The sequence below is a fragment of the Flavobacterium sp. genome (genome assembly GCF_043722275.1).
In the GTDB taxonomy this organism is placed as follows: Bacteria; Bacteroidota; Bacteroidia; order Flavobacteriales; family Flavobacteriaceae; genus Flavobacterium.
This window is the reverse complement of record NZ_JAYSPC010000150.1, coordinates 1-57671: the sequence shown is the minus strand read 5'-3', so window position 1 is coordinate 57671 and position 57671 is coordinate 1. Positions and strand designations below refer to the sequence as shown.

The following is a 57671-nucleotide window of genomic DNA, read 5'->3' as shown; positions in this document are numbered from 1 at the left end:
ACTAAATATAAAAACGTTGCTACGGCCATTGTATTTGCGGCATGTCCTGAGAAAAAACTATATGATTTTCTAACCTGAACAACACGTATAATCGTATTGATATCCGGATTATTACAAGGGCGTAAACGCTGAAATGTATATTTAAACAAATTGGTTATCTGATCTGTAAAAGCTAGTAAAACCGCTATAAACAGTAAGACATATAAGGTTTGTTTTGCGCCTATTTTTTTATAAATAAGATAAAACATCAATAAAAAAAACGGTGTCCAATTTAGCTGACTGGTAAGTATAAGCCAAAATTGATCGTATTTTTCAGAACCTAAACCGTTAAGATATATTAAAAGACTGGTGTCTAATTCCTTTATGTTTTCAAGCATTATAGTTGGCGTTTTACAGGTCCTGAGATAGTATCAATATCTTCTTTTACTTTATCGATTTCTGTGGCTGTATCACCTAACAAATTTGAAGTTAAATTTGCATTATCTCCTAATAAGTTTGTTTTGGCTTCATTAATCTGAGCATTAATATTTCCGGTAATACTTGTCAAAGAACTATGGTCAAGACCATTAGCCTCTGCTCCTTTGTGTATTTCACTTTTAATATCGTTGGTCGCATTTTTCAATTGTGCCATAGCTTTACCCATTGTACGAGCAATTTCAGGCACTTTATCTGAACCAAAAAGCATAAGTACGATAAATAATATAAAAACTAGTTCTCCTCCTCCTATACCAAACATATCTTTTATTTTTGTGTGCCACAAAGATATTAAATTTTGTAGCTGAGAGTTTTAAAATTTACTTAAAAAAAAAGACTCTTTTCAGAGTCTTTAAGGTGTGTATTAATCAAATTTTGACTTTACTTCTACTTTTGGCCATGAATTGTTGGTCACATCAATATCGGCAGTCATTAATTTTGGATCTATTTGTATGCTTTTTATGGCTTTTGAAGTTGCATAAACTTTTTTAGCGGTATCATTATTTTTTCTCCAGATTTGAGCCGGATATTGGTAATTATCTTTTGTACCGTCTTCATAAGTTATTTCAACAAGAATTGGCATAATCATTCCGCCTGGCTTGTTGAACTCGACTTCATAGAAATATTTAGGCGATTTTAATTCTGATTTTTCCTCAGCAGTAAAAGTCTGATCTACATAATCTGCTAATGGTTTAATATCTTCTACTTTTAACGGTTTTTTGCTTGAAGCGCTAACTTCAGCATTATCTCCGGAAACTAAATAAACGAACGGTCCTTTCTCTAAACCAAAACGTCCTTTTTTCACTTTTACATCTTTAAGATCTGCCGTTGGCGTTTCAGAAACATAATATTGTTTTACATCCTTGATTCCTATATCTACGAAATCAGTTGAATAAAACCATCCTCTAAAAAACCAGTCTAAATCAACTGCCGAAGCATCTTCCATAGTTCTAAAGAAATCTTCAGGAGTCGGGTGCTTGAATTTCCATCTGTTTGCGTATGTTTTAAAGGCATAATCAAACAATTCTCTTCCCATTACTACTTCTCTTAAAATATTAAGTCCTGTTGCAGGTTTTCCGTAAGCATTATTTCCAAATTGCTGAATCGTTTCAGAGTTTGACATAATTGGCTCTAAAAACTTTTGATCTCCGCTCATGTAAGGAACGATATTTTTTGCCGGTCCGCGTCTTGAAGGGAAAGTTGGATCTAATTCCTGTTCTGCCAGATATTCTAAAAATGAGTTTAAACCTTCATCCATCCAAGTCCATTGACGCTCGTCTGAGTTTACAATCATTGGAAAAAACGTGTGTCCAACTTCGTGAATCACAACACCAATCATTCCGTTTTTAACTTCTTTACTTGTTTTTCCGTTTTCATCAGGACGACCAAAATTCCAGCAAATCATAGGATATTCCATCCCTTGGTCTTCTGCCGAAACTGAAACTGCTTTTGGATAAGGATAATCGAATGTATGCGATGAATAGCTTTTTAAAGTATGTGCAACAACCATTGTTGATGTTTCTCCCCAAAGCGGATTTGCTTCTTTTGGATAAACAGATTCTGCCATCACTACTCTATTGCCCATTTTTACTGCCATTGCATCATAAATGAATTTTCTTGAAGATGCGATTCCAAAATCACGTACATTTTTAGCGCTGAATTTCCAAGTTTTTTTCTTTTCCGAAAATCCTTTTTCTGTTACTTCTGCCTCAGCTTGTGTAACAATTACAACGGGTTTATCAAATGATTTTTGGGCTTGTTCGTAACGTTTTACCTGTTCTGGTGTAAAAACTTCGCTTCTATTTGTCAATTCTCCTGTAGCGTCAATAACGTGATCTGCGGGAACTGTAATATTTACGTCGAAATTTCCAAAAGGCAAAGCAAATTCTCCGCCTCCCCAAAATTGCATATTCTGCCAGCCTTCAACATCGTTGTAAACCGCCATTCTTGGATAGAACTGGGCAATTACATATAATTTATTGCCGTCTTTTTCGAATAATTCATAACCTGAACGTCCGCCTTCTTTTCTGTAATTATTAATATTGTACCACCATTTTATTGCTAATGAAATTTTTTCACCTGGCTTTAATGGCGTAACTAAATTGATACGCATCATGGTTTCATTGATGGTATATGACATTGGATTTCCTTTTGAATCCTTTACAGTTTCAATATTAAAACCGCGCTCTAAATTCTTTTTCAGGTATTTAGTCGAAAATCCTTCAAGTGGTAATACCTGATTTATTTTTTCTCCTTCGGCTAATGATGTTTGGGTATTGGCTTTTGCCTGATTTTGATCTAACTGAATCCATAAATATTCTAAACTATCCGGTGAATTGTTTGAATATGTTATTACTTCAGCACCGCTTAATTTTGAATTTTTATCGTCTAATTCAATATCAATTTTATAATCTGCCTGTTGTTGGTAATATGCAGGTCCGGGAGCTCCGGATGCGGTACGAAACATATTAGGTGTTGCTAACAAATCATACATTTGACTGAATTTGTTAGTATCGTACTTTCCTTGTTGTCTTGGAGCAACTGTTTTTTCCTGAGCGAGCAATATTGCAGGAAAAATCAATAATAATGAAAGCTTTTTCATAAATTTTTAATGGTAATTTGAGTCAGGGTGTGAAAATAACAATTAAAACCATAATTGTATGTTTTAATTAATACTTTAACACTTCTTTCCTTGAAGATTCTGTAAAGAGAACGCTCTTTTTTGTGCCAAATGCTGAAATATGTGTAATGTTTTGCTGTTCGGAATTCCAATCTACTAAAATAGTATTTGAGATTTCGATTGTTTTGAATTTATCGATTTCTTTTATTCGGGAATAACATACTAAAACATCATTAGATTCTACTTCTTTAGATAAAAAAGTGATGGGTTTTGACTGACCGTTTATTTTTATTGTAAAATTTTCAGCAAGATATTTTTTCAGCAAATCAACATCTGTCTGAGTTTCCTTATCGGTTCCTACGAATGTTTTTTGATGGTATTTCTTTTCCATTCCATTATTCAAATCATCGATAAAGATTCTCGAAGTAATTTGAATCATTTTTTTCTCGGCCGCATAATTGACCTGAAAAACTCCCATGTAAAATTTATGGAATGCAAACGATGAAAGCGATAAAAATAATATCCCAATTAAGGGATATATTACTTTTGTTTTCATTTTTTATTCGTTTCGATTTTTTTAAACTCTTTGTTTTTATTTATCATGAAATCTATCAATTCAAACTTTTCTTCAGGTTTAAGATATTTCTTAGATTCAGCATCGTTAGAACAATACAGTAAAAACAAATCAATCTCATCTGGTTTCAATCCTAATGTTTTACTAAAAAAGTCAGGTGTAAAATTATCTTTAGAATATTCTACAAAAGCAATATCACTGATAACATCTTCTTTTACATCGTCATTTTTCTTCAGCAGTTTTTTGACATCTTTAAATATTCTCACAAAATCAGTTCCGTATTTAATAGTCTGATCAGAGTACATTACATTATTTTTTGCCGTAGATTGTTTATCATCTTCAAATTGCATATCAACAATACTTTGCGACCCGCCTTGTAATGATTTTACTTTAAGATCTTTATGAACTAAAACCTCTTTTAACTCGATATTCACCAAATCTAATGGCACTGAAAAAAGTATTTCGGCACAATCTTTTTCTGTTAAAACCACTTTTTTAGATTGAAATGCCAAACCTGTAAATAACAAAGTATCTTTAGGTCTTGCCATAATATCAAACAATCCGTTTACACCAATAAAAGTTCTGGCGTTGGCATTAATATTCATCACATAACCACTTTCTATAGCCAGTGATTTATTTACTACTTGTCCATGTAATGGCTTCCTTGAATTATTTTGTCCCAGCGCAATCTGGCAAAATAAGCACACAACGAGTATTCCTAGTTTATTTTTCATTTTCGAGAATTGTTAGATATTTCCTTGCTAAATCTGTTATTAAAAACATACTCATTGTCTTGTTCTTAGTATTCAAAGATAAGGCAAAATCAGCATCATCTACACAAAATAATTGAAATCCTTTGATGTCTGGAACAGGAATTTTCAATCTTTCAGTATAATAATTCTCCTCAAAAAGATATTCTAATTTATGAAAAAGCATCTCCTTTTTCTCCACATTTACCTCTTTTTTAAGCATTGCAGTTCGTCCGGAAATTTTATTAAGTAACTTATCTACAGAGGTTGAAGTTGCTGTATAGACTTTCCGTTCTGCCGGAGTATATTTTTTTTGACCGGCCGGAATTATCCCTAAATTTTCAGCTGTTATATTCGCATTTTCATTTACAATCACTTCTTTCAATTCAACCGCTTTTGCCGTCATTTTAACAACAATTGAAACAGAATTTAAATCTTCGACCGTAATTCGGCGTTTCACCGGATCTAAATTAACTGCCGAAAAAACCAGAACATCGCCTTCTTTTACCACAATAGAAAACATCCCGTTTACATCTGAAACAGTTGTAACCTGAGTGGTATTATTAATGATATTTACTCCTTCAACATTTGAGGATTGTTCAAATATTTGACCCGTAATTTCTTTTGAATCACTTTTTTGACCAAAACTTATCTGAACGATCAATAAAAGGATGATTTGTAAAGCGCTATTTATTTTCAAGTTCAATTATTTCTTTATATTTTACAGCTAATTCTCCCAACAGAAACTCTGTTGAAGTTTTGTTTTTAGAATTTAAAATTATTGTGAATTTATCATTATCAACTGCATAATATTCAAATCCTTTTACATATTCTAACGGAATTTTTAATCGATTCACAAAATGATCCATTGTAAACATACGTTCTAACATTTTCATAAAAAGCTCTTTTTTCTCTACCGCAACCTCTTTTTTAAGCATTGCCGTACGTCCTGAAAAAAAGTTCAGTAAAGGATCTGCAGAAATTGATCCTCCTGCCATTGTTCCTGCATTTGCCGTTGGGTTTAATGCTGTTGCTGTGTGCAATTTTCTTTCGGCCTCAGTATATTTTTTTTGATCACCAGGAATTATCCCCAATGAAACCGCGTTAATACCACTATAATTCCTGACAATTACTTCTTGCAATTGATGCATTACCATAATTAATTTTATAGTAAAATTCAAATCCGAAAAGTTTTCGTGCGTTAGCAAAACTCTGTTTTCCTTGAATTGTATAGATGAAAAAATAAGCATTTCACCGGGTTTTGCTGCAATAGTAAATGCTCCGGAAGCATCTGTCGTAGCCATCGCCTCTGTTTGCGCATTAACAACATAAACACCATCCAAATCTGAAGTATTTGACGTTATTCGTCCGTTTAAAACAGCACGATCCTCAATTTGGGACCACGCGGTTTGAGTCATAGCAACAAGCAGAATAAATACAACTTTATTAATCAAAATAGGAAAAAATTAGTTTTGTTCTTAAAAATGTAAAAATATCTTAATGTACTCCAAATTTAGTATTAAGGACTTGGTAAAAATATGTTAATTAAACCCAATTTATCGGTCGGAAAATAAGGTGTTTTTTATATCTTTAACCTCAACAATCTGAGTTAAATTTTTATGAAAAGTATTATCATTGCTAGCACTTCTACTTTGCACGAAGGCAGCTATTTAGAGTATTTATTACCTACTTTAAAAACCCATTTCCAAAATTGTAAAAGCATCTTATTTATTCCATTTGCGCGTTCAGGTGGTATTTCGCATGACGATTATACTGCAAAAGTTGCGCAGGCTTTTGCGTCAATAAATATTGAGGTAAAAGGAATCCATGAATTTGAAAGTGCCGAAAATGCCATAAAAAATGCAGAAGGAATTTTTACCGGCGGAGGAAATACTTTTTTATTAGTTACTCAATTGTACAAACATAATATTATGCAATTGTTAGCTGAAACAGTGAAAAACGGAACTCCTTATTTAGGAACCAGTGCCGGAAGTAATATTTGCGGTTTATCAATGCAAACTACTAATGATATGCCTATAGTTTATCCTCCAAGTTTTCAGACTTTAGGATTAATCCCATTCAACTTAAACCCTCATTATTTAGATCCGGATACGCAATCTAAACATATGGGCGAAACGAGAGAAACAAGAATTAAGGAATTTCACGCCTTTAATGCTATTCCGGTTTTAGGCTTAAGAGAAGGAAGCTGGCTTGAAGTAAAAGGAAATAAAATTACTTTAAAAGGAAGTTTACCTGCTCGTTTATTCAAACAAAACGAACGCCCTGTTGAATTAGAAACAGAAAGCGACTTAAGCCAACTAAAATAAAAAAAAATACCATTAAGAAATTAAGTTATTAAGCCTCGAACTTAACTTTTCTTAATTTCTTAATGGTTCAAATAAAAAACTTTCATTTAATTTATTACAAAAACAAAAAATCCTCAAACAAATTGTTTGAGGATCTTGAAGAGCGAAAGACGAGGCTCGAACTCGCGACAACCAGCTTGGAAGGCTGGAGCTCTACCAACTGAGCTACTTTCGCATTAACAGGGTGCAAATATAAATAATTAAATGGTTTAAAAAAATAAATTTCAATAATTATTTAACTTTGATAAAAAAACCGAAACAATTAAGTTCCGGTTTTTAGAGCGAAAGACGAGGCTCGAACTCGCGACAACCAGCTTGGAAGGCTGGAGCTCTACCAACTGAGCTACTTTCGCATTACTGGTGCAAATATAAAAATAAAGTTAAGTTCAAAACAAGCTTTTTCGCAAAAAAAATCAATTAAAATCAACATTAATTTATAACTTATTTAAAACTAAAAAGTTATAGAGCCAATTATTTTTCAAAAATCAGGAATATTATTAAGAAATCCACTTAAATCAAAAACTTATAGCGTTCATCAAGCTGTTCTAACAAAAAGAAAACCTCCTGAAAGCTCTATCTTCGATGATGAACTGCCTAAAAACAACGCATAACAACGGTTTATTTGATAATGAAAGTTTAATAGGAATTATTTCGTAATTCAATAAAATCAATACTATATTTGCGGAGCAGAATCAAGCTCAAATTCGTGAGATGGCAGTTTTAGAAACGCATCAAAAAAACGGATTTGTAAAAGCTGAGTCAAGCATTGTGAAACCTACTGCAATGCTAACAAAGTTGATTTGATTTGGTTTAACGCCAGAACCGCAGCTGTAGGTCTTTATAAAAAATGGATTACCACCCCCCAGGTGAATCATTGACATTAAAGACATTGGTGAACATTATATAATGTTTAAAAAAAATTATAGAGAATGAATAAACTTTACTTTTTATTGGTAATATGCATTTTTGTTGGTTGTAAAAAAGATACGCCAAAAATTCCCGTGGTAAAAAAAACCACTCCTGCAATTATACTTACTGACGAGAGAAAAGTACAAATTGATACTACTCTTATAGGTACTTTTAAAAGTGAAACTCTGAAACAATTTTATAATTCATCTGAAAATAAAACTGTTTGGGGAAATCTAAAAAAGAGAACCTACGTTTTAGCGCAATTATCAAAAGCCGAAGAATTAGGTCTTAATCCTGAAGATTATAAGGCTTCAAAGCTTAAAAAGTTCGAAGAAAAAATTAGTAATCTTAGTGATGCTGATCTTTCAACTTATGATATATTGCTTACTTATAATTTCGAAAAATATCTAAACCATCTTTATAAAGGTAAATTAGATCCTAAAAAATTATATGGAGACTGGGATTTAGAAGAGAAAACTTTTGATGTTAATAATGTACTTATTAAGGCCTTTAATAAAAACAAATTAGACAGCGTTGTTGACAATATTCAGTCAAAAGCTTCTACTTACAAGCAATTATTAAAAGCACTTGAAATCATCAATACTTTTCCTGATGACGATATCAAAAATATAGAATCTGTAAATAAAATAACTTTACATGATACAAATTCGGTTTTGATCAACATTAAAAAAAGGCTTTTATTCTGGAAAGATATGTCCGGAAAAGATAGCCTGACGAAGATTTACGATCAAAAAACTTTTGAATCTGTAAAGAAATTTCAGGAAAGACATGGTTTAGCTTCTGATGGCGTTATTGGAATTGGAACTATAAATGCTTTGAATTATTCGAAAGAAAGAAGAAAGCAACAAATTATTGCCAATTTAGAACGATGGAGATGGTATAATAATGATTTGGCCGAAAACTATTTCATTATAAACATTCCTGATTATAGTTTGAATGTTGTAGAAAGCCAGGATACTACTTTAGTAAGGAATATTGTTGTGGGAACGAGCAAAAGAAAAACACCTATTATTACATCAATACTTAAAACGGTTGTTTTTAACCCAACATGGACAGTTCCGCCAACAATCCTGAAAGAAGATGTTGTTCCTGCAATGAAACGCAACAGGAATTATCTAGCGCATAAAAACATTACTATTTATGATACTTCCGGCAATGTGGTTGAACCAAATGCATGGAACGAAAATAAGCCGGGGAATTATCGTTATGTACAAAGCCCTGGTTATAATAATTCATTGGGATTAATGAAAATTTTATTCCCAAATCATCATAGCGTTTATTTGCATGATACCAATCATCGCAATTATTTTGTGAGAAACAATCGTTCTCTGAGTTCGGGATGTGTGCGTATTGAGAATCCTTTAGAATTAGCGGAACATATTTTAGATGATTCTGAAAAATGGTCAAAAGTCAGAATCGATACTATAATTGCTTCTAAGAAAACAACCAGCGTTAAAATCAAAAAAAAATATGCTTTATATCAATGGTACTGGACGGCTTGGAGCAAAAAAAATCAGCTCTTGTTCAGAGCTGATATTTATAATCTGGATTCGGATTTGTATTCTAAATTAAGAAATTAACTTAGATTCCATCATAAAACTTCTTGAAGGATGGTAGATGTACAAACACGATTTGTTTTTTATTAATTCAATTATTTCATTTGTAAGCTCAACCGGCACTGCAGGACAACCCTGACTTCTGCCTAACCTTTTATGATCTCTGATAAAAGATTCAGAAACATAATCTGCACCATGAAGCACAACGGCTCTTTCGCGGGCATGATCGTTAACACCTCTTTCTAATCCGTCTAAACGTAAAGAAGCTCCGTGTTTTCCCTGATAAACTTCACCAGTTGCATAAAAACCTAAACTGCTTTTAAAAGATGAATTTGAATTTGAAAAATCAGATGCAAATTCTTCTCCGGTATTTCTGCCGTGAGCAACTAAGGAATTTAATAAAATAGTGTTTGTTGATAAATCAATTACCCAAAGACGTTTGATGTTTGATGACAAACTAAAGTCAATAACAGTTAAAATGTCTTTTTGAATAACTCCTTTTTCTCTCAACAAATAAAACCCTTTTAAGGCTTCAGAAAAAGTTCTAAGTTCTGGTAAATTAAAATTGTTAGGATTTAATGCGTTATAAATAGTTTCAATTTTAGCTTCGACAGTTAAATTTTCAACCTTAGCAATGGTCTTTGTCGATACTTTTTTAAGCTCAGGAGTGTTATTTGAATCTTTACCAAAAGATAATAGCAAAAACACTAGAAGTGGATAAATTTTGTAAATCATTGAATTTCTTTAGGTTAATAATAAATTTGGGTTCGACAAAAGTATAAAAATTTGTAGGTTGTCAAAATATATAGCTGAAAATCAGGCTTTTTTTGCTAAAAATTTAACATAATTAACATAAAACGATTATTTCTGTAAGATTTTTTCTTCTGTCAAAAAACTTAACGTTTATACCTATTTTCTTAATAAAAATTAAAATAAATGGTAATTTTGAAACTTAAACTGTAACAAATAGAACAAAAAACTGTCTATTTTATTGTACCTTTTAAGAAATTCATGAAAAAAATAGTCTTTTACCTCCCTCTTTTGATCACACTCTGGAGTTATGGCCAGAAAAAAGTTTTACAGTCTCAATTTATTACTGAGAATATTTCTATTGACGGAAAACTAGACGAACCTGTCTGGAACAGCGCTGCAATAGCCACAAATTTTGTAATGTATCAACCTGATAACGGAAAACCAATTCCAGAAACTCAAAAAACTGAAATCAAGGTTTTATACAACAATGACGCTATTTATATTGGTGCGTTAATGCATGACAATGACCCTAATAAAATTTTAAAAGAAATTTCCCAGCGTGATAATTTTGGAACCGCAGATCTTTTTGGCGTTTTTATAAATGGTTTTAATGACGGTCAGCAAAACTTTGAATTCTTTGTGTCAGCGGCTGATGTGCAAGGCGATTGTATTATGACAGATGCAAATGGCGAAGATTACTCCTGGGACGCTGTCTGGATAAGCAAAGCTACTTTGACTGATAAAGGCTGGACAGTAGAAATAAAAATCCCATATGCTGCATTGCGCTTTTCAGCAGAAGACAAACAAACGTGGGGAATTAATTTTTTCAGGGAAATAAAACGAGATCGTCAAAAATATACGTGGAATTTAATTGACACGAAAATTGGAACATTCACACAACAAAATGGTCTTTTAGAAGGTATAGAAAATATCAAACCTCCTACCCGATTATTTTTAATGCCGTACGCTTCTTTTTATTTAAATGCTGCCGATGGTCAAAAAACATATGGCACAATTAAGGGCGGAATGGATATTAAATACGGTATCAACGATGCATTTACTCTTGATGCTATTTTGATTCCTGATTTTGGACAAACAAAATATGACGATCAAATTTTAAATCTTGGTCCGTTTGAGCAGCAATTCAATGAAAACAGAAGCTTTTTTACTGAAGGAACTGATTTATTCAATAAAGGAAATATGTTTTATTCGAGAAGAATTGGTGGCCGACCTTCGACTGAACCAACTTTAAACGATAACGAAGAAATAATCGAGGAAGTTCAAAATGTAAACCTCATCAACGCTTTAAAAGTTTCAGGAAGAACGAAAAAAGGTTTAGGCGTTGGGATTTTAAATGCGGTTACCGAAAAAACTTTTGCAACGATAAAAGATACTATTTCGGGCGAAACCAGACGTGAAGTTGTTGAACCTTTAACTAATTATAATGTATTGGTTTTAGATCAGCGCTTTCGAAAAAACTCTTCCGTAACGCTTATTAATACAAATGTAACCCGAAACGGAAATTTCAGAGATGCAAATATTACAGGATTAGTCTGGGATTTAAACACAAAAGCAAATACTTACAACTTATCCGGAAATGTAAAATACAGTTTAATTAACGATACAACGGATAAAAGTGGTGTTTTTAGCACTTTGAGTTTTGCCGAAACTACCGGTAATTATCGTTATAGCGTGGGATCTGATTTTGTAACTAAAGATTTTGATCCAAATGATCTTGGAATTAATTTTTATACTAATTATTACAACTTCTACGGAAATGGAAATTACAGAATCCTAAACCCAACGAAACTTTTTAATACTTTTAAAATTGACTATAATATGTATGCTGAGTTCAACAAAGAATCAGGAAAAATACAGGAAAACAACATTAGTACAGAGATTAACCTTTCAACAGTAAAAAACAATTATTACGGATTAGGTTTCACATTTTTCCCTTTACAATCCAATGATTATTATGAACCAAGAGCCGAAAATCGCTATGTTATAATTCCGAGGAAAATAGAAGTATGGGGAAATATTTCGACTAATTACAATAAGAAATTTGCTTTGGATTTAAATCCTTCTATTATTTTTACTGATGAAGCGGGACGAATGGCTTATGGTTTCGACATTGGTCCGAGATATCGCTTTAACGATAAACTTTTATTAACATATACTTTTACTTATAACAGAAAAAACAATAATAAAGGTTATATCGACAGTATTGATGCTGACGATAATAAAAACACTCCGGAAACTATTGTTTTTGCCAATAGAAACGTAATTACATATTCAAACACCTTATCCGGAAAATATGCTTTAAACAGCGCGATGACCATTAATTTAGCTGTTAGGCAATATTGGTCTTTTGCAGAAAACAAAGAAAATCTTGAACTTCAGCAAAACGGAACTTTAACTGCTTACGCAGCATATACTGAAAATAAAAATTCGAGTTTTTATTCCTGGAACACAGATTTATCTTATTCGTGGTGGTTTGCTCCGGGAAGTCAGCTTTCGGTTTTATATCGAAATAATGCTTCTAATTTTGAACGTATAATTGACAAAGAATTCAAACATAATGTAACCGGACTATTAAACAATGATGCATTAAAACACATTTTTTCAATAAGCATGAAATATTTTATTGATTATAATGCTGTCAAAAATAAGGTTAGAAAGCGAGCATAGCGTGAATTAATTCTAAAAAATAAACACTTATATAATTAAATCAATATTTTTTAATACGCTTCATTTTATTAACCATAATTTGTAACAATGCTTTCGTACAAATTTTAGAAATGGCTTATCTTTGTAGAAAACAAAAATGATGAACAAAAAAGTAATCCTTATGATTTTAGACGGTTGGGGAAAATCTCCTGACCCTAAAGTATCGGCAATAGACAATGCAAATGTTCCTTTTATAAACAGTCTTTACCAAAATTACCCAAGCGCACAACTTAGAACCGATGGATTAAATGTGGGTTTACCAGAAGGGCAAATGGGAAACAGTGAAGTTGGTCACATGAATCTTGGCGCCGGAAGAATTGTATATCAGGATTTAGCCAAAATAAATTTAGCAGTAGCACACAAAACCCTTGCAAAAGAGCAGGTTCTGGTTGATGCATTTATATATGCTAAGGAAAACAATAAAAAAGTCCACTTTGTAGGATTAGTTTCTGATGGTGGGGTTCACTCTCATACTTCACACTTACGCGGATTAATTGATGCCTCGCAGGAATATGGTTTAGAAAATGTTTTTATCCATGCTTTTACTGATGGTCGCGATGTTGATCCAAAATCAGGAGCAAAATACATTCACGATTTAGAAGATTATATTAAAGAAACTCCTGTAAAAATTGCTTCGATCATTGGTCGTTATTATGCAATGGATCGTGACAAACGTTGGGAACGTGTAAAATTAGCGTATGATTTAGTAGTTAATGCAATAGGAACGCCATCTAAAAATGCAGTTGCAAGTGTTCTTGAAAGTTACGAACATCATGTAACTGATGAGTTTATTGAACCAATTGTAATGGTTGACAAAGACGAAAAACCATTAGCGACAATTGTTGAAGATGATGTTGTTATCTTTTTCAACTTTAGAACTGACAGAGGCCGTGAACTTACAGAAGCGCTTTCACAACATGATTTTCATGAGCAAAACATGCACAAGTTAAACTTGTATTACGTGACGCTTACCAACTATGATGATACGTATCAAAACGTAAAAGTAGTTTACAATAAAGATAATATTACTGAAACTCTTGGTGAGGTTTTAGAAAAAGCAGGCAAAAAACAAATTCGTATTGCCGAAACGGAGAAATATCCGCACGTAACGTTTTTCTTTTCCGGTGGTAGAGAAACTCCGTTTGAAGGTGAATCCCGTATTTTAAGAAATTCTCCTAAAGTTGCTACTTATGATTTACAACCGGAAATGAGCGCTTTTGAACTTACAGCAGCTCTTGTTCCCGAATTAAATAAAGGCGAAGTAGATTTTGTTTGTCTGAATTTTGCAAATGGAGATATGGTTGGTCATACCGGGATTATGAGCGCAGCAATTCTTGCTTGTGAAGCTGTTGATGCTTGTGTAAAACAAGTTATCGAAGCGGCTCTTGCCAATGATTACACAACAATTGTAATTGCCGATCACGGAAATTGCGAAACAATGATTAATCCAGACGGAAGCCCAAATACTGCACACACAACAAACCCGGTGCCGATTATTTTAGTTGATAAACAATTAAAAAGTATCCATGATGGCGTTCTTGGTGACATTGCTCCTACTATTTTAGAATTAATGGGAGTTCAGCAGCCAAACGCAATGACTTGTCATTCGTTATTGTAAAATTTTAAAATTTTTAAACATAAAAAAAGAGACAAGTTTTATAATTTGTCTCTTTTTTGTTTTTACAACTGTCACCCTGAGCGAAGTCGAAAGGCGTTACAATTTGAAATTCAGCAGAGGAAATTGCCAATCTTTATCGAGTTTCGGGATGTGATTTCTCGTTCCTCCTTTAGATTTGTTTTTTGAAATCTAATTAAATTTATGATTGAGAAAGGAAGCAAAAGTACACTATTCGTTCCTCCGAGTTCGTGACTCATATTTCGATTAAGACTTTAGCTTCCTCTTCATCAAAGACTCAGATAGAAATTAGGGCTCGGGACCCATTATTAAGGAGTTGAGCTTATGATGAATTTCTCAAATCATTTGTTGAATCGTAAAAGCAAAGTTATGAAAAACATTATTATTGGCATTGACATCAGCAGTAAGACTTTAGACATTTGTATAAAAGAAGAGGCTGTAAGTTATTTTTCTATTGAAAACAAAGTGCAAGTTATTAAGCGCTTTTTAAAAAAGTACAAGACAGATAATGTAATTATTGCCATGGAAAATACTGGCAGATACAATTGGAATCTGTAAGAAGTTCTTGAAGGCTTAAGCTTTAAGGTTTATGTAATATCACCTTTACATCTTAAAAAGAGTATAGGTCTTGCAAGAGGAAAAAATGATAAAATTGATTCACTTCGTATTTGCAATTTTATAGAAAAGAATTATCAGGAAGTAACACAATGGAAGTCATGTCCTGAATCAATTAAAAAGATAAAAGTATTACTGACAGAAAGAGCATCAAGAATAAAAATGAAAAAACAATTAACTGTTCAGCAACATGATTATAAATTAATGAAAAGCATTAGCCTTGATAAGCAATTATTAAGCTTAAACATGAAATTGATTAAAAATATAGAAGCTCAAATTAAGATTATAGAAGACGATATTGAAGATGTTATATCTAATGATGAAAAACTTAACAAACAGCAAAAATTGATAAAATCAGTTCCTGGAGTTGGTAAGGTTTTATCATGGACATTATTATCAAAAACAGAAGGATTTACAACTATACAAGATCCAAGAAAAATGGCTTGTTATAGTGGAGTTCTACCTTTTGAATTTCAATCAGGAACCTCTTTAAAAAAGAGACCTGAAGTATCAATGCTTGCAGATAAAGCATTAAAAACTATTTTACATTTAGCTGCAATGAGCGCTATTCGATCAAATAATGATCTAAGCGCATATTATCTTAGAAAAGTAACAGAAGGTAAAAATAAAATGAGTGTTTTAAACGCAGTAAGAAATAAAATAATCCATCGAGTTTTTGCGGTAATAAAAAATCAAATCCCTTATCAAAAAGATTTGGTTTTATCATAGAAATCGAAATGACAAAATTGAGTATTTCTCTCTAAATCTTAAACTACAAAATAATGATAAGTCCATTCTACGCAATAAATTATAATTCCGATAAGTCCGCCAACTAAAGTTCCGTTGATTCGAATGTATTGAAGATCTTTTCCTATTTCCAGTTCTAATTTTTCTGAAACTTCTTTACCATCCCAGCTTTTTACGGTTGACGAAATTAAATCTCCAATCACTTTTTTATTGTTTAGAAGAATTGAAAGCAAATCGTTTTTAATGAAATTATTGATCTTATTAATCATTACATCATCTTCCTGAATTCCTTTTCCGAAAGTTTGAATTAATCCCGAAATACTATTTCTGATAGACGATTCGTCACCTTTATCCAAATCTCGGGTAATTGACAATTTTATTTCATCCCAGATTCCGTTAATATAATCCTGAACTTCTTTTTTTCCGGTAAAGCTTAGAATCATATTATTGATCTTGATTCTCATCTCTTCAGAATTTTTTACTTTAATAAGAAAGTCATTAATATACTCGTCTATTTTAAGTCTAATTTCACTTTCGGGGTTTTTAGCTTCGTTTAAAAAGTCATATAATCCGTTAAAAATCCCTTCGGAAATGCTTTTATCGGCTAAGCCAAAACTTAAAAATGGCGTTGATTGTTTTACTTTTTTCCGAATCAGATCTTTATTATTACGCAGTTCTGTCGCCATGACTTCCAGAACATTTGTTAGCAATTGATCTTTTACTTGTCCTTTTTGTAAAGGTTCCAAAGCCAATGCAACCCAATCTCCAAAATTTATCGCTTCGAGTTTTTCTTTGAACTGAACCTGAATAAATCTTTTTATATCTTCATCTTTTATGGTTTTTAAAATTCCCGGAATAATATTCACCGCAACCAGATTGGCGATTTTATCCGCGTTTTCTTCCTGCGACAACCAATCTGAAGCTTTTGATGCAAAATTGAATTCTTCCAGTTTGATTTCTAATTTTTCCCGATTCAAGAATTCTTCTGACACAAAACTTCCAAGATTTTCTCCAATTTCATTTTTTTTGGTCGGAATAATCGCTGTATGCCAAATCGGGATTCCTAACGGATGACGAAACAATGCGACAACCGCAAACCAATCGGCAATTCCGCCCACCATAGCAGCTTCACTAAAAGCCTGCAACATTGGAATTTTAAAATAAATAGCAATTATAAAAAGAAGTACAGCTACACCCAAAAGTGCCAAAGCGTTTCCTTTCATTTTATTTAAAGCTTTTTTCTTGTATATATTTTCCTGATCTATAGACGTTTCCATAATTACATAATTTTTACTCTTACTAATTTACGGTTTTTCTGTCAAATATTTTACTTAATAGGTTTGAGTTTAAAAAACTTTGCCACGAATTCACGAATTTTTCTTTAAAAACTTTGAGTTTAAAAATTGAGTTGGTGAAAATTCAATATTCATACTCAATTTGATTTGTGATATTTCGTGAAATTCGTGGCGAAAACTTTAAGTGAATATAATTCGTATTAATTCGTGAAATTCGTGGCGAAAATTTTAAATAAAAAATAATATTAAAATTGTACTTTTGCGAACTGAAAATCCGAAATTATGATTATTGTAAAATCACGTGAAGAAATCGAATTAATGCGCGAAAGTGCTTTGATCGTATCTAAAACATTAGGAATGATTGCTTCTGAAATTAAAGAAGGAGTTACCACATTATATTTAGACAAATTAGCTGAGGAATTTATCCGTGATCACGGTGCTGTTCCAAGCTTTTTAGGATTGTATGATTTTCCGAATTCACTTTGTATGAGTCCGAATTCACAAGTTGTACACGGAATACCAAATAATACGCCTTTGAAAAGCGGTGATGTTATATCTGTAGATTGTGGTGCATTTAAAAATGGATATCACGGTGATCACGCCTATAGTTTTGAGATTGGAGAAGTTGCTCCGGAAGTTAAAAAACTTTTGCAGGTTACTAAAGAATCTCTTTACGTAGGAATTAGAGAATTTAAAGCTGGAAATCGTGTTGAAGATGTTGGAAATGCGATTCAGAAATATACTGAAGCTCACGGTTACGGAGTTGTTCGTGAATTAGTTGGTCATGGTTTAGGGCAAAAAATGCACGAAGAACCAGAAATGCCAAATTACGGAAAACGTGGTCGCGGAAAACTTTTTATCGAAGGAATGGTCGTTGCAATTGAACCAATGATTAATCTGGGAACTAAAAATATCAAACAACATAAAGATGGCTGGACTATTACAACTGCCGACAATAAAGCAAGTGCACATTTTGAGCACGACGTTGCTTTAATAGACGGAAAACCAGAAATTTTATCAACTTTCTATTATGTTTACAAAGCATTGGGAATCGAAAGTACGGAAGAAGATGAATTCAGAAAAGTGCCGTTAGTTTTATAGTTATTCCACAGAGATTCACAAAGATATACGCCAAGATTCACAAAATTTATTTATAAGCCTTTTTTAAATGTTTGAAGAAAACAACGAATCTCGCAATCAACTAGACGCCATAACCTATAAAATAATTGGACTCGCAATTGAAGTTCATAAGCAACTTGGACCGGGTTTATTAGAATCTGCTTATCAGGAGTGTTTATACTATGAAATTGTAAATTCAGGCTTAATTGTTGAAAAGCAAAAAGTCTTACCAATAATATATAAGGATATAAAATTAGATCACGGATACAGAATTGATTTATTAATTGAAAACAAAATTGTTATTGAATTAAAAACTGTTGAAGCTTTTACAGAAGTTCATTTTGCACAAATATTAACTTATTTAAAGCTTGGTAATTATCCATTAGGTCTTCTGATTAATTTTGACTCAAAAATTTTAAAAAACAACATAAAAAGATTTATAAACACTCTGAGAAACTCCGCGTCTCCTTCGTGTAACTCTGCGAAATAACCCCATGAAAAAACTTTTTAAACTCGTACTTAATACAATTCCGCGTCCATTATTAATTCGTTTGAGCTATGTGGCTCGTCCGATTTTGGCATTTTCATTAAAAGGAAATAAATATACTGATCCGATTGACGGAAGAAGTTTTAGATCGTTTTTGCCTTACGGATATGGAAAACAACGTAATAATGTGCTTTCGCCAAGTACACTTTCGCTGGAAAGACACCGTTTACTTTGGTTGTATTTAAACGATCAGACTGATTTTTTTACAGCGCCAAAAAAGGTACTTCACTTTGCTCCGGAACAAGCTTTTTATAAAATGTTCCGCAAGCAAAAAAACCTTGATTATACCACAACAGATTTATTTTCGCCTTTGGCAGATGTAAAAGCAGACATTTGTAATTTGCCTTTTAAAGACAATGAATATGATGTTATTTTGTGTAATCACGTTTTAGAACATATTCCGGACGATACAAAAGCAATGCAGGAATTATTTCGTGTATTAAAACCAGGCGGAATGGCGATTCTACAAATTCCGCAGGATTTATCAAGAGCTGTGACTTTTGCCGATGACACTATTACAGATCAAAAAGAACGCGCTAAAATATTTGGTCAATACGATCACGTTCGTATTTATGGACGTGATTATTTTGATAAATTAAGAAGCATAGGTTTTATCGTAATCGAAGAAGATTACACTAATAAAATAACACCTGAATTAGTCGAGAAATATTGCTTGGCAAAAGGAGAAATTATTCCGCTTTGCTTTAAACCGGAAAACTAAACCGCTTTCTGAACCATATAAGTGATATAAGTCCATTTGAAAACTAGATTTTTTTAAATAAAGCAAAATCAAAATAAACAAACGCAAATAGAATAGATTTCCAATTCTATTTGCGTTTATTCATATAGTTAAATGAACTTATATCACTTATATAGTTCAAACAAATACATTAAAATGGTTTTATTTTAGTAACTATTTTTACCCAACTTCTCAAACCCAATCCTCACCTTGGAACCTTCAAATTCATTTCAGTTTTGTTTTGACATCAGTTTTGAAAAAAACCTGAACCATTATATCCCAACCGCTTATATAGTTGAGAATACCGATGAAATTAAATACTTAAACAAAAAAGCAACTAAAGATGTTCTTGAAAGTTTAGGTCTTGTTTTTGAACATTTAGATTCAAATACAAAAAAAATACTGACGGTTTGTGAATCTTTAAAACCTGAATTTATTTTCAAAAAATTCAGTGCAAAAATTAAATCGGCAAAAACAATTGCTGATTTGCAAAAAGACTCCAAAATTGATTTTGCAATTCGTCAGCATCTCAAGATAAATTTAGATTCCTTTTATAATTTAATTGTAAAAGAACAATTTCCGTTATCTGCTAATATGAGTGCTGAAAAGGATTTTTACCGTTGGAGAGTCAACACAAATCCGTTAGATTTTGAACCTCAAATTCAATTTGACAAACATGAAGACGGAATTACTTATACGCTATCTTTAAAAGAAAACGAAACTTCATTTTTACCAATGAATAAAAGCGTCGATATTCTTTTGGATGAACCGGGCTGGTTAATTATCGATAAAAAATTAGGACAGCTAAAAGATCTTAATTCTAAAAAGCTTTCGCCTTTTTTAAAAAAGAAATCAATTGAAATACCTTCCAAATTAGTTGACAATTATTTTAAAAATTTTATTCCTGAAATAGCCAAAAAAATAGACATTGACGCGACTGGTTTCGAAATTAAACTTCGGGACAAAATTATCGCATGTACAATTCAGCCAGTTTACGATTTCTTTAAAAACTGTTATTACCTCAATCTGTATTTCGATTATAACGGTTATTTATTTGATGCCAGTAAAACTAAAAAAACACATTCGTTTGTTGATTTTACTGTTATCAGTGAGCCAAAAATAATTCAGTTTAAACGAAGTTCTGATGAAAATTTATATACGGACAAATTACTGCAAATTGGTTTAATAAAAATCAAAAACGAATTATTCGGGTTGAATTCAGATACGGAAATTCATGATCCTTATGCCAATATTCAATTCATTATTGATCGTAAAGAAGAATTAGAAAATTTAGGATTTACAATTCAAAACCTGAAGCTGGAAAGCAAAGAAATTATTACAGAAAAACATACTATTTTAACTTCAAAAGGAGAAACAAAAGAAGACTGGTTTGATATTAAAATAATTATTTCAGTTGGCACTTACACGATCAATTTCAGCGAAATTATTCCAAATATAAAAAGCAAAGAAAGACTCTTTTTATTGCCTGACGGAAACTATTTCTTGATTCCGCTGGAATGGCTGAGCAAATATGGTTCGCTGGCAAAATTAGCCAAAACAGAAAATGGAAATCTCCTTTTACGTAAAAGTAATTTTGCTGCTTTAGATGCGATTCCGGAAATTAAAGAAGATGTAAACCCAATTTACGAAGCAGAATATACATCGTCGGATTTATTGAAAGCAACTTTAAGACCTTATCAAATTGATGGTGTAAAATGGCTTTTGGGTCATTTTAACTCCAATCTGGGCGCTTGTCTGGCTGATGATATGGGACTTGGAAAAACATTGCAAACTTTAGCAGTTTTGGTTGCCGTACAGGAACAATTAGGTTTTACCACTAAAACGACGAATTTTGATTTGTTTCAAAACGAAACTACTATTGAAAAAGAACCATTAAAAACCCTCATTGTTCTACCGTCGTCATTGGTTTTTAACTGGTATAACGAGGCTCAAAAATTTACTCCGCATTTTTCAAAAATGCAATATGTGGGCAATGACAGGAAATTATTAGCGCATAGATTAGAATCATCTGATTTGATTTTTACGAGTTATAGTATTCTTCATCGTGATATTTCAATTTTAGAAAAATATAATTTCCGCTATTTAATTTTGGACGAAAGTCAATATATTAAAAATAAAGACTCTAAGATTTTCAAAGCCATAAACAAAATAAATACTAATCATAAAATCGCTTTAAGTGGTACTCCGATAGAAAACTCTTTGGACGATTTATGGTCGCAAATGCAATTTATAAATCCTGATATTTTAGGGACTTATTCTTTTTTTGCAGAAAATTTTAAAATTCCGATTGAGAAAAAACAAGATGAAAGCAGTTTGTCTGAATTAAAAAACCTGATTCAGCCTTATATTTTGCGACGAACAAAGGAACAGGTTTTAAAGGATTTACCGGAATTAACTGAACAGATTTATTATTGCGATATGGATCCTGAACAGGAAAAATTATACGAAAAAGAGAAATCAAAGGCGCGTAATTTTTTACTGAAAACGGATGGAACCAGCCCTGACAAAATTAGTATTATCAATACTTTGATGAAGCTAAGACAGCTTAGTAATCATCCGAAAATGATTGATCAGGAATCGGAAATTGATTCAGGGAAATATATTGCAGTAACTAATTATCTGGAAAATTTAGTAAAAGGAAAACAAAAAACCATCATTTTTAGTTCATTTGTTACTAATTTGAGTTTTTATACGACTTGGTGCAAGGAAAATAAAATTGATTTTTGTGAAATTACGGGTGAAACTCCTGTCAGGAAAAGAGAACAGCAGGTTAATTTATTTCAGGGAAAAGAAAATCCTTTGTTGTTTTTTATTTCGCTTAAAGCGGGTGGCGTTGGTTTGAATATTACCAAAGCTTCGTATGTTTTGTTCTTAGATCCGTGGTGGAATCCTTTTGCCGAAAAACAAGGCGTTGGAAGAGCGCATCGAATTGGGCAATTAAATAAAGTAAATGTTATCATGTTTATTTCGAAAAATACAATCGAAGAAAAAATAATAAAACTACAGGAAAACAAAAAGTTATTATCTGATTCACTTTTAGAGGAAAGCTATATTAACGACGAAATCGCGGTTAATCTGGAATTCATTTTGGGTTCTTGATAAATTGTTTTTAAAACCAATAAATTGTCTTATTTTTCGTTATAGAAATTGTTATATTTACAATCTTACAACGTATTATGATGCCAAAATTTTTGTTTCAAAATCTTCTGCTGCTTTTTATTTTTGTTTCGGCGACAGCCCAGGAAGTACAAACCGAGATTGATCCTCCATATAATATTAAAACAGTTTCGTTTGTTCAAAACGGCGGAAATGTTGTTCCTATATTTGAATTAGGTGATACTTTTATGTTTCAGTTTGATGATTTATTTGGTAATGAAGCTAATTATTATTTTGAAATCATTCATTGTGATTATAACTGGAAACCAACTGATATTCCTAAAACAGATTATATTAGCGGTTTTGACAATCAAAGAATTACTGATTATGTAAATTCATTTAATACGCTTCAGGTGTTTTCTCATTATAGACTTTCGTTCCCGAATCAGTTTACTACTCAATTACGCATTTCAGGAAATTATATGCTTAGGATCCTGAATGAAGATAAAGATGTTGTTTTTTCCAGAAAATTTATTTTATACGAAAATCATTCTACCGTTACAGCTCAGGTAAAACGCAGCCGTGATGTTACGAATATTAATTACAAGCAAAACCTGGATTTTGCAGTTTTATCAAATGATATTGCTTTTCAGACTCCGTTACAAAATGTAAAAATCTTATTGCTGCAAAATGGCAATTTAAATACTGCTATTAAAAACGTTCCTCCACAATATACAATTGGAAATCAATTGGTTTATAAATATGACAAGGAAACGCAGTTTTGGGGCGGAAATGAATTTTTATATTTCGAAAATAAAGACATTCGCGCTGCAAGCAATAATGTAGGAAGAGTTGGCGCAAACAATGATATTTACAATGCTTATTTGTATACGAATCCGGCAAGAGCAAATCAAATTTACTCTGTATATCAAGATGTAAACGGTAATTTTGTTGTTAAAAATATAAATGCTTCAAATAACGAAATCGAGGCAGATTATGCGTGGGTTTACTTTAGCCTTTCTGCTCCTACTTTTAGATCTTCGAGCAAAGACATTTATATTACCGGAATGTTTAATAATTACAGTTTGTCGCCAGAATACAAAATGGATTATAATACAGACAAAGGTGTTTATGAAAAAGCGGTGATGATTAAGCAGGGGTTTACTAATTTTCAATATACAATTGCAGATAAAAAAGGTACTATTGATTATGAGAATGCTATTGATGGAAACTTTTATCAAACTGAAAATGAATACACCATCTTAGTTTATTATAAAGAAAGTACGGATCGTTATCAAAGGGTTATAGGAAAAGGAAATGCAAACTCAATAAACATCATAAATTAAAACATTGTTAAGGTTTTATATCGAAAGATTTTTTTTTGTAGATTTGCCACTATAACGCACACATATATACTACTTTAGTATGGTTTCTCAGATCACAAGAGGCATAAAAATATCTGTTTTGACTAGTTTTGAAGGTACTTACTTCAAGAACTACAAGATTCACTTTGCTTTTAGTTACGTCGTTACAATCGAAAATCACAGCAAAGATTCTGTTCAGTTAACATCTCGTCACTGGGAAATATTTGATTCCCTAAATGATTTAGAAGTTGTTGACGGAGAAGGTGTTATTGGAAAAAAACCAGTTTTAAAACCTGGCGAAAATCATACTTACAGTTCTGGCTGCTTATTATCATCTCCTTATGGCGCGATGAAAGGTTATTTTAATATGATCAACTTTACTACTACAAAAACATTCAAAGTAATTGTTCCTACTTTTAGAATGTGTGCTCCTTTTGCGTTAAACTAAAAACGGGTTTAAAAACTATCCCTTTATCGTTATCTAAATCACAAAATTGTAAATTTATTAATTTATCCTTTGTACTTTTGTGCCACGTTAGATTATTCGTAACAAATTAAATCATCTAACCCTTAAATTGTCTAATTATCTAATTTTTAAATAAAATGCTAAAAGGATTCTTTCATGTACCAAAAGCGGTAAACGAGCCTGTAAAAGGTTACGCACCTAACTCACCAGAAAAAGCAGCTGTTCAGGCGGCTTATACCACAATGTGGAATTCTCAAATTGATGTTCCGTTATACATTGGAAGCGAAGAAATCAAAACTGGAAATACAAGAACAATATCAGCTCCTCACGATCACAAACACATTGTAGGAACTTATCACTTAGCTGAAAAACAACATATTGAAAAAGCAATTGCTAATGCTCTTGAATCAAGAAAAGCATGGGCAAATATGGCATGGGAACAACGTGCTGCTATTTTCTTAAAAGCTGCTGAACTTATTGCCGGTCCATACAGAGCTCGTATTAATGCGGCTACAATGATTGGTCAATCTAAAAATATTCATCAGGCAGAAATTGATGCTTCTTGCGAATTGATCGATTTTTTACGTTACAACGTAGAATTTATGACTCAGATTTACGGAGATCAGCCAAAATCTGATTCTACAACTTGGAATCGTTTAGAATACAGACCTCTTGAAGGTTTTGTTTACGCAATTACTCCTTTTAACTTCACCGCTATTGCTGCAAATCTTCCTGCAAGTGCCGCCATGATGGGTAATGTTGTTATCTGGAAACCAAGTGACAGCCAGGTTTTTTCTGCAAAAATTATTATCGATGTTTTCAAAGAAGCTGGTGTTCCTGACGGGGTTCTCAATGTTGTTTTTGGAGACGCTTTAATGATTACTGATACCGTTTTAGCAAGTCGTGATTTTGCCGGAATTCACTTTACAGGATCAACTCACGTATTTAAAGATATCTGGTCTAAAATTGGAGCAAATATCCATAATTATAAAACGTACCCAAGAATTGTTGGTGAAACTGGTGGTAAAGATTTTATCATTGCGCACCCAAGCGCTAACGCTAAACAGGTTTCTACAGGAATTACTCGTGGTGCATTTGAATTTCAGGGGCAAAAATGTTCTGCAGCTTCAAGAGCTTATATTCCGCAAAGTTTATGGCCAGCTGTAAAAGAACAATTAATTGCTGATGCAAAATCAATGAAAATGGGTTCTCCGGAAGATTTTGGAAACTTTATTACAGCAGTTATTCACGAAGGTTCTTTTGATAAATTAGCTGGTTTTATCGATCAGGCTAAAAAAGATGCTGATGCTGAAATCATCATTGGTGGAAATTATGATAAATCTGTAGGTTACTTTATTGAGCCAACAGTTATTGTAACCACAAACCCAAAATATACTACAATGGAAACCGAATTATTCGGGCCAGTTATGACTATATATGTATACGAAGATGCAAAATGGGAAGAGACTTTAGAATTAGTTGATACTACTTCTGAATATGCTTTGACCGGAGCTGTATTTAGCCAGGATCGTTATGCTATTGAAGTAGCAACGACAAAATTGCAAAATGCTGCGGGTAACTTTTACATCAACGATAAACCAACAGGAGCTGTTGTAGGTATGCAGCCTTTTGGTGGTGCAAGAGCTTCAGGAACTAACGATAAAGCAGGTTCTGCATTGAACTTACTACGTTGGGCTTCTCCCAGAACTATCAAAGAAACTTTTGTAACTCCGGAAGATTATAAATATCCTTTCTTAGGTTAATATTTTTGTATCAAGTTTATAAATGTTTCAAGTTTCACGTTAGAAACTATCTCAAAAAAAAGCCGGATCTTTAATTAAGATTCGGCTTTTTGCATTTATCATATTTTTATTTCCAAATCGGAATTTTTACAAAACTGTCATTGTACCATTTTACTTTTAATGGTTCTTTTGCGTCTTGAATGGTTTCTTCTGTCACTACTTTTCCCGTTCCGTAATTTAATTCTGAAAAAGGATTTTTATTAACATTCAGAACAACAACTAAACGACTTCCTTTATTTAATTGTTTACTGACCAAATGTGTATTCGAAAATGGAATGGATTCTATTTGATTTGGTTTTAGTAAATTTCTTGTCGAAATATCTTTGGCATAACTGGCACGACCTAAAAAATAAGACAGATGAAAATATTCTCCATTAGGCATTAACTCATATAAAGTAACTCCTATATCCATATCTTTTTTATTGATACTGGCTTTTATTTCTCCTAAAAAGGAGCCATTAATCAACATTGATTCTTTTAATGTTTCACTTACAAAATATATCCGCTGGTAGTATCAATTTCTTTTCTAATAATGGGATCCGGATAATAATCGTTATTCTGCGTTTGTCTGTCAGCAAAATTTATTTCTTGTGACAGATAATTGATTTTCTCTGGCTTTTTAGCATTCAAAGAATAAAATTTTCCTGATTTATTATTTGTGAGATAAAAAGTTAGAAAGCCATTGCTCATTTTGTCAAGAGACGGAGCACTTCGCCACTCATTTGCACCCATTACTTCGTAGTTTATTTTATCCTTTAGCATTTCTGGTTTAGTACCATTTTTTAGAATATAATCAAACCATTGGTAGGTGATTTTTTTAATATTGATTAGTGCTATGGAATCAACTTTATAATCATACAAATTAACTTCGCCACCAACCTGAGTACCAAAGTGTCCGTAAGGGCCAATAATTACATATGCCGGAGTTTGTGGATTATATTTTTGAAGTTCTCTTATGTAATACAAACCTGAATTTTGCGAATCATTATAATATCCGTCAAAAGCTAATACAGGAATATTTATTTGCTTAAAATCTTTTTTGTAAGGTGCCATTTTTTGCCAATATTCATCAAATGAAGGATGTTTTATCCATCGCTGAAATAATCTGTTTGGACTGCCGTCAATACTGTCCAGTTTTTTATAAGCAACACAGTTTCCCACCATTTAAACTGCATTTTCCTAAATCGTTGTCTGTCGTTTCCTGCAACAGTATCAAGAGATTTATTATTACCTACATAAAATGACCATTCATAGTTAGGATTTATAAAAATGTTGTTTTCCATCGGCAAACCCATTCCAGGTCTGTTTGCGACATACGGAACTATAGTTTTAAGTGCAGGATGCATTTTTTTGCAAGCCGCCCATTGTGTAAAGCCATTATAGCTTCCGCCATACATTCCTACGCTTCCGTTACACCATTTTTGTTTACTGATCCAATCAATTACATCATAAGCATCATTCCCGTCACTTTCATAAGGAAATATTTCACTTGGGCTAAAACGCTTGCCTCTCGTATAAGCTATAACTCCAATATAACCATTGTCTACTGCTTCTTTTAAAGATTTAAGATCTCTTACTTTATCTCTAACATAAATAGTGTATTGAAGTATAACAGGTTTTGGCGATGAGATTCCTTTTTTTTGCACCACAATTGCTGATATAAATGCACCATCACGTGTTTTAATCATAACACTATCCTGAATAGTATATGCGCTTTTTAAATCTTCTGATTTTGTTGTACTTACCTGCTGTGAAAATGCATTTAATACTATTAAAATAAGAAATACAAAATGTAAAGTTGGTTTCATGGATCGTTTTATTTAGATTGTTCCTTCTTTATTAAATGCATTACTGTTTTTGAATTTAACCGATTGGCGGTTTGAAACTTCTAATATTTCTCCGGATTTTAACTTTACCTCAAGCCTGCCGGCAATTGTCTTGTTTACTTCCCGGATATAATTTATATTTATAATTTCGGTTCTGTTTATTCTGAAAAAAATATTTTTATCCAGCATTTCTTCCCACTGACGAAGAGAACGTCTTTGAAGTGCTTTTTTGTCCTGAAAAAAAAGTCTGGTATAATTTTCTAATGACTCAATTAAGTAAACATCATTTAATTGAATAAAGAATCGCTTTTCTCCGTCCTTAATAAAAATTTTTCGGTCTCTTGCTTCGGCATTATTTAGAGAAGATTTCGGTTTTAGAGTGGTTCTTATTTTTTCAATAGCTTTTTCAAAACGTTCCTCTCTTATTGGTTTCATTAAATAATCCAGCGCATTTACTTCAAATGCCTGTACCGCATATTGATCGTACGCTGTAATAAATAGTACCGAGGGGACATTGTCTAAAGATTCCAGTAAATCAAAACCAGATTTCTCAGGCATTTGAATATCTAAAAAGATTAAATCTGGCATTTTCGTTTCAATCAAATTCTTAGCATCATCAGCGTTTCCAGCTTCACCAATAAGTTCAAAATCATCATACGTTTTTAATGCTCTTTTTAATTCTTCCCGCGATAAACGCTCATCATCAACTATTATAACTTTTATTTTTTTCATTTTGATGGTATTAAAATAGTTGCCAAAACAGTTTCATCTTCCATTTCCTTAATGTCAAAAAAGGCATTTCCGTTATATTGTAGCAGCAATCTTTCTTTCAGGTTATTTAATCCAATACCTGAAGTTTTAATTTCCTGACTTATATTTCCCGAATTTTTAACACTGATTTTTATAAAATTGTTTTCTTCATCAACTTTTATCATAATAAACCCACCCATTTTTCTTTTCTCAATTCCGTGTTTAATTGCATTTTCAACCAACGTTTGAATACTTAAAGGCAAAATTGAGTACTTCGATAAATCTATGCTTGTTTCAATTTTTATTTGCAAACGCTCTTCAAATCGTATTTTTTCTAATTCCAGATAATCCTTGACAAGATTAATTTCGTCATTTATGGATACTAATCTCATAATGTTATTATTTAAGGAATTCCTTAATAACTCAGATAAAAGATCAATTGCCCGCCTTGCTGAATCAGGGTTTTCCAATACGAGAAATTTTATGTTATTGAGAGAGTTAAAAAAGAAATGCGGATTAAGCTGCGCACTCAGATTATTTAGTTGTGCCTCCTTTATTATAATCGATAATCTGGCGTTTTCTTTTATAGTTTCTATTTTAAGCCTTGAATAGTGGTAAAGATGATATGCCAATACCCAAATTGACATTAATCTGGTACCGGTAATAAAAACTTGTAATTGTGCTGCTTTAAAAAATGTTATAAAAGAAACAGTTGCATTTTTTAAAACTAGTAAGCGAACCAGATAAAGTTTACTAACAATCAAAAACATATACAATAAGGAAAGGATCAAAATGCTTAATGCAATTTTTGGAACCAGCCTTTTTAGATTTAATTTATTCCATCCTTTTTTTAAAGCAAAGTTTCTATAAATATGCGTCAATGTAATACCAATAAAAATGTCAAGTATTAAATCTGCGATACCTAATTTCCAGATAAAATTTCCAGACAAAAAAGCTGAAAGTCCCCAATATAAAGAAGCAGTAATCCATCCAATAAATTGAATTTTCCAATATGTAGATATTCCTGTAATTATTTTCAAAGTAAAAAAATTTATTTGCTGAGTAAAGGTATTTTTCTAATACAGATTGAACAAATAAAAGTGCATGAACGAAAAATAATTGAGGATGAATGCTAATTATTCTTCCCAAATACTAATTTCTATTCCAATTCGAAAAGTATTTTTAATCACTACCAGAATTTCTAAAATATATAGATATTTCGGTTTGCTTTTCGGTTTCATAAATATGATAAAGCCTAATTTATAAAAGATTAGACTGTTTTTTACTTCATAAATTTACAGGAGGCAAATTAGGATTTACCGCAAAAAAACACAAAACCTTTATTTACAAATACTTAACAATATTTTATTTTTAAGATTTATCTGATTTTATTAATTTTACTTCTAAAACGATATTGTTTTGTAATACTTTTCCTATTGTATTGGTTTTCATGATGATACCCTGATAAATTGTCTTATTTTAATACTTAAAAACTTATTGCAATAAAGTAAAAATAATTGCCAACTTAAATTTACAACCAGCTTAATTGATCGTAAAAAAAACGAAATAATTAAGTTTTAAAAAATCAGTAAAGAAATAAAAAAGTAAAACAATGAGAAATTTAGAAAACACACCGCCAATAATTTTAGACTCAAAAAGTATTGGTCATCCAATTAATTTTAAATGGAATAAAAAGAAAATAAATCAATTTTTAGATCCTTTAGGAAATGAAGAACTTGAAAATGCGCTATTACAAATCAATCATAAAGGCTCAATAGGATTAACAGCAGCTTTGCTTGAGTGGATATACTGGCGACTTAAAGGATATACAAAAACAAATAATGATATTGAAAAAAGAATTGAAGCATTGTGGTGTTCAATTGATAATGTAGAAAACACAAAACCCTTAGTTTTTGATTCTGATCTTGAGATGTCTGCGACCGGTCATATAAATGGACCATTATGGATAGCGCTCATGAATGTAAGAATGATCGATGTAATGTACAGAAAAGGATCATACTTTTTACAAAGTGAACTTACAGGTCTTATATTATTAGCAAGGCATATTACACCAAAAAGAAAAGTTTTTGATAAATGGTTTAACCAAACAATAGTGGAATTAAAAATGCAATATCCTTGCACTTATATTCAATCTAAAATAGATGAAAGTGACGAAGCTGTTTATGATTCGTCAAATGAAGCTTTAATTTGTCGTAATTTTTTCTTTGACCCGGAATTTCAAAATTCTGAAAAGGCATCAGAAAAAGCTATACATGATTTAATAAATAATTTAGATATTGAAGCAAATCAATTTTTGTGTTTTTCAAAAAAAGCATCTTAAATTAATTGATTAATCAACAAAAAACCCGACATAATTCACAAAGTAAATATGTCGGGTTAATTAATATTTTAAAAGTAAATTAAAATGTAAATTTCAAAGGCAAATGCACCACTTTTTTAGTTTCGAAAAATTCGTTATCAAAAATTGTAGACAAATCATATAAAGTTGCTTTTGGAAAATCTTTTAATTCTTCGGTCAAATCGCCACCTTTTAGGTACAAAATCCCGTTTTTTAAAGTGTGTTTATGCTGCTTTTTAATTTTACCTTTAATCCAGGAAACAAAATCCGGCATATTTGTTACAGCGCGACTAACGATAAAATCAAAATCGCCTTTTACATTTTCGGCACGCAATTGTTCCACTTTTACGTTCTTTAATTCTAATGCATCAACAACACCATGAACTACTTTTATTTTTTTTGCAATTATATCAATCAAATAAAAACGTGTTTCCGGAAAAAGAATCGCTAAAGGGATTCCGGGAAATCCTCCACCGGTTCCAACATCAAGAACAGTTGTTCCAGGTTCGAACTTCATGATTTTTGCAATTCCTAACGAATGTAAAACGTGTTTTGTATATAATGCATCAATATCTTTTCTTGAAATAACATTGATTTTTTCATTCCAATCGTGGTATAAAAAGTCTAATTTTTGAAATTGTACGATTTGAATATCGGTCAAATCCGGAAAATATTTCAATATCTCATCCATTGCTCTAATTTTTTAACAAAAGTACTACTTTACAGTTGAAATATTTAACTCAATTTTGCAAATTGAAAATTTATAATAATTATCTTTGAAAACTATTTAAATCAATTATGAATAAGACTGCGCCTACTTTTGCCAAGCAAGACAATCTGAAGTTCTTCAGAACTCTTAACTCACGAGTAAACAATTACTTCAAGGAGAATAACATTCAGAAAACAGGAAACTGGAAGCTGCATTTAAAAGCCGTTATTCTTTTCGCTGTTTTCCTGACACCATACTTTTTAATACTAACTCTTAATATGCCATTTTGGGCACAATTGTTACTAAATATTCTTATGGGAATTGGAATGGCCGGAATTGGAATGAACGTGATGCATGACGGAAATCATGGATCTTACTCTTCTAAATCATGGATCAACAAAATTATGGGAGGAAGTATTTATGTTCTTGCCGGAAACGTACACAACTGGCAAGTACAACACAATGTACTTCACCATACATATACTAATATTCACGGACATGATGAAGATCTTGACGCCGGAAGAATTATCCGTTTTACTCAAAATGCCGAATGGCAACGTTTTCATAAATTTCAACACTATTATTCATTTTTCTTATACGGACTATTGACTTTTAATTGGGCTTTAACCACCGATTTTAAGCAAATGAAAAACTACCTGAAAAGAAAACTATCTTATGGAACACCTCAAAGTCCTGCCAAATTATGGACTGTTTTGGTTATTACAAAAATAATCTACGTTTTAATCTGGATGGTTTTACCAATGGTTCTTGGCGTAACATGGTGGAAAGTTGTAGTTGGATTTTTTGTAATGCATTATGTAGCCGGATTAATTTTAAGTATTGTTTTTCAATTAGCGCACGTAGTGGAGGAAACTTCAAACCCGGTTCCTAATGAAGATGGAGAAATGGAAAACACCTGGGCAATTCACCAATTGTATACAACAGCTAATTTTGCTCCAAAAAACAAAGTAATCAACTGGTTTACCGGAGGATTAAATCACCAGATCGAGCACCATATTTTTCCACATATCAGTCACGTTCATTACGGAAAAATTGCCGAAATTGTAAAACAAACAGCAATCGAATGCAATTTACCTTATCATGAATTCAGAACCATGAGAGGAGCTGTTATCGCACATTACAAGCATTTGAAAGATCTTGGAATGAAACCAGAACTAGCATAAAAAACCCTATTAATAATTAACCTTCCTTAATAAAGTTGAAATTTAAGGACATTCAAAAATTTTATAATGAATAATATTCTTTCAGACAGAATCAACAACTTAGCAACATCACAAACCTTAGCAATGGCTGCTTTAGCACGTGAGTTAAAAGCACAAGGAAAAGACATTATCAGTTTAAGTTTAGGTGAACCGGATTTTAATACTCCTGACTTCATCAAAGAAGCGGTTAAAAAAGCAGTCGACGAAAATTACAGTACTTATTCTCCAGTTGAAGGTTATTTAGAATTGAGAGAAGCAATTTGCAAAAAATTCAAAAGAGATAATAATTTAGATTATAAACCAACTCAAATTGTAGTTTCTACAGGAGCAAAACAATCATTATACAACATTGCACAAGTAATGTTAAATGATGGTGATGAGGTTATTTTACCTGCACCATATTGGGTTTCTTACTTTGAAATTGTAAAACTTTCAGGTGGAGTTCCAGTTGAAGTTCCAACATCTGTAGATACTGATTTCAAAATTACACCAGAACAATTAGAAGCTGCCATCACACCAAAAACAAAAATGATGTGGTTCAGTTCTCCTTGTAATCCATCTGGATCTGTTTACAGCAGAGAAGAGTTAACAGCTCTTGCAAAAGTTTTAGAAAAATACCCTAATATATACGTAGTTGCTGATGAGATTTATGAGCACATCAATTTCTCAGGGACTTTTTGCAGCATTGGTTCAATTCCTGGAATGTTAGAAAGAACAATTACCGTAAACGGAGTTGCAAAAGCATTTGCAATGACAGGATACAGAATTGGTTACATTGGAGCACCGGAATTCATCGCAAAAGCGTGTACAAAAATTCAGGGACAAGTAACTTCAGGAGCAAATTCTGTGGCACAACGCGCTACAATTACTGCTGTAGAAGCAGACCCAAGCGTATTAAACCACATGGTTCAGGCTTTCCATGCTCGTAGAGATTTAGTAGTTGGATTATTAAAAGAAATCCCTGGAGTAAAAATCAACGTTCCGGAAGGTGCATTTTACGTTTTCCCAGACGTTTCTTCTTTCTTCGGAAAAACCTTAAGAGGAACCGAAATTAAAGATGCAAACGATTTATCAATGTATCTTTTAGGCGAAGCTAACGTAGCAACCGTAACCGGAGACGCTTTTGGAAATCCAAATTGTATTCGTTTTTCTTACGCCACAAGCGACGATATATTAAAAGAGGCTTTAAAAAGAATCAAAGAAGCTTTAGCATAACAACATAAATAATTTTATTAAACAGCTTAAGGTTTAAAGTTTCATCACTTTATGCTTTAAGCTGTTTTTTTATAAGGTTATTTTGGGCGTGTCCCTCCGGGCAATGTCATTAAGTTAAGCTTTTAAAAAATAAAATCATTGCAAATCAAATCTGTTTTTATCCGCGTTTTTACGAAGTAAATCTGTTTTATCCGCGTCAAAATTAGACACTGATTTTACTGATTCGCTAAAGCGAAAACGCTGATAAAAACGGGTTTTTCTAATTACTTTCTTGATTAAACTGTTAAGTAATTTTATAGATTCCCCCTTAACTTAATAACATTGCGCTTCGGGACATCAATATGTTTTGTTCCTTTGGAACGCTTTTAAAAATTCCGGAGGAATGATTTATTTTGTAGAAACGGATTTTAATCCGTTACCACCAAATTCACAAACTAGTCTATTATATCGATAGGATAAAAAAAGATTCGGTTTTTATATTGAAATTCAAATTATCTCTTTAAATTTGCCGCAGCAATGAAAAACGATAACCAGAATACAATTCATTATAGCGGCACGTGTTGTGCGACTATGCGAGGGTATGAACTGGCTTATATATAAAATAAAAGTATTTATTTCTAAAGCCTTTCATGATATTTGAAAGGCTTTTTGATTTTAAATTTTAGAATTTCGGCTTGATAAATTTATGTCTGTGATATATCAGACTTAACTTGAATTAGAAAAATGATTGAATTAAAAAACGTCACCAAGAATTTTCATCAGAAAAACCGAATTGTTTCGGCTTTATCAGATGTTTCGCTTAAAGTTCCGCCTGGAAAAATCTTTGGTGTAATTGGAACTTCGGGAGCCGGAAAAAGCACATTAATTCGATGTGTGAATTTATTGGAAAGACCAACTTCGGGAGAAATTATCGTAGACGGAAAATCGCTGATCCAATTATCAAACGCACAATTAGCGATTGAAAGAAGACAAATAGGAATGATTTTTCAGCATTTTAATTTGCTTTCATCACGTACGGTTTTCGAGAATGTCGCCTTTCCGTTAGAATTAGTTGGCGCTTCAAAAGCTGATATTCAGACCCGTGTTGCAGAATTATTGCAATTAGTAGGTTTATCCGAAAAAGCAAACGATTATCCTGCGAGCCTTTCCGGAGGTCAAAAACAAAGAGTTGCAATTGCAAGAACATTGGCAAATAACCCGAAAGTACTTTTGTGCGATGAGGCAACAAGTGCGCTTGATCCTGCAACGACAAGATCGATTTTAAATTTATTGAAAGATATTAATCGTCGTTTAAACATCACGATTTTGTTGATTACGCACCAAATGGAAGTTGTGAAATCAATTTGCGATGAGGTTGCCGTAATCAGTCACGGAAAACTGATCGAGCAGGGAAGTGTAGGAGAAATTTTTGCAGATCCGAAACATGAATTAACCAAAGAATTTATTGCTTCGTCATTACATCTTGACATTCCAAGAGTATATCAGGAACGATTACAAAAAGAAGACGGAGAAGGTTTAAGCCCGTTATTAAGACTGGAAATGACAGGAAAATCAGTAAATGAACCCGTAATTTCAGAAGTTTCACGATTATTTGATACAAATTTCAAGATTGTCAGCGCACAAATGGATCAGGCTGGAGATGTAAATTTTGGCGTTATGTTGATCGAACTATCCGGAAAACGTGAAAATTACGAAGCTGCAATTCAATATTTTATTTCTAAACATATTAAAACAGAAATTATAGGTTATGTCTGATTCAATTATTACCTTATTATTAAATGGTACGTGGGAAACTATTGTAATGACATTTGTGTCGGGATTTTTTGGTTTCGTATTAGGACTTCCAACAGGAGTTTTACTTTTTCTTACCCGAAAAAATCAAATCTTAGAACAACCCGTTTTAAACCGAATTTTATCGGTTTTAGTGAATATTTTTCGCTCAATTCCGTTCATTATATTAATTGTCTGGATGATTCCTTTTACGCGTGCTTTGGTAGGAACTTCCATTGGCGTAAGCGCTGCCTTAGTTCCGTTAAGTATTGGCGCAGCACCGTTTATCGCCAGACTTGTTGAAAATAGTCTTTTGGGTTTACCTTCAGGATTAATCGAGGCCGCAAGAGCTTTAGGCGCAACACCTTTACAAATCGTGTATAAAGTATTACTTCCGGAAGCTTTGCCATCATTAATAAACGCCGCATCAATCACATTAATTACCCTTGTGGGATATTCTGCAATGGGTGGAGCTGTTGGTGCCGGCGGTTTAGGACAAGTGGGTTATCAATATGGATATATTGGTTATGATGCAGTCACGATGAATTCGGTATTAGCATTATTAGTGATTTTGGTATTTATTATTCAGTTTGTTGGAGACTTTTTATCAAAACGATTTGACCACAGATAAATAAATGCTTTGAGATTTTACAGCAAAGATTTTACCGCAAAGTGCGCAAAGTTTTTTTACTATGCTAAGTTTGTTAAAAACGCAAAGTTCGCAAAGCTTTGGTTTAAGCTTTGCGAACTTAAATTGTGTTAACACACTTAAATCTTAGTGAACTTTGCGAAAAACCTTTGCGCGCTTTGCGGTAAAAAAAAGCACATTATAGATAAATTTAATTAAAAATTAAAAAATAGCTTGAGATTTTACCGCAAAGCGCGCAAAGTTTTTTTACTCTGCGAAGTTTGTTAAAAACGCAAAGTTCACAAAGCTTTGTATATATTTTGAGATTTAATTACAAAGCTTTGCAAACTTAAATTGTGTTTACACATTTAAATCTTAGTAAACTTTGCGAAAAACCTTTGCGAACTTTGCGGTAAAAAAACACATTACATATAAATTAAAAATTAAAATACGAGATGAATACTAAACTAAATTTTTTGAAAATAGCTGGAATTATTGCTTTGGCATTATCACTGGCAAATTGCGCGAAAAGCAAAAATAATGATCCACATTATATTAAAGTTGGCGTTGCAACCGGACCGGAATATAAAGTTGCTGAAGCAGCTAAAAAAGTAGCAAAAGAAAAATACGGACTTGAAGTTGAGTTGATTTCTTTCAACGATTACGTAATTCCTAACGAAGCTTTAAGTCAGGGAGATATTGATGCAAATGCTTTTCAGCACAAACCATATCTTGACGAACAATCGAAACAACGCGGCTATAAATTAGCAATCATTGGTAAAACATTTATTTACCCAATTGCTGCATATTCGAAAAAAATCAAAAACCTTTCGGAATTAAAAAACGAAAGCACGATTATTATTCCAAATGATCCAACAAACTGTGGACGGTCATTATTGCTTTTACAGAAAAACGGATTATTAACACTTCGTCCAAATGTGGGTTTATTGCCTAAAGTAACAGATATTGTAAGCAATCCTAAAAACTTGAAAATATTAGAATTAGAAGCGCCACAATTACCAAGAGCTCTTGATGATGAAAAGGTTTCTATTGCAATAATAAACAATACTTTTGCTTCTCAGGCAGGATTAGTTCCTTCGCGTGATGCATTATTTGTTGAGGATAAGGATTCACCTTATGTAAACTTAGTCGTAAGTCGTGAAGACAATAAAAACGAAGAAAAAGTAAAACAGTTTTTGCAAGCTTTTCAATCGGCAGAAGTAGAAGCAGCAGCTCTTAAAGAATTTAAAGGCGGCGCTGTAAAAGGCTGGTAAAAAAATATTGTATCACTTTGATGCAAACAAAAAGCGCTAAATCTTAGTAGATTCAGCGCTTTTTTTATTTTGGTTTTAAACCGAATTATTACTAGTTTTTAATCTTTTTCTTTCCTTCGATATTCGGTAAAAAAGTAGTCAGAATTCCTATCAAAGGTAAAAAAGCACAAACCTTAAATACATATTCGATGCTTGTTGTATCTGCTAGTTTTCCTAAAACTGCCGAACCTAATCCGCCCATTCCAAACGCTAACCCAAAGAAAAGTCCCGCAATCAATCCCACTTTTCCCGGAACAAGTTCAGTCGCATAAACTAAAATTGCAGAGAAAGCCGATGATATAATTAAACCAATTAATACAGATAAAATTCCGGTCCAGAAAAGTGAAGCATAAGGCAATAACAACGTAAAAGGAGCAACGCCCAAAATAGAAATCCAGATAATATATTTTCGACCAAAACGATCTCCTAAAGCTCCGCCAAACAATGTTCCGGCAGCAACAGCACCCATAAAAGCAAAAAGATAAATTTGAGATTCCTGTACAGACAATTGAAATTTATCAATTAAATAAAAAGTATAATAACTTGTCATACTTGCCATGTAAAAATATTTTGAAAATATTAATACCAACAAAATACCCAATGAAAAAATCACTTTTTGTCTTGAAAGCGAATGATGAATTTCCTCCGTAACCGCCGATTTATTTTTAGCTTTTAATGCTAAATGTTCCTGATACCATTTTGCAATTCCTGAAAGAATCACAATTCCTAAAACCGCTGCAATACAAAACCAGATAATGTTAAATTGCCCGTAAGGAACCACAATAATTGCTGCAAGCAAAGGACCAATCGCACTTCCGGCATTTCCGCCCAGTTGAAAAATAGACTGAGCTAAACCTCTTTTTCCTCCAGATGCCATATGCGCAACCCTGGAAGCTTCAGGATGAAATATAGATGAACCAATACCAATTAAACTTACGGCAAGTAAAATATTAGTAAAACTCGAAGCCACAGCAACCGCCGCCAAACCTAACATTGTAAAAACCATTGCAATAGATAACGAATAAGGACGTGGTTTTCTATCTGTATAAAAACCTATAAAAGGCTGAAGGATCGATGCTGTAAGTTGATAAGTCAGCGTAATTAATCCAATTTCAGTAAACGATAAATGAAATTTGGTTTTTATAATAGGATAAACGGCAGGAATTACAGCCTGTAACAAGTCATTTATAAAATGCGTAAAGCTGATGGTGAATAAAATTGAAAAAACGGTTTGCTGCGCTAATTGTTTAGCATCAATTGTGGTATTTGTTACACTTGAATTTGTCTTCATAACTTAAATCAGATCATCTGATGAATTTTGGTAAAAATTATTAATTAATATGTCCTATTATTTTGGCTACAGTATTCCACGCTTTTTTAGCATCTTTGGCAATAATATTTTCTAAAAGCTGTTCGTGAATAGTATAAGTATTTTTAAATATTTGAGTATCAGGATAAAGTTCCAAAAAACCTTTTTTAAGATGTATTGCAACAGATTTATACAAATCAGCCAGAATTTCATTTTTAGAAGCTTGGGCAATCGCAATATGAAATTGAACATCAGCCTCAATACATTCTTCCAGCAAACCATCATTCGCCGCTTTTAATCGGTTGGCTAAATGCTGTTTCATTGCCATTATATCATCCTTAGTTCTATTTAGAGCCGCTTTTTCGGCAATTTTGAGTTCTAATAATTGTCGTACTTCATCAATATCCTGAACTTTTGCCCGCATCAATTTGTCATTCATGGGTTCACGCGTACTGTTGATTTCCTGTACAAATGTTCCAAGACCTTGCTTAATTTTGAGTAATCCGGAATTTGACAATAATTTCATCGCTTCCCTAATCGAAGATCGGCCTACGCCAAAACTCTTCATAAGCTCTGTTTCAATCGGTAATTTCTCATTGATTTTATAATAACCCTCAGATATTTGCTCCTGTAATTTTGAAGCAACTTCTTCAGCCAAAGATTTTTTATTGATTAGTGTTTTCATTTGTCATATCATCTGATGATTACAAAAATAGAAAAAGATCTTCGTTACCAAAAAGCTTTTTATACATATTTTTCAAGGAAAAGGCATGTATTCAATACAATTCAAATTAAATCGTTGTCTATCTGTATTTTGCGTTTCCTAACTTTGCACTTTTTTGGCAAAAAATTACATTAAAATCGTATAACTTTTCTCATAAATTATATAACACAATTTTCATTTTATTTTAAGATTTTTGCTTTGTTCGAAATTAGAAATGACTACAAATCTTAACTATTTTTAATATAAAATCCCAAAACTATGAAAAATATTAACCCAATTGCTATCGTTTCGAGTGTCTTAATAACATTATTTAGCTGCTCAAATGACGATAAAGTCGATGTAAATCCAGGTACAACTACAAATCCTGTAGAAACTGAATCTCCTAATACAGCTTACAAACCTGCATTTGAGGGACAAACGAGAATTAGCGGTGTTCAAACCAATACACAATATCAAGGAGTTGTTCTTGCAACAACATTAACAAGTCCGTGGGGAATAAAAAGTTTACCTGACGGAAGATTATTAATCACAGAAAAAACAGGAACAATGCGTATCGCTACCACAACGGGAGTTTTAAGCGCGCCAATTACCGGAATTCCTGCCGTAAACTCTGCTGGTCAGGGAGGTTTATTAGGTTTGACTATTGATCCTGATTTTGCCACAAACCGTATGATTTACTGGGTTTTTGCCGAAGCTACAACAGGCGGAAATAATACCGCTGTAGCGAAAGGAAAACTTTCAGCTGACGAAAAAACGATAGAAGGTGCAACCATAATTTACAGAGCAAAACCTGCAAATCCAAGCACGCTTCACTATGGCGGACGTATACTTTTTGATAAATCCGGTTTCCTTGTAGTAAGTACCGGAGAGCGCTCTGTGCTAGAAACAAGACCATTAGCACAATCTGTTTCATCAGGTTTGGGTAAAGTCGTTAGAATTACAAAAGAGGGTCAGCCTGCAACCGGAAATCCAACTTTTACAGGAGCGGGAGCTTTGCCTGAGTTATATACTATTGGACACAGAAATCCGCAAGGTTTAGCACTTAATCCCGTTACAAACGAAATTTGGTTGTCTGAGCACGGACCACGTGGAGGTGACGAAATCAACCGCTTAAAAGCAGGTTCTAATTACGGATGGCCAACAATTACTTACGGAATTGAATATAGCGGAGAAAAAGTGGGAACAGGAATTACACAACAAGATGGTCTGGAACAACCGGTTTATTATTGGGACCCGGTGGTTTCGCCAAGTGGTATGACTTTCTATACAGGAAATCGTGTTCCGGAATGGCAAAACAACCTTTTCATTGGTTCATTAAGCGCAACGCATCTTATTCGTCTTGCTATAAAAGACAATAAAGTAATTGGTGAAGAAAGACTTCTTGCTTCAGAAGGTCAACGTTTTAGAGATGTAACTCAAGGAACTGACGGAGCTTTATACGCTGTTACAGATGGTGGAAGACTTTATAAAATCGACAAGAAATAAGAAATCAATCTTAAACATATATTCCTTAACAGAATAAAATTAATGGCGCTATTTGGCGCCATTTTTTGTTATCCGAAATAGGGTTTGCTATTTTGAATTGCCTCCAGTTTTAGCTGGACTTTATATAATCAATCTGAATGGCTTTAACAAAAAATGTGTGATTTGGCTAAGCCTCCTTATTATGCGTATTAAACACCTCCAGCTGAAGCTGAAGGTTAGTCGAAAGCTTAATTTAATGATATTGCCCGTAGGGACTACACATAATTTTATTGCAAAGTTTGTCATTTCGACCAAAGGGATAAATCACACAAGAAATTCCATACCAATTGGGACGTACAAACTTTGTCGAGCTACTTGCGTGTCCTTCGACTCCGCTCAGGATGACAAAACTATGTCGAAATAAAATCTGCTCAATCTACAAAATCTGCGAGAAATAAAAAAAGCAAATCCCTTATCATAAATATTTATTTTTATCATAGCAATAGGGATGACAAAATACGTCTAATAAATCTGCTCAATCTGCAAAATCTGCGAGAGATAAAAAAGCAAATCCCGGGTCATAAATTTATTTTCATAGAAATCAGGATGACAAAACTACGTCGAAGTAAAAAATCTGCTCAATCTGCAAAATCTTTATGCCAATAAAGCCATTGGCATAAATCATATTTTTTATTTCAATCGTGAAGATATACAAGTTCTTTTTAAACGTGCCGAAGAAGTTGCTTTACAGCGAAAACACGATTTGATTTGGGCAAAAGCTTTTGAAATTGATACAACTTTAATTAAAGAATTAAAATCTTTTGGCTACGAAGAGTTCAATTATAAAAATGATGTGAATCGCGATACCAATCAAAACAACTTTACTTCAAAAAATCAGTTTAATTTAATCTGAATAACTTCATCATTTGCAATGGCGTAAACAATATCATTTTGTTGCGGTTTTAAAACATGTTTTCCTGTAAATTCACCAAAAGCAGCCAGAATCATTTGGTTTTCTTTCCTGAAAAAACAAGGTAATTTTAAAGATTGATCGCCAAAACCACGAAGAATAATGCCCGGATGAATATGTCCGGAAAAATTAAAAAATCCTTCTTGTATTGTAGGATGATGCGTTAATAAAAACTCATCAATTTCAAGAGATTCGACCACATCAATATCAAGTTTGATGTAATGTTTTTTGTCGATAATATCATGGTTTCCTGCAACAAGAATAATTTTATTTGTACAGCAATCAACCCATTGTTCGAATAAATCCCATTCGGTATTTTTAGAACTATGAAATAAATCTCCGAGGAAAATAATTTTTTCAGGTTTGAAATTTTCGACAACTTCAGTCAAACGTTTAAAGTTTTCCGAAACCACATTATTCGGAATCGCTACACCGTGTTTTCTAAAATGCGAAACTTTTCCCAAATGCACATCAGAAATGAGCAATAAATTTCGGGTTTCCCAAAATAAAGCACCGCTTGGATGCAAAATAAATATTTGATTTTGTATTGTAATAGTCATATAAATTTACTTCATATACGAAGCCGTCATTTTTTTAATTCGTTCAGCTAAACTCTCGCTCGATAATTTTTCACGTAATCTGTCCGTAATAACCGGAAAACTAAAAGGCGTAGGTTTAAGACATTTTTTCCAGACAATTTCCTGTTTTTCAATTCGTTCCAAAGCCATAATTAAACGGCCTTCCTCAAGCTGATGTTCAAAGGTTTCACGATAAGCCTGTTGAAATAATAAATTATCAGGTTCATAATCCCTGAAAACCTCAAACAATAATTGCGAACCGCTTTGCAAATGTTTTGTTTTTACCATTTTACCCGGAAAACCTGTAAAAACCAAACCTGCAATTACGGCAATATCCCTAAATTTTCGTCTTGCCATTTCGGTCGCATTCAAACTTTTTTGCAAATCATGATGCACATATTCTGTTGAAAATAGATTATTATCTAAAACATTCTGCATATCAATTTCCTGATCAGATAATAGTTCGAATCCGTAATCGTTATATGCCAGAGAAAAACTAATTGGTAATAATAAACTAATTCTATAAGCTAATAAACTCGCTAACGCTTCATGCACAAACCGACCTTCAAAAGGATAAAAAAGAGCGTGATAACCTTCTCTGGTTTTAAAAGTTTCAATCAAAAACTGATCGTCACCAGGAACAATAGATTCCCTTCTTTGTCTTGTAAACAAAGGTTTTAAAGCCTTTAATTCCGGCGATAAATCATCAGTATTTGCTCGATACAATTCGTGACGCAGCAATTCACTCATTTGTGCCGAAAGCGCCATTCGTCCGCCCATCCAGCTTACTACTTTTGCCTTTTTTTTAGGATCAGCCTTTCGAACCAAAACCTGCATATTTCGTATTCTAAACAATTCCAGCTGTTTACCCGCAAAGATAAAAGTATCTCCCGGTTTTAATTTCGAAACAAACCATTCCTCAATCGTCCCAATATAACCGCCACTCATGAATTTTACATTCACCACCGCGTCGCCCACAATAGTCCCAATTTGCATACGGTGATGCATCGCAATTAATCTGCTATTGATTTTAAAGCGTCCGTCATCCTCAATTTCTACTTTTTTATATTCATCATAAGCCTGTAAACTTTGGCTTCCGTTAGAAATAAAATTCAGAATCCAGTTCCAGTTATCCTCCGTCATTGCCTGATAACAAAACGTTCCTTTAACTTCCTTGAAAATTTCGTCAGGAAGAAATCCGTCCGAAACCGCCAAAGTATTAAGGTATTGTACCAAAACATCCCAACTGTTCAAATAAGGAACCCGATCTTCGATTACATTGTCTTCAACAGCTTTTTTTAATGCCGAAGCTTCGATCAATTCAATTGCGTGCGTTGCGAGAAAATAAATCACACTTTCTTTCCCCGGTTGATGTCCGCTTCGTCCCGCTCTTTGCAAAAAACGCGCAACACCTTTAGGGCCACCAACCTGAATAATAGTTTCTACAGGCGCAAAATCGACACCCAAATCCAGACTCGAAGTGCAAACAACAACTTTTAATTCCTCATCTCTAATTGCTTGTTCAACCCAAAGTCGCGTTTCCCTGTTAATACTTCCGTGATGCATCGCCATTTCTCCGGCAAATTCAGGATATTTTTCGAGCAATCGCTGAAACCAGATTTCGCAAGCCGACCGGACATTAGTAAAAATCAAAGTCGTTTTACTGGCTTTTACAATTTTAGCCACTTCATCAATAAGATGCAAGCCCATATGTCCGCGCCATGGATACGTTTCCATTTTATCCGGAATAATCGAAATTACTTTTATTTTTTTATGAATCTGAGCCTTGATTAAAACCGAATTATGATACGCATCTGAATCAACGCCCAATAAAACTTCCTGTGCTTGCTGCAAATTCCCAATCGTTGCAGAGATTCCCCAAATACGCATTTTAGGCGCAATAGCTTTTAGTCGGGACAAGCCAAGTTCAGTTTGTACGCCACGTTTTGTACCTAATAATTCGTGCCATTCGTCAATAACAATTGCGGTACAATTGGCAAATATTTTATCATAACCTTTTGTTGCCAAAAGCAATTGCAAACTTTCCGGCGTTGTTACCAATAAATCCGGCATTTTACCTTTTTGCTTGGCTCTTTCACTCGCAGATGTATCTCCGGAACGAATCCCAACGGTCATTTTTGTTCCTAAATCATTCACAACTCTTTCCGCTGCTTGTTTTATTTCCACCGAAAGTGATCGTAAAGGCGTAATCCAAATCGCTTTTAATCCTGAGGTATGTTTGGTTTTATAATTAGGATTGTCTTTTATGTAGTTTAAAACAATAGGCAACCAGAGCGCATAGGTTTTTCCACTTCCCGTAGGAGCGTTCAGTAAACCATTTTTTCCCTGCAAAAAAGCGGTCCAGGTTTGCGTCTGAAACGGAAACGGTTTCCATCCCTGATTCTGAAACCATTCATTTGCTACTGCAAAAAGTTGCTCTCTGTTCATTTTTTATTTTATTTTTTTTACCATTAAGATATTAAGGTTCATTAAGTTTTGAGTTATTAAAGAAAATCAAGGGAATATGTTTTTTAATTAATATTAAATTCAAATGATAAATCCCAGCGGGATGTTATATTTATAGTAGATAATAAAAATTCATGAAGCAGAACCCCAGAGGGGTGACATATAGAATGATATTAATTGAAACAAATTATATATCACTCCGCTGGAGCTCTTTTTTCTGTGTTTACATTTTTCTATAAATATATTGCTCCGCTGGAGCTTTGAAATAACCACAATTTTGTCATTTCGACGGAGGAGAAATCACAGACGAAACTCCGCAATGAATATCGCCAATCTTCATCGATTCACTAGTGTGATTTCTCCCTTTGGTCGAAATGACAAAAACTCGAATAACAAAAAATACGAATAGAATAAAAAAAGCAGACACAATAAAAATAAAAAAATCCTTTTTAATCCATTCCCCAATCCTATAAAATCATGCTTTTCAAATCATCAATAGAATTCGCTTCATCGATTTTTTTATCATGTCGCCATCTTAAAATCCTAGGAAACCGCGTCGCAATTCCGCTTTTATGTCTTTTTGAAAGCGCAATACCTTCAAAACCAATTTCAAAAACCAATTGTGGCGTAACACTTCGAACGGGACCAAATCTTTCCAGCGTATTTTTCTTAATCCAGTCATCCACCATTCTGAATTCTGCATCGGTTAAACCGGAATACGCTTTGGCAAAAGTCACTAATTCATGTTCGTTATTTTCGTTCTTCTGCCATAAGGCAAAAGTATAATCTGTAAATAAATTCGAGCGTCGTCCGTGTCCGCGCATGGCGTAGGTGAGGACCGCATCAATTACAAGAGGTTCAATTTTCCATTTCCACCAATCGCCTTTTTTTCTTCCCACGAGATAGGCCGAATCCTTTCTTTTAATCATCAAACCTTCGCTTTTCATTTCGCGGGAACGCAATCTTTCCTCGGTTAATTCTTCCCAAGTCGAAAATTTTACCCTTTCAGAAAGTTGTAACGGAATATCATTGTGTTTGATATCTTCATACAATTGTTCTAATAATATACGTCTTTCTTCAAAAGGAAAATTACGGATATCCTGACCTTTCCATTCTAAAAGATCATAGGCTTTTATAATTACAGGAGATTTTTTCAGGATAGCAGCCGAAACCGTTTTGCGTCCAATTCTGGTTTGAAGATCATTAAAAGTTCCAATTTCGTTATCGATATACGGCAGAATTTCTCCATCAATTACAGTTCCGTCCGGGATAATGCCAATGAAAGAGGCAAATTCAGGATATTTATCGGTGACTAATTCTTCACCGCGGCTCCATATAAAAATTTCGTTATCGCGAATAATCGTTTGCGAGCGAATTCCGTCCCATTTGTGTTCAGCGCTCCAATCTTCGGCATTTCCAAGGTTTGAAGGTTCGCCTTCAATGGGATAAGCGAGATAAAACGGAAATGGTTTCGATAAATAATCGCTGTTTTTTTCGTCCAGAATTAATTCCTGAAACGTGATTGTATTTGGATTCCAGTCGCCCATTAATTTATGTGCCAAAGCATCTTCATCAATATTTTCAGCTTTAGAAAGTGCGCGCGTCATTAATTTTTGGCTTACGCCGATTCTGAAACTTCCGGTAATTAATTTAGTAAAAACAAAACGTTCATAATAATTAAGAGCGAGCCAGTTTTCATGCAGATATTCTTTTTTTTCGATATCTGTCTTCTTTTTCAGCGCAATAATTTCCTGAAGATATTCCGTTAAACTTTTATCAGAATGTTCGTCAGTAGTCGGAATCACCAATGCAATTGTCTCGGCAAGATCGCCCACAATATGATAACTTTCTTCAAACAACCAAAGCGGAATATTCGCCAGTTCATTTGCCCATAATCGCAACAATGTAGTATTTACAGGTCTCGGCGGACGACGATGCGAAAGTATGGCAATCGTCCAGACTTTATCTTCATTACTGGCATTGACGAAATAATTGGTCAAAGCATCTACTTTTACCGACGTTTTATTAGAACTGTCAAGCGCTTTTATAAGTTCGGCAAAGTTTTTCATTTTTTCATTTTTTTAAAGAGAAGTAAGATGCAAGATGCAAGAGACAAGATTGAAGATGCAAGATTAAGGAAACACGATAAAATACAGGTAACGAACTGATTAAAAGTATTCTCTTTCTTCTAGCTTCTTGGCTCTTTAATCTATTTTCTATTCTAATCTACCTATTTCTTCCTCAACATCTTTCTTACCATCCATTTCCCCAGATTCTCCTTCATATTGTGTGTGCGCGGTTCGTGCGTCATAACCCAATTCCTGAAGGTATTTTGAGAATATATCCGAATATCCGTGAGTACATATAATTTTTTCGGCGCCGGTTGCCTTAATGCTTTCCAGTAAACCAGTCCAGTCGCAATGGTCGCTTAAAACAAAACCTCTGTCAACGGCGCGACGACGTCTGGCACCTCTAAAAGTCATCCATCCACTTGCAGAACCTGTAACAAACGGAGTCATTTTCCTGATCCACGTACTTCCGTGTGCGCTTGGCGGAGCGAGAACAATACTGCCTAGTAAATCTTCTTTTTTAGTTTCAGACGTTACTCTGGTTGTGGGCGGAAAATCTACGATTGGGCGTAAAACTTCGGTCATATTTTCGATTGCTCCGTGGGTGTATATTTTTCCAATATCAGTATCGAGATATTTCAGTAAACGTTGGGCTTTTCCTAATGAATATCCAAAAAGTACAGATGTTTTTCCTTCGGCTCGATTTTCTGCCCACCAATTATTGATATCGGTCATAACTTCAGCCTGAGGCGTCCATTTAAAAGCAGGTAATCCAAAAGTACATTCGGTAATAAAAGCATTGCATTTTACGACTTCATAAGGAGTTGAAATTCCGTCATCTTCGGTTTTATAATCTCCTGTAAAAACCCAGACTTCGCCTTTGTATTCTACCCGTATTTGAGCAGAACCTATGACGTGACCCGCTGGATGAAGCGAAAATTTAACTCCGTTTACTATAAAAGTTTCGTTCCAGTCAACTCCCGAAACATTGATATCACCAAGTCGGTGTTTTATAATAGGCACATTGTTGTGATGTGTAATATAATTTTTGTGTCCCCAACGCGCGTGATCTGAGTGTCCGTGCGTAATTATTGCATTTGTAACCGGACGCCACGGATCAAGATATACATCGGCAAGCTGGCAATATATTCCTTTATCGTTGAAGGCTAATAATGGGGTTTTCATAACTTTAATTAAGCTATTTGAGCAATTCTGGCACTTTTATATAATGGATGTGCATTCATAAAGTGTGAAACTTCGGTGTTCATTTTCTCAAATGATTGCCCGTAAAAATACAATCCCGTTGTCGAATTTCCTTTCCAGTATCTTTCTGTAGATTGTGATGTATTAGTTCTTTTAGAAATCTCGGACTGAACGAAGTCAACATTATATTCTTCCTCTTTTTCCGCAGGATTTTTTCCGTCAAGATATATGGCAATTCCTTCGTTTTTACCAAACGGAATTTCCTGATGTGTTTTTTCGATAATAATTTTGGAACCTTTTGGAGCACCGCAATTCTCAAGAAGGATCATTATATCTTTTAGTATATTTTTAGTGATTTTTTCGTCATAAAGTTTAACATGAATATCACAAAAAATAATTTCGCCCGGTTCTTCTTTTAGAACTCCACCGCCTGAAATTTCACCATAATTTTTCTCTAATAATAATTCGTTTAAAGGCAACAGATAAATATTTCTTTTATCAATTGGTAAAACTTTATCATTAATCTGAATCACAATATCGTATTGATTATAATCAGTTTCGTCGCTTTCGAATAATTTTGAGATCAATTGTAGTAACATGACAATAAGTTTTTGAGGTGAATATTCCTTTTTCAAAGTTACTTACTGGATCAAGTTTACGGTTTACAGTATTTCATGCAAATGTTACATTATTACGTAATTATGCATTGAAAAATTCTTGCCTGAATAAAAATTTCTAACACAAAGAAGCATAGTTTTTATTCGAAAAAAAAAGAATTATAAATGAGAAATCTATTTTTTCACATAGTTATGATGTGTATTCAAAAAAGTGAAGCGCCTTTTATTATTATGCGGAAAAACACATAAAATCTATGTTTTATGTGTTAAAAAAAGGACTTTAAATTATAAGATATTATCTAAAGTCGAAACCAATTCATTAAAATTATTAGGCTTGCTAAAAATCTGAACCTGTTCCAGTTCTTTGGTTAAATTTTTAAGTGTTTCATGTGAATGCGAAGAATAAATAACGATCTGGATTTTACATAATTCAGGAACCTGACGCAATTGCTGTATAAACTCAGCGCCGCTTAAATAGGGCATTTGCATATCCAGAAATATATAGTCAGGCAACACAGCTGCGACCTTTAAATTGTTTAATGCTTCCAGGGAATTATTAGAGATAGTGGTGATTATATTTTTGTTTAAGGAATGAATCGCAGCAACAAAAAGTTCGCAATCGTCGTCGTCGTCATCCACTAATAAAATTACTGTATTTTTCATTCCATGAAATTATTCTAAAATAAGGACACGGGTTTATATAATTTTAGTGAGATGTTATATAATACGGATGTTTAATCTTCAATCAACGAAATCTCAAAAGTAGTTTTTTCGTCCTCATTTCTATGGGTAATGTAACCTCCATGCGCTTCTATAATATTTTTGGATAATGTCAATCCAACTCCCGCGCCTTCTTGTCTGGTGGTGAAGAAGGGTAGGAAGACTTTGTTTTCGATCTCTTTTTCAATTCCGCTTCCGTTATCGGTTATTTTAATGAAGATTCTGTTTTCTTTGGCTTCCGCCGAAATAAAAATGTGCTTTGGTAAATTGTCTTTCAAAGCATGAATGGAATTCGTGAGAAGATTAATTAATACCTGTTCTATTTGTTGAGAATCTACATTTATAAAACGTTTAAAAGTGATGTTATTAATAACTTCTATATTTTTCTCTTTGAATAATGGATTCATAATCTGAAGACAATTATCGATTAAATCCTGCAGTTCTATTTTTTCTTTTTTAGGAGAAGGCAGCATGGACAGTTTTCGATAACCTTCAACGAATTTCTGCAAATGATCACTTCGTCTTAACATGGTTTCGACGCTATTTTTTACATCTTCTAAATCTTCATTTGACAAGGAATCCTGCTCAACTAAATCTTGTAGATTCTGGCAAATAGAGCGAATAGGGGTTATGGAGTTTAAAAGTTCGTGCGAAATCACTTTCATCAAATTTACCCAGGCTTCTTTCTCCTTTTTCTCTACCACATTCTGAATCGAATCCAGTAAAACAATAAAATAATCTTTCTCAAAAATTTCTGTTTTTGAAGCCTGCAAAACAAATGTCTGCATGTTTTTTTCGTTGATACTAATTTCTATAGATGTTTTAATTTCCTGAAAATTGTCTTCTTCAATAATTTCACATAAAGATGGTAATTGGTTTTTCAGGTACTTCCATTTTGACACTTTCGGTACATTAAAATGAGAAGAAAAATAATCGTTCATTAAAAAAATATTCCAGTCATTATCCTGTTTTTGCAAAATGATAATTCCGGTTTCGATGTTATTTAAAATAGAACGGTAGATAATATCTTTTGAAACCTGCTCGTTTTGCTTGTTTTTTAAGGTGTCGTATAGTCGAAATAAATCATTATAATTGGTGTTGAATTTATGTTTTGAAAAGTCAGAACTAAAATCATTTTGCAAAATAGAAGCGATGGTTTTATTGTAAAGCAAAACAAAATTTCGTACGTAAAAATACATTTCCCTCACCAATAGAAAAACGATAAAAAGTCCGAACACGCCCGTAAAGATCAAATCTTTTTTGAAGAATAAAATCGAAATTTCAATTCCCGCAACAATCAGGATTAATCTTAGAAAAAGGAGTTTGTAAGTTTGTAAGGATTGAAACATATTTTAAGAATTAAAAATTTTTGAAACCATAATTTTTCTCATAACTATGAGGTTTAATTTAAGTGAAAAGATTTTCAACATTATTTCTCTATGTGTTAAACAAATTACAAACCATCGATTTTGACGCTAATATTATATTTTTCTAAACGTCTGTACAATGAACCTCTTGACAATCCGAGGTCTTCGGCAGTTTTAGTGATATTATTATTGTTTTTTAGCAATGCTTTTTCGACTGTGGCTTTTTCGACCGCAGAAAGCTGGATATCATCTGAGTTATCTTCGTAAGGGGTTATGATTTCTAAATCTAAATCAGAAATCGTAATTTTATTGTTTTCGCAAAGAATAACAGCGCGTTCTATTTTATTTTCCATTTCACGGATATTTCCGTTCCAGGCGTGTTTTTCGATTTGTTCCAGCACTTTTTTATCAAAAGTAATTTCGTCGCGGCCGTATTTTTCGATCATTTTATCCAATAGATATTCAGCCAAAGGAATTTTATCTTCATTGCGTTCTCTTAACGGAGGCAAAACAATTTCCATTGTATTGATGCGATAATACAAATCTTCCCTGAAATTTTTATCAGCGACTTCCAGTTTCAGGTTTAAGTTCGTTGCCGTAATAATACGAACATTTAGAGGTCTTGCTTTTGTTTCTCCTAATCTGGTAACGGTTTTAGTCTGGATAACCTGCAATAATTTAGATTGCAAATGCAGCGGAACATTCCCAATTTCATCCAGAAAAATAGTTCCGTTTTGCGCCATTTCAAAACGTCCGGGAGTATCAATTTTAGCATCTGTAAAAGCGCCTTTTGCATAACCGAACAATTCGCTTTCGAAAATATTAGAATTCAAAGATCCTAAATCAACGGCAATAAAAGGACCATTTTTTCTTTCGGATTGACTGTAAATGTGATGTGCCAAAACAAATTTTCCGGTTCCGTTTTCGCCAAGAATCAAAACATTAGCATCGGTTTTCGCTACTTTATCAGCCAAGGAATAAGCCTTTTTTATAATTTCAGAAGTGCCTGTAAAAAAAGTTTGCTCAACCTCAATATTCCTGTCTCTCTTTTGTTCTTTGCGGGATTTATCAACGGCTTGTTTTACAGATTCCAGCAATTTTTTGTTTTCCCAGGGTTTTAGGATATAATCAAAAGCACCGGATTTTAAACCTTCAACAGCGGTTTCGACCTTGCCAAATGCCGTCATTAAAATCACAACGGTTTTTGGAGAAAGCGTTTTTATTTCTTTCAATAAATACAAACCTTCTTTTCCGTCTTCAAAACCTATTCGGTAATTCATATCGAGCAAAACGACATCAATTGTTTTTTTTGACAATAATTCGACAATTTTTTTCGGATTATTGAGCGTAAAAATGTCTTCAAAATACTTTTTAAGGAACACTTTCGACGCAAAAAGGATGTCTTCCTGATCGTCGATGATTAAAATTGAGGCATTTGTCTTTTTCATTTTTGTTCGGTTTTGGACGAAAGCTGTCCATAAATGGACACTTTTTTAATTAGTAAAAAAATAAAAATGTAAAAATAAAGCAGTTACACATTTTAAATTTTTGGCACGAAAATCACAATAAGATTAGCAAATCATTAAAGATATAAATCATTATTGCTGGTAAAAGTAACAAAAATAGACATCTATCGATTATATTGTTTATTATCTTAATTTCGAATTAGTTTCTATTATCCGGCAATAAAAAAAAGTAAAAAACATCAATCTAAAATCAACAATTATGATCACCATTAAAAAACTTTCAAAAATTTTTAGAATCGAAGAAGTAGAAACAAATGCATTAAACGAAATTACTTTAACCATTAACCAAGGCGACTTTGTATCGATCATGGGACTTTCTGGAAGCGGAAAATCAACTTTATTAAATATCATCGGATTATTGGACAGTGCTTCCGGCGGAAGTTATCAATTATTAGATCAGGAAATAATTGGCTTAAAAGAGCATCAAAAATCAAAAGCCAGAAAAGAAAACATCGGATTCATTTTTCAGAATTTCAATCTAATTGATGAATTGTTGGTTTTTGATAATATCGAATTACCCCTGATTTACAACAATGTTCCTTTTTCTGAAAGAAAGAAAAAAGTACAGGAAATTGCTGCTATATTAGGGATTGCACATCGATTAAAACATTATCCGCAACAGCTTTCCGGAGGTCAGCAACAACGTGTAGCCGTTGCAAGGGCTTTAATCAATGACCCAAAAATCATTCTTGCTGATGAACCTACAGGTAATCTGGACAGTAAAAACGGAAATGAAGTGATGGAATTATTAACGGATCTTCATGCCAGCGGAACCACGATTTTGATGGTAACGCACTCTGATTATGATGCATCTTTTTCTCAAAGAACGATTTTAATGAAAGACGGAATTATTCTTTCAGAAAAAACGAATAATAGAAATGTCGATGTTTTTGCGGCAAACTTAAAATAATTAAGATCATGCTAAAAAACTGGACCAACATATTTATTTACCACATCAAGAACAACAAATTCTTTACTGCTTTGAATGTTCTTGGACTAAGTATTGGTATTGCAGGACTTATTTTCTCGATTTTGTATTGGAACGAAGAACACTCATACGATCAATGGAATCCTGAAAAAGATAGAATATACCTTGTACTTAATGATCTTGGCGGAGGAAACGTTTGGGCTGTAAACTCTGCTATATCTGGGCCAATGCTAAAATCGGCCACTTCTGATTTAAAGGATTATTGCTATTTTAACACGGATTATACTAAAGAAACGGTACAATATAATGGTAAAATACAAGTAGTAGATAAGATCTTTTCAGCACAAAGTAATTTCTTTTCTTTTTTTCCTTTCGAATTTGTTAAAGGCAGCGGAAAAAGTGCACTTCATGATCGCAATAGTATAGCACTCTCTGAACAGACAGCTTCGCGCTTGTTTAAGAATGAAAATCCTATGGGAAAACAGATAAGATATGCCGAGAAGTATTTCGTTGTCAGGGGGATATACAGACTAAAGGAAAAATCTTCGGTAATGCCCTCGGCGGTTACTACTATAATTGAGGAGGATCTGAAGAAAAATAAAGAAAGCTGGGGTTTTAATTACGGATTAATGTTAAAGCTAAAAAGTCAAAATGATACAACAGCCGTTATTAATAAGCTAAACGAAATCTATGTTGAAAATAATTATAAAAAACAGGCAAAAGAAGAAGGAATAACTTATGAAGCGTATTTAAAACAATATGGAGAACCTACAAAAGCCCTATTTCTTCCTTTTTCGGGATCGAGACTTGTTCCGGGAAATTTTCCTTTTCCGGAAGGAAATACCAATGTTCAGTTTTTGCGAATATTAATGGGTTTATCTATACTTATACTTTTATTGTCGATTGTGAACTATATTAATTTGGCAACTGCAAACGCTGTAAAAAGAGCTAAAGAAGTTGGAGTACGAAAAATAGTGGGAGCAACAAAACCGCAAATTATTGCGCAATTTGTATTTGAAACCACACTAATCACTCTTTTTTCACTCTTACTGGCATTAGTAATTGTCGAACTTTCATTGCCTTTTTATAATTCACTTTTAAACAAAAATATCATTCTCAAAGGCTCTCAGTTTTATGTGCAATTGATCTTCATTTTTATAATTGTCATCTTAGTTTCGGGAGTTTTGCCAGCGATATATGTATCTAATTTTGAACCCCTGAAAGTTTTAAAAGGAAATTTTTCCCGCAGTAAAAACGGCATCTGGCTTAGAAACGGAATGCTGGTTTTGCAATTTGCCATTGCGACCTTTTTTATCATCGGTTCATTTATAGTATATCAACAAGTACATTATATGGCCAATAAAGATTTAGGTTTTAAAGGAGCTCAGGTAATGGATATCTCTTTTAAACCCAAAAAAGGCAAAAAACAATTTGAAAGATATAAAACAATCAGGCAGGAACTTTTAAAAATAAAAGGAGTTGAGGTAGTTTCTGCAGGAGTATTTTCTTTTGGAACTAATGTTAATTCATGGTCAGGAATGCATTACAAAGACAATAAAGAAGTGATAACGCAACAAATGGCTATTGATTTTGGAATTTTTGATGTTTTAGGAATCAAGGTAATTAAAGGACGGGATTTATCAATAGAATTTGCCTCAGATACTCTTAGTAATGTATTACTAAATGAAACTGCCGCTAAAACATTAATGGAAAAAGATCCTGTAAACAAGGAAATAGTTTGGGGTGGAAGAAAACTAAAAGTGGTTGGGATTGTAAAGGACTTCAATTATTTTGGACTGGAAAACAGAATTGCTCCTATGATTTTTTTGCACATTACATCTTTTGAATGGATGCAGAAAGATTTGCGTAATATTTCAGTTAAAATTGCTCCACAGAATATGACTGAAACAATTGCTGCTCTTGATAAATTCTGGAGAACAAAAGTCGATGCAGAATATCCGTTTGAATACAATTTTGTAGATAAAAACTTTGCCCGAACGTATAAAGATTATCAAAATCAAAGCAAGTTATTTTCTCTGTTAAACGGAATTGTAATTCTAATTGCCATTTTTGGACTATTTGCTTTAGCTTCTTTTTCTATGGAAAGAAGATTAAGAGAAATTGCTATTAGAAAAACATTAGGTGCAGATACCAATGTTTTATTGCAAGATTTATCTAAACAATATGTAATTTTCTGTGTGATTGGTTTTGCAATCGGAATTATCCCGGCTTATATTTTATTGCAAAAATGGTTGGAAGATTTTGCCTTTAGAATTGATATTCCTGTACTTCCTTTTATAGTTGCACTAGTTTTATTACTGTTTTTAACATTGACTATTGTCCTGGCAAAAGCATATCAGGTAACCAAAATTGATGTTTTGAAATATCTGAAATATGAATAAATACTAAACTTTAAAACCTCCAAAGTCAATGATTTTTGGAGGTTTTAATTAGATGGTTAGATAAGGTTTGCCTAAAATTACCCATGAGCTGCTACAGAAACCTCAGCCCATTCTTCCCATGTTGCTAATTTTTGTTCGTAAGTTTGTTTTGCGAATGGCAACGCTACTTTTCCTAAAAACAGGCGTAGAGGAGGATTTTCAGCTTCGACTAATTTGATAATTGCCGGAACTGTAGCACTTGTTTTCCCGAAAGAATCAGAATTATCAGTTTCTGCAATAGCTTTTTTGATTCCGTCATAAGCATCGATACTTTCGCTATTGAATCCGTTACCCCAAATATCAGTGATATAACCATTTGGTTCTACCAATGTAACATTGATCCCAAATTGTTTTACTTCCTGTGATAAAGTTTCAGTTAAACCTTCTACAGCAAATTTCGAAGCATTATAAAGACCTAAATTTGGTAAAGTTGCAATTCCTAAAATCGAAGAAACTTGTATAATGTGACCGCTTTTTTGATTTCTCATGATTGGTAAAACCGCTTGAGTTAACCAAAGAGTTCCAAAGAAATTGGTTTCAAATTGTGATCTGGCTTCTTTTTCGCTTGCTTCTTCAACAGCGCCGTTTAAAGCATAACCTGCATTATTGATCAGGATATCAATTTTGCCAAAATGTTGCTGTACTTTTTTTACCACCGCAAACGAATCTTCGCGTTTGGTTACGTCTAATGTTAAAGGCAAAATAGCGTCTCCGTACTGTGCTTTTAAGTCGGCTAGGGTATCGATATTTCTCGCTGTTGCAGCTACGTTGTATCCTTTTGCTAAAAATGCTTCTGTCCAGGCTCTTCCAAATCCTTTTGATGCTCCGGTAATTAAAATTGTTTTTGACATGATGTTGAATTTAATTGTGAATTGTTAGTTGTGAATTATTAATTGTTGATATTGATATTGATATTGATATTGGGTGCGATAGGAGTGCAGCGCTTGACTTCGCTCTCTCGCTACCTCTAGACAACATGCCTGCTGATTGCCCTCTGCTACACGCGTCACTGCTAGTTATGAGTGCCTGTCCATCCAACACAGAGGCTGTGATAGTTCTCCTCCAAGGGGCTGTCAGCAGACAGCTCGACACAGCAGGGGACAGAACGTCTCACACAGCTGTAGCCTTCTTGCCCGAAGACTTCTCCTTCAAACTGACGAAGCAGCTTTTCATGGGCGGTTGCACTGCTGAGAAGTTAGTGTTAGTTATGAAGATATTATGGGGAGAAGAAGTGGTGCAGAATAGCCGTGAAGAGTCCGGCTCAGACGGTAAGGACGGCAGTGTTATCACGGACGGTTCG

The 57671-nt window shown here is 33.2% G+C and carries 49 protein-coding genes and 2 tRNA genes (1 of these 51 running past the window's edge); 23 read left to right on the top strand and 28 right to left on the bottom strand.

The features are described from left to right. The 7 genes from ACHZDT_RS18105 to ACHZDT_RS18075 all read right to left on the bottom strand — a co-directional run. Positions 1-377: the 5' portion of a phosphatase PAP2 family protein gene (locus tag ACHZDT_RS18105; protein WP_394776074.1), read on the bottom strand. The gene continues 187 nt to the left of window position 1, outside the view; only the first 377 of its 564 coding nucleotides appear in the window; the start codon lies at positions 375-377; its stop codon lies off the left edge, out of view. Continuing rightward, a complete protein-coding gene (locus tag ACHZDT_RS18100) occupies positions 377-736 on the bottom strand; it encodes a twin-arginine translocase TatA/TatE family subunit (protein ID WP_394776073.1) in 360 nt (119 codons plus the stop codon). The genes ACHZDT_RS18105 and ACHZDT_RS18100 overlap by 1 nt, the downstream gene beginning before the upstream one ends. Before the next feature lie 102 nt (positions 737-838). Beyond that, positions 839-3076, bottom strand: coding sequence for a M1 family metallopeptidase (locus ACHZDT_RS18095; protein ID WP_394776071.1), 2238 nt, complete (start codon positions 3074-3076; stop codon positions 839-841). A 67-nt stretch (positions 3077-3143) separates the two neighbouring features. Then, positions 3144-3650 carry a DUF6702 family protein gene (locus tag ACHZDT_RS18090; protein ID WP_394776069.1) on the bottom strand — a complete coding sequence of 169 codons (507 nt, stop codon included), beginning with the start codon at positions 3648-3650 and terminating at the stop codon, positions 3144-3146. After that, positions 3647-4402 carry a hypothetical protein gene (locus ACHZDT_RS18085; protein ID WP_394776068.1) on the bottom strand — a complete coding sequence of 252 codons (756 nt, stop codon included), beginning with the start codon at positions 4400-4402 and terminating at the stop codon, positions 3647-3649. Before ACHZDT_RS18085 ends, ACHZDT_RS18090 begins: the two co-directional genes overlap by 4 nt. After that, positions 4392-5117 carry a carboxypeptidase-like regulatory domain-containing protein gene (locus ACHZDT_RS18080; RefSeq protein ID WP_394776067.1) on the bottom strand — a complete coding sequence of 242 codons (726 nt, stop codon included), beginning with the start codon at positions 5115-5117 and terminating at the stop codon, positions 4392-4394. The genes ACHZDT_RS18085 and ACHZDT_RS18080 overlap by 11 nt, the downstream gene beginning before the upstream one ends. Continuing rightward, positions 5104-5871 (bottom strand): hypothetical protein, encoded by a 768-nt coding sequence (locus ACHZDT_RS18075; RefSeq protein WP_394776066.1) that lies wholly within the window; start codon positions 5869-5871, stop codon positions 5104-5106. Before ACHZDT_RS18075 ends, ACHZDT_RS18080 begins: the two co-directional genes overlap by 14 nt. A 165-nt stretch (positions 5872-6036) precedes the next feature. On the opposite strand from ACHZDT_RS18075, the gene pepE reads away from it, so the two are divergent. Next, a complete protein-coding gene (gene pepE / locus ACHZDT_RS18070) occupies positions 6037-6744 on the top strand; it encodes a dipeptidase PepE (protein WP_394776065.1) in 708 nt (235 codons plus the stop codon). 141 nt (positions 6745-6885) lie between these two features. On the opposite strand, the gene ACHZDT_RS18065 is transcribed toward pepE, so the two are convergent. Then, positions 6886-6958, bottom strand: a tRNA-Gly gene (locus ACHZDT_RS18065). A gap of 105 nt (positions 6959-7063) precedes the next feature. Next, positions 7064-7136, bottom strand: a tRNA-Gly gene (locus ACHZDT_RS18060). Between the two features lie 576 nt (positions 7137-7712). Here ACHZDT_RS18060 and ACHZDT_RS18055 point away from each other — a divergent pair. Beyond that, positions 7713-9293, top strand: a complete 1581-nt coding sequence (locus ACHZDT_RS18055; RefSeq protein ID WP_394776063.1) for a murein L,D-transpeptidase — start codon at positions 7713-7715, stop codon at positions 9291-9293. Here the strand turns inward: ACHZDT_RS18055 and ACHZDT_RS18050 are convergent. Continuing rightward, positions 9282-10004 carry a murein L,D-transpeptidase catalytic domain family protein gene (locus tag ACHZDT_RS18050; protein ID WP_394776062.1) on the bottom strand — a complete coding sequence of 241 codons (723 nt, stop codon included), beginning with the start codon at positions 10002-10004 and terminating at the stop codon, positions 9282-9284. The two genes, ACHZDT_RS18055 and ACHZDT_RS18050, sit on opposite strands and share 12 nt — an antisense overlap. A 276-nt stretch (positions 10005-10280) precedes the next feature. Here ACHZDT_RS18050 and ACHZDT_RS18045 point away from each other — a divergent pair, with 276 nt between their 5' ends. From ACHZDT_RS18045 to ACHZDT_RS18030, 4 genes are all read left to right on the top strand, one after another. Beyond that, positions 10281-12710 carry a DUF5916 domain-containing protein gene (locus ACHZDT_RS18045; RefSeq protein ID WP_394776061.1) on the top strand — a complete coding sequence of 810 codons (2430 nt, stop codon included), beginning with the start codon at positions 10281-10283 and terminating at the stop codon, positions 12708-12710. A gap of 139 nt (positions 12711-12849) precedes the next feature. After that, positions 12850-14367 (top strand): 2,3-bisphosphoglycerate-independent phosphoglycerate mutase, encoded by a 1518-nt coding sequence (gpmI, locus tag ACHZDT_RS18040; protein ID WP_394776090.1) that lies wholly within the window; start codon positions 12850-12852, stop codon positions 14365-14367. A 387-nt stretch (positions 14368-14754) separates the two neighbouring features. Continuing rightward, positions 14755-14943: a hypothetical protein gene (locus ACHZDT_RS18035; protein ID WP_394776060.1), complete on the top strand. Its 189-nt coding sequence runs from the start codon at positions 14755-14757 to the stop codon at positions 14941-14943. A gap of 219 nt (positions 14944-15162) precedes the next feature. Continuing rightward, positions 15163-15729, top strand: a complete 567-nt coding sequence (locus tag ACHZDT_RS18030) for a transposase (RefSeq protein WP_394776059.1) — start codon at positions 15163-15165, stop codon at positions 15727-15729. 38 nt (positions 15730-15767) lie between these two features. Here the strand turns inward: ACHZDT_RS18030 and ACHZDT_RS18025 are convergent, their stop codons facing one another. Continuing rightward, positions 15768-17024, bottom strand: a complete 1257-nt coding sequence (locus tag ACHZDT_RS18025; RefSeq protein WP_394776058.1) for a DUF445 domain-containing protein — start codon at positions 17022-17024, stop codon at positions 15768-15770. Between the two features lie 300 nt (positions 17025-17324). Here ACHZDT_RS18025 and map point away from each other — a divergent pair, with 300 nt between their 5' ends. The 7 genes from map to pruA all read left to right on the top strand — a co-directional run bounded on the left by map (position 17325) and on the right by pruA (position 26157). Further along, positions 17325-18143 (top strand): type I methionyl aminopeptidase, encoded by an 819-nt coding sequence (gene map / locus ACHZDT_RS18020; protein WP_213295625.1) that lies wholly within the window; start codon positions 17325-17327, stop codon positions 18141-18143. Between the two features lie 67 nt (positions 18144-18210). Continuing rightward, entirely contained in the window at positions 18211-18651 is a 441-nt protein-coding gene (locus ACHZDT_RS18015) for a GxxExxY protein (RefSeq protein ID WP_394776057.1), read from the top strand. A gap of 4 nt (positions 18652-18655) precedes the next feature. Further along, positions 18656-19429: a class I SAM-dependent methyltransferase gene (locus ACHZDT_RS18010; protein ID WP_394776055.1), complete on the top strand. Its 774-nt coding sequence runs from the start codon at positions 18656-18658 to the stop codon at positions 19427-19429. Positions 19430-19657: 228 nt separating this feature from the next. After that, on the top strand, positions 19658-22567 hold the full coding sequence (locus tag ACHZDT_RS18005; protein ID WP_394776054.1) for a DEAD/DEAH box helicase: 2910 nt from the start codon (positions 19658-19660) through the stop codon (positions 22565-22567). Positions 22568-22647: 80 nt separating this feature from the next. Then, complete coding sequence (locus ACHZDT_RS18000) at positions 22648-23910, top strand: DUF5103 domain-containing protein (protein ID WP_394776089.1); 1263 nt, start codon at positions 22648-22650, stop codon at positions 23908-23910. 79 nt (positions 23911-23989) lie between these two features. Further along, on the top strand, positions 23990-24376 hold the full coding sequence (apaG, locus tag ACHZDT_RS17995; RefSeq protein WP_017497796.1) for a Co2+/Mg2+ efflux protein ApaG: 387 nt from the start codon (positions 23990-23992) through the stop codon (positions 24374-24376). A gap of 155 nt (positions 24377-24531) precedes the next feature. After that, positions 24532-26157 carry an L-glutamate gamma-semialdehyde dehydrogenase gene (pruA, locus tag ACHZDT_RS17990; RefSeq protein WP_394776053.1) on the top strand — a complete coding sequence of 542 codons (1626 nt, stop codon included), beginning with the start codon at positions 24532-24534 and terminating at the stop codon, positions 26155-26157. A gap of 106 nt (positions 26158-26263) precedes the next feature. Here pruA and ACHZDT_RS17985 read toward each other — a convergent pair whose 3' ends face one another. From ACHZDT_RS17985 to ACHZDT_RS17965, 5 genes are read right to left on the bottom strand one after another with little or no spacing between them, the layout of a single operon-like run. After that, on the bottom strand, positions 26264-26665 hold the full coding sequence (locus ACHZDT_RS17985; RefSeq protein WP_394776052.1) for a hypothetical protein: 402 nt from the start codon (positions 26663-26665) through the stop codon (positions 26264-26266). A 20-nt stretch (positions 26666-26685) separates the two neighbouring features. Continuing rightward, positions 26686-27249, bottom strand: a complete 564-nt coding sequence (locus ACHZDT_RS17980; protein ID WP_394776050.1) for a hypothetical protein — start codon at positions 27247-27249, stop codon at positions 26686-26688. A gap of 32 nt (positions 27250-27281) precedes the next feature. After that, entirely contained in the window at positions 27282-28004 is a 723-nt protein-coding gene (locus tag ACHZDT_RS17975) for a CocE/NonD family hydrolase (RefSeq protein WP_394776049.1), read from the bottom strand. Positions 28005-28016: 12 nt separating this feature from the next. Beyond that, positions 28017-28754 (bottom strand): LytR/AlgR family response regulator transcription factor, encoded by a 738-nt coding sequence (locus ACHZDT_RS17970; RefSeq protein ID WP_394776047.1) that lies wholly within the window; start codon positions 28752-28754, stop codon positions 28017-28019. Beyond that, the gene (locus ACHZDT_RS17965; RefSeq protein ID WP_394776046.1) at positions 28751-29812 is read right to left on the bottom strand and encodes a sensor histidine kinase; all 1062 of its coding nucleotides are present in this window, start codon (positions 29810-29812) and stop codon (positions 28751-28753) included. The genes ACHZDT_RS17970 and ACHZDT_RS17965 overlap by 4 nt, the downstream gene beginning before the upstream one ends. Positions 29813-30384: 572 nt before the next feature. Between ACHZDT_RS17965 and ACHZDT_RS17960 the strand changes: the two genes are divergently transcribed. Beyond that, on the top strand, positions 30385-31113 hold the full coding sequence (locus tag ACHZDT_RS17960; RefSeq protein ID WP_394776045.1) for a hypothetical protein: 729 nt from the start codon (positions 30385-30387) through the stop codon (positions 31111-31113). Between the two features lie 79 nt (positions 31114-31192). On the opposite strand, the gene rsmG is transcribed toward ACHZDT_RS17960, so the two are convergent. Beyond that, complete coding sequence (gene rsmG, locus ACHZDT_RS17955) at positions 31193-31822, bottom strand: 16S rRNA (guanine(527)-N(7))-methyltransferase RsmG (RefSeq protein ID WP_394776043.1); 630 nt, start codon at positions 31820-31822, stop codon at positions 31193-31195. A 107-nt stretch (positions 31823-31929) separates the two neighbouring features. On the opposite strand from rsmG, the gene ACHZDT_RS17950 reads away from it, so the two are divergent. From ACHZDT_RS17950 to metQ, 5 genes are all read left to right on the top strand, one after another. Next, complete coding sequence (locus ACHZDT_RS17950; protein ID WP_394776042.1) at positions 31930-33024, top strand: fatty acid desaturase family protein; 1095 nt, start codon at positions 31930-31932, stop codon at positions 33022-33024. Between the two features lie 66 nt (positions 33025-33090). Next, positions 33091-34278, top strand: a complete 1188-nt coding sequence (locus ACHZDT_RS17945; RefSeq protein WP_394776041.1) for a pyridoxal phosphate-dependent aminotransferase — start codon at positions 33091-33093, stop codon at positions 34276-34278. Between the two features lie 723 nt (positions 34279-35001). Then, complete coding sequence (metN, locus tag ACHZDT_RS17940) at positions 35002-36033, top strand: methionine ABC transporter ATP-binding protein MetN (protein WP_394776040.1); 1032 nt, start codon at positions 35002-35004, stop codon at positions 36031-36033. Further along, positions 36026-36679: a methionine ABC transporter permease MetI gene (locus ACHZDT_RS17935; RefSeq protein ID WP_394776039.1), complete on the top strand. Its 654-nt coding sequence runs from the start codon at positions 36026-36028 to the stop codon at positions 36677-36679. The genes metN and ACHZDT_RS17935 overlap by 8 nt, the downstream gene beginning before the upstream one ends. Before the next feature lie 452 nt (positions 36680-37131). Then, on the top strand, positions 37132-37950 hold the full coding sequence (gene metQ, locus ACHZDT_RS17930; protein ID WP_394776037.1) for a methionine ABC transporter substrate-binding lipoprotein MetQ: 819 nt from the start codon (positions 37132-37134) through the stop codon (positions 37948-37950). A 91-nt stretch (positions 37951-38041) separates the two neighbouring features. On the opposite strand, the gene ACHZDT_RS17925 is transcribed toward metQ, so the two are convergent. Further along, complete coding sequence (locus tag ACHZDT_RS17925) at positions 38042-39280, bottom strand: MFS transporter (protein ID WP_394776036.1); 1239 nt, start codon at positions 39278-39280, stop codon at positions 38042-38044. A gap of 40 nt (positions 39281-39320) precedes the next feature. Continuing rightward, positions 39321-39983, bottom strand: coding sequence for a FadR/GntR family transcriptional regulator (locus tag ACHZDT_RS17920; protein ID WP_394776035.1), 663 nt, complete (start codon positions 39981-39983; stop codon positions 39321-39323). A 297-nt stretch (positions 39984-40280) separates the two neighbouring features. On the opposite strand from ACHZDT_RS17920, the gene ACHZDT_RS17915 reads away from it, so the two are divergent. Beyond that, positions 40281-41507 (top strand): PQQ-dependent sugar dehydrogenase, encoded by a 1227-nt coding sequence (locus tag ACHZDT_RS17915; RefSeq protein ID WP_394776033.1) that lies wholly within the window; start codon positions 40281-40283, stop codon positions 41505-41507. A gap of 873 nt (positions 41508-42380) precedes the next feature. Here ACHZDT_RS17915 and pdeM read toward each other — a convergent pair. The 8 genes from pdeM to ACHZDT_RS17875 form a co-directional block, all read right to left on the bottom strand. Then, on the bottom strand, positions 42381-43016 hold the full coding sequence (gene pdeM / locus ACHZDT_RS17910) for a ligase-associated DNA damage response endonuclease PdeM (protein ID WP_394776031.1): 636 nt from the start codon (positions 43014-43016) through the stop codon (positions 42381-42383). Between the two features lie 6 nt (positions 43017-43022). Further along, the gene (locus tag ACHZDT_RS17905) at positions 43023-45482 is read right to left on the bottom strand and encodes a ligase-associated DNA damage response DEXH box helicase (protein ID WP_394776030.1); all 2460 of its coding nucleotides are present in this window, start codon (positions 45480-45482) and stop codon (positions 43023-43025) included. Between the two features lie 485 nt (positions 45483-45967). Then, on the bottom strand, positions 45968-47569 hold the full coding sequence (locus ACHZDT_RS17900; RefSeq protein WP_394776029.1) for an ATP-dependent DNA ligase: 1602 nt from the start codon (positions 47567-47569) through the stop codon (positions 45968-45970). 147 nt (positions 47570-47716) lie between these two features. After that, positions 47717-48754 carry a ligase-associated DNA damage response exonuclease gene (locus ACHZDT_RS17895; RefSeq protein ID WP_394776028.1) on the bottom strand — a complete coding sequence of 346 codons (1038 nt, stop codon included), beginning with the start codon at positions 48752-48754 and terminating at the stop codon, positions 47717-47719. A gap of 8 nt (positions 48755-48762) precedes the next feature. Then, positions 48763-49371, bottom strand: a complete 609-nt coding sequence (locus ACHZDT_RS17890; RefSeq protein WP_394776027.1) for a hypothetical protein — start codon at positions 49369-49371, stop codon at positions 48763-48765. Positions 49372-49674: 303 nt separating this feature from the next. After that, positions 49675-50052 (bottom strand): response regulator, encoded by a 378-nt coding sequence (locus ACHZDT_RS17885; protein WP_394776026.1) that lies wholly within the window; start codon positions 50050-50052, stop codon positions 49675-49677. 71 nt (positions 50053-50123) lie between these two features. Beyond that, positions 50124-51458 (bottom strand): sensor histidine kinase, encoded by a 1335-nt coding sequence (locus tag ACHZDT_RS17880; protein ID WP_394776025.1) that lies wholly within the window; start codon positions 51456-51458, stop codon positions 50124-50126. A 104-nt stretch (positions 51459-51562) separates the two neighbouring features. Further along, entirely contained in the window at positions 51563-52924 is a 1362-nt protein-coding gene (locus ACHZDT_RS17875) for a sigma-54-dependent transcriptional regulator (RefSeq protein WP_394776024.1), read from the bottom strand. 277 nt (positions 52925-53201) lie between these two features. Between ACHZDT_RS17875 and ACHZDT_RS17870 the strand changes: the two genes are divergently transcribed. Both ACHZDT_RS17870 and ACHZDT_RS17865 read left to right on the top strand, forming a co-directional pair. Beyond that, positions 53202-53912 carry an ABC transporter ATP-binding protein gene (locus ACHZDT_RS17870; protein WP_394776023.1) on the top strand — a complete coding sequence of 237 codons (711 nt, stop codon included), beginning with the start codon at positions 53202-53204 and terminating at the stop codon, positions 53910-53912. An 8-nt stretch (positions 53913-53920) separates the two neighbouring features. Next, positions 53921-56332, top strand: a complete 2412-nt coding sequence (locus ACHZDT_RS17865) for an ABC transporter permease (RefSeq protein ID WP_394776022.1) — start codon at positions 53921-53923, stop codon at positions 56330-56332. A 77-nt stretch (positions 56333-56409) separates the two neighbouring features. Here the strand turns inward: ACHZDT_RS17865 and ACHZDT_RS17860 are convergent, their stop codons facing one another. After that, positions 56410-57222, bottom strand: coding sequence for an SDR family NAD(P)-dependent oxidoreductase (locus ACHZDT_RS17860; protein ID WP_394776021.1), 813 nt, complete (start codon positions 57220-57222; stop codon positions 56410-56412). A 167-nt stretch (positions 57223-57389) separates the two neighbouring features. Between ACHZDT_RS17860 and ACHZDT_RS17855 the strand changes: the two genes are divergently transcribed. Then, positions 57390-57671: hypothetical protein (locus tag ACHZDT_RS17855; protein WP_394776020.1), on the top strand; the 282-nt coding region annotated here is incomplete at its 3' end.

Bases quoted from the DNA above. Each gene is read 5' to 3' on its own strand.
- ACHZDT_RS18050 (WP_394776062.1), bottom strand. From the start codon at position 10,004: ATGATTTACAAAATTTATCCACTTCTAGTGTTTTTGCTATTATCTTTT.
- ACHZDT_RS17980 (WP_394776050.1), bottom strand. From the start codon at position 27,249: ATGGCACCTTACAAAAAAGATTTTAAGCAAATAAATATTCCTGTATTA.
- pepE (WP_394776065.1), top strand. From the start codon at position 6,037: ATGAAAAGTATTATCATTGCTAGCACTTCTACTTTGCACGAAGGCAGC.
- ACHZDT_RS18095 (WP_394776071.1), bottom strand. From the start codon at position 3,076: ATGAAAAAGCTTTCATTATTATTGATTTTTCCTGCAATATTGCTCGCT.
- ACHZDT_RS17905 (WP_394776030.1), bottom strand. From the start codon at position 45,482: ATGAACAGAGAGCAACTTTTTGCAGTAGCAAATGAATGGTTTCAGAAT.
- ACHZDT_RS17915 (WP_394776033.1), top strand. From the start codon at position 40,281: ATGAAAAATATTAACCCAATTGCTATCGTTTCGAGTGTCTTAATAACA.
- ACHZDT_RS17925 (WP_394776036.1), bottom strand. From the start codon at position 39,280: ATGAAGACAAATTCAAGTGTAACAAATACCACAATTGATGCTAAACAA.
- pdeM (WP_394776031.1), bottom strand. From the start codon at position 43,016: ATGACTATTACAATACAAAATCAAATATTTATTTTGCATCCAAGCGGT.
- ACHZDT_RS17935 (WP_394776039.1), top strand. From the start codon at position 36,026: ATGTCTGATTCAATTATTACCTTATTATTAAATGGTACGTGGGAAACT.
- ACHZDT_RS17960 (WP_394776045.1), top strand. From the start codon at position 30,385: ATGAGAAATTTAGAAAACACACCGCCAATAATTTTAGACTCAAAAAGT.
- ACHZDT_RS17920 (WP_394776035.1), bottom strand. From the start codon at position 39,983: ATGAAAACACTAATCAATAAAAAATCTTTGGCTGAAGAAGTTGCTTCA.
- ACHZDT_RS18055 (WP_394776063.1), top strand. From the start codon at position 7,713: ATGAATAAACTTTACTTTTTATTGGTAATATGCATTTTTGTTGGTTGT.
- ACHZDT_RS18045 (WP_394776061.1), top strand. From the start codon at position 10,281: ATGAAAAAAATAGTCTTTTACCTCCCTCTTTTGATCACACTCTGGAGT.
- apaG (WP_017497796.1), top strand. From the start codon at position 23,990: ATGGTTTCTCAGATCACAAGAGGCATAAAAATATCTGTTTTGACTAGT.
- ACHZDT_RS18010 (WP_394776055.1), top strand. From the start codon at position 18,656: ATGAAAAAACTTTTTAAACTCGTACTTAATACAATTCCGCGTCCATTA.
- ACHZDT_RS18090 (WP_394776069.1), bottom strand. From the start codon at position 3,650: ATGAAAACAAAAGTAATATATCCCTTAATTGGGATATTATTTTTATCG.
- pruA (WP_394776053.1), top strand. From the start codon at position 24,532: ATGCTAAAAGGATTCTTTCATGTACCAAAAGCGGTAAACGAGCCTGTA.
- ACHZDT_RS17950 (WP_394776042.1), top strand. From the start codon at position 31,930: ATGAATAAGACTGCGCCTACTTTTGCCAAGCAAGACAATCTGAAGTTC.
- ACHZDT_RS17945 (WP_394776041.1), top strand. From the start codon at position 33,091: ATGAATAATATTCTTTCAGACAGAATCAACAACTTAGCAACATCACAA.
- ACHZDT_RS17975 (WP_394776049.1), bottom strand. From the start codon at position 28,004: ATGAAACCAACTTTACATTTTGTATTTCTTATTTTAATAGTATTAAAT.
- ACHZDT_RS17900 (WP_394776029.1), bottom strand. From the start codon at position 47,569: ATGAAAAACTTTGCCGAACTTATAAAAGCGCTTGACAGTTCTAATAAA.
- gpmI (WP_394776090.1), top strand. From the start codon at position 12,850: ATGAACAAAAAAGTAATCCTTATGATTTTAGACGGTTGGGGAAAATCT.
- ACHZDT_RS18085 (WP_394776068.1), bottom strand. From the start codon at position 4,402: ATGAAAAATAAACTAGGAATACTCGTTGTGTGCTTATTTTGCCAGATT.
- ACHZDT_RS17985 (WP_394776052.1), bottom strand. From the start codon at position 26,665: ATGTTGATTAATGGCTCCTTTTTAGGAGAAATAAAAGCCAGTATCAAT.
- map (WP_213295625.1), top strand. From the start codon at position 17,325: ATGATTATTGTAAAATCACGTGAAGAAATCGAATTAATGCGCGAAAGT.
- rsmG (WP_394776043.1), bottom strand. From the start codon at position 31,822: ATGGATGAGATATTGAAATATTTTCCGGATTTGACCGATATTCAAATC.
- ACHZDT_RS17875 (WP_394776024.1), bottom strand. From the start codon at position 52,924: ATGAAAAAGACAAATGCCTCAATTTTAATCATCGACGATCAGGAAGAC.
- ACHZDT_RS18000 (WP_394776089.1), top strand. From the start codon at position 22,648: ATGCCAAAATTTTTGTTTCAAAATCTTCTGCTGCTTTTTATTTTTGTT.
- ACHZDT_RS18025 (WP_394776058.1), bottom strand. From the start codon at position 17,024: ATGGAAACGTCTATAGATCAGGAAAATATATACAAGAAAAAAGCTTTA.
- ACHZDT_RS17895 (WP_394776028.1), bottom strand. From the start codon at position 48,754: ATGAAAACCCCATTATTAGCCTTCAACGATAAAGGAATATATTGCCAG.
- ACHZDT_RS17870 (WP_394776023.1), top strand. From the start codon at position 53,202: ATGATCACCATTAAAAAACTTTCAAAAATTTTTAGAATCGAAGAAGTA.
- ACHZDT_RS18100 (WP_394776073.1), bottom strand. From the start codon at position 736: ATGTTTGGTATAGGAGGAGGAGAACTAGTTTTTATATTATTTATCGTA.
- ACHZDT_RS18015 (WP_394776057.1), top strand. From the start codon at position 18,211: ATGTTTGAAGAAAACAACGAATCTCGCAATCAACTAGACGCCATAACC.
- ACHZDT_RS17860 (WP_394776021.1), bottom strand. From the start codon at position 57,222: ATGTCAAAAACAATTTTAATTACCGGAGCATCAAAAGGATTTGGAAGA.
- ACHZDT_RS18035 (WP_394776060.1), top strand. From the start codon at position 14,755: ATGAAAAACATTATTATTGGCATTGACATCAGCAGTAAGACTTTAGAC.
- ACHZDT_RS17880 (WP_394776025.1), bottom strand. From the start codon at position 51,458: ATGTTTCAATCCTTACAAACTTACAAACTCCTTTTTCTAAGATTAATC.
- metQ (WP_394776037.1), top strand. From the start codon at position 37,132: ATGAATACTAAACTAAATTTTTTGAAAATAGCTGGAATTATTGCTTTG.
- ACHZDT_RS17890 (WP_394776027.1), bottom strand. From the start codon at position 49,371: ATGTTACTACAATTGATCTCAAAATTATTCGAAAGCGACGAAACTGAT.
- ACHZDT_RS18030 (WP_394776059.1), top strand. From the start codon at position 15,163: ATGAAAAAACAATTAACTGTTCAGCAACATGATTATAAATTAATGAAA.
- ACHZDT_RS17970 (WP_394776047.1), bottom strand. From the start codon at position 28,754: ATGAAAAAAATAAAAGTTATAATAGTTGATGATGAGCGTTTATCGCGG.
- metN (WP_394776040.1), top strand. From the start codon at position 35,002: ATGATTGAATTAAAAAACGTCACCAAGAATTTTCATCAGAAAAACCGA.
- ACHZDT_RS17865 (WP_394776022.1), top strand. From the start codon at position 53,921: ATGCTAAAAAACTGGACCAACATATTTATTTACCACATCAAGAACAAC.
- ACHZDT_RS17885 (WP_394776026.1), bottom strand. From the start codon at position 50,052: ATGAAAAATACAGTAATTTTATTAGTGGATGACGACGACGACGATTGC.